Source organism: Halolactibacillus sp. JCM 19043 (assembly GCF_001310395.1).
Classification (GTDB): domain Bacteria; phylum Bacillota; class Bacilli; order Bacillales; family Amphibacillaceae; genus Halolactibacillus; species Halolactibacillus miurensis.
The window spans coordinates 1-57,671 of the sequence record NZ_BAXD01000016.1; the positions used below are offsets into that span (position 1 = coordinate 1).

Consider the following 57,671-nt stretch of genomic DNA (forward strand, 5'->3'; position numbering starts at 1 on the left):
TTCAGCTTCATGATTAACAACCGGCGGGTAACCTTTCATATAATCAAAATCAATCGTAATACCATAACGTGATTCAAATGATTCAATAATCGCTGTCATTTCTTGAATGATTTGTGTTTGAACTTCCGGAGAAAATGTTCGGACAGTGCCTTCTAGCGTCGCTTTTCCAGCAATGATATTAAACGCGTCCCCAGCTTCAAATTTACCAATACTTAAAACCGCTGTATCTAACGGATCAATCCGGCGACTGACAATCGTTTGGCATTCACTGACGAGGGCACTCGCAATTACGACAGCATCTTTGGTGTCATGTGGCATCGCCCCGTGACCACCTACGCCATTGACCTCAATTGTAAAGCGGTCAGCACCTGCCATAAAGTCCCCCGTTGTTGTGTGAATTGTCCCAACCGGTAAGCTTGCCCAAAGGTGTGTCCCAAAAACATAATCCACCCCTTCAAGTGCGCCGTCTTTAATCATTGGCGCCGCACCTCCCGGTGCAACCTCTTCAGCGGGTTGATGAATCAACACAACGTTACCCGATAAACCCTGTTTTTGTTGATGCAAGATTTTTGCCGTGACAAGCAGTGTCGCAGTATGACCATCATGACCGCAGGCATGCATCACACCGGGGACAGTTGATTTGTAGGGGGTGTCTTTTTGATCTTGAATCGGTAAAGCATCAAAATCAGCTCTTAAGGCAATCGTTTTACCCGGCTTTGTTCCTTTAATTGTCGCAACGATCCCATGGCCTCCGATATGTCGTTTATAGTCGATGCCTAACTGGTCATAGTAGTGACAAATATAATCGGCTGTTTTTGCTTCATGAAATGATAATTCTGGATGTTGATGTAAGTAACGTCTGATGTTAATCATTTCGTTATAGTCTGTGTCCGACACATAATTATTTATTGTCATTTTACTCATCCTCATATATGTTTTTGCCATTATAACATAACTCATTATTATGATGTATGATCCACTTCAGGTATTGTTTTTCATTCGTATCGGTTTCATTTATAATGAAGAAAGCAGGTATTATAAAAAGAAATGGGTGAAGGAAATGTCAAACGTATTAAAAACAGTCATGGCACTTATGATTATTTTATTTGGTGGCGTATTGTTATTAGAGAATCTTGATGTGTATACGTTCAATCTTGATGATGTGTTTCCGTATCTTTTAGCGGGATTTTTATTGCTGGTAGGTCTCTACTTATTTATCAAAGGTTTGCAAGGATTTAGTGGTCTATTTACCGGCGTTTTCCTCGCGGTTTACGGTGCGCTTGTTTTACTGGGTCAACAAAACATCATTGACTTTGAATTTGATGATGTGTTTGATTTATGGCCACTGATTCTCATCTTTATTGGCTTATCTTTACTTGGTGTGACGGCTAAAGTAAAAGAAAAAATGTGGAAACGAAAAGCTAAGCAACAAAGACAAAGACCAAATCAAGTGAAGTATTCTATTGGGGAGAATCAGCAAACTGGACAGTGGCATGTGAAGCCGACGCATCGGTCTAATTTATTTGGGCAACAGTCATTTGATTTTACTGATGCGATTCTTGACGAAGGTGAAACACCTTTTACCTTGAATGGTTTAGCAGGAGAGATCGTGATTATATTACCTGATACATTAGCCGTTAATTTGTATGCAGAAGTAAAGGCAGGAGAAATTTTGTTGTTCCAACAAAAAACAGAAGGCATTAATAAAGAAATGGTTTATGAGACAGATGATTATAATCAGTCTACACATAAATTAAAGCTTGATATCCGTTTAACATCAGGTTCTATTCGAATTATTCAAGCCTAATGATTAGGCCGTTCTGCTTTCGTCTTTGACATTGGTATAATATAATCGATAGTAGCGTCAAAGAAAGCGATAAGGAGCGACACCATGAGAAACAGTCAAGAAGTTAAACGATTCATGATTCAAATGAAAAATTATATAAGGAACGGTTTTAATAAAGGGTGGCAGTCTTTATCAAAGCACCGCTGGCTTAAATATCTTACACTTAGTATCGCGTCAGTGATCTTATTAAGTAGCATCGGCTTTTTCTTCATCATTTATGGTGGGGGATTGATTGTCGATGAGAAAGAGATGGTGTTGCCCGCAACGACGACCGTTGTCACAGAAGACGGAACATATGCGGTAGATTATATACTGAAAATCGTTTATTAACACCGTTATCAGATGTACCAGACCATGTATTAACGGCTTTCATTGCGACAGAAGATGAGCGTTTTTATTCCCATGCGGGTGTTGATTTTAGGTCCGTCTTACGGGCGGTTTATAAAGATATTGTTGCACTAGATAAAGTCGAAGGGGCCAGTACCATTACGCAACAGTTGAGTAAAAATTTATTCTTAACGAATGATCAATCATGGATGCGTAAAACAAAAGAAGTGATGGCTTCGATGTATTTGGAGCGGAATTACAGTAAGAACGACATTTTAGAATTGTATTTGAACCAACTGTATTTTGCCCATGGTGTGTACGGAATTGAAACAGCTAGTCAATATTTCTTTAGTAAATCTGTGAGTGACCTAACCGTTACAGAAGGTGCACTACTTGCAGGTATGATTAAGGGTCCTAATATTTATTCGCCATATATAAGTGAAGAGAATGCTGTAGCAAGACGTAATGTGGTGTTAAACCAAATGCATCGAGTCGGCTATTTAGAAACAGAGGAGTTACTCCAACTTCAAGGTCAAGGACTAGGTGTGACGCCTCAACCTGAAGCGGCACCTGCTTATATTGATGATTACCTTGAGGTGGTTATTCAAGAAATTGAATCAACGTATAATATTACTCGGGATGAATTACAGCGTGGTGGTTATCGTGTCACCGTCCACATGGACCCATTGATGCAAAAGAAAGCTTACGAGCATGTGAATCAGTCTAATTATTACGAAGCATCAAATGATGAGGTAGAGGCAAGTGTTGTCATTGTGGATAAAGAAACGGCTGGTTTAAAAGCAGTTATTGGTGGCCGTCATTATACGATAGGTCAAAGTCACCACCAAGCACTCACTAAGCATCAACCTGGTTCAACCATTAAACCGCTAGCCGTGTATACACCTGCTTTAGAAAATGGATATCATCCCTATACATTGTTAACTGATGAACAAAAAGATTTTAATGGGTATATCGTGAGAAATGCCAATAATGAATATGTTGGGGATATACCATTAGTAGATGCTTTAGCCGAATCTAAAAATACGACGGCCGTGTCGTTATTAAACGATATAGGTATTGATACAGGAAAAAGTTATTTGGATCAGCTTAACTTATCCACGAAAGATGATGGATTAGCTATTGCCTTAGGTGGTTTATCAAGTGGATATACACCGATTCAGATGGCAACAGCGTATAATACGTATTTGAATGAAGGGATTTATCGTGATAGCTCGGCCGTGATGTCTATCTCTGATCGTAACGGTGTAGAGATGACTTCAGCAGAAGGAGAAGAGGCGCGGGTGTTTGAAAAACAGTCAGCGTGGTATACGTTAAATATGCTTGAAAGAGTTGTGACGGATGGCACGGCTAGTCGCTATGACTACTCAGGAGCTTTAGCAGGAAAAACAGGATCAACGCAGCATGACTCTGTAGAAGGCGCGACCAAAGATGCCTGGTTTGTTGGATTAACACCCGAATTTACAATCTCTACTTGGATAGGTTTTGATCAGAGTGATGAGGAGCATTATTTAACAAAAGGCAGTTCTCAGGCCGTTCATCTAACAAAAGCGCTGCTGTCAGATATTAACCAAATGGATAATATAAAGCATGCCTTTGATCGTCCAAGTGGGGTAGAGGATTTGCCGGCGCCTATCACATTGCCAGAAATCACTGATTTAAACGCTTCCTTTAGCTTAGGTGGATTTAATTTATTTAGAGCAGAACTAACGTGGTCAACACCTTCAGACGAACGCATTATTTATCATGTTTATGAAGTCACTGAAGATGGTAAAAAACTCATTGGTAAAACAGCTGGTGAAGGCTCTTATACGATTAGACAGCCATCTATTTTACAAATGACCCGTTACTATGTCGAACCAATTAATCCTTTGACGAATCAAGCGGGAACATTATCAAATCCAGCGATGTTGTCGTTATTTGATTAATGATTCAGTAAATTCAATTGTATAAGAAAGGGGAATGATTTATGAAAGTAACAGTCGTAGGTTTTTGGGGAGCTTATCCAGAAGAAAATGAAGCGACATCTAGTTACCTTATTGAAAAAGATGGTTTTAAATTATTACTTGATTGTGGCAGTGGGGCGCTGAGTCAGTTACCTAAATATGTTGATCCATATGATTTAGATGCCGTTATACTAACGCATTATCATAATGATCACATCGCAGATATCGGGGTATTACAATATCATATGCTTGTACAAAATGGTATTAGACAGCAAGAAAAATCATTGCCAATTTATGGTCACGCATTTGACCAAGACCAGTTTTTCCGCCTGACTCATAATTTTACAAAAGGGCATACCTATGATCCTATCGTTCCACTTGAGCTAGGACCTTTTACGATTAGTTTCTTCGAAACAGATCATCCGGTTACTTGCTTTGCGATGCGTATATCTGATAGAGAGAGCACCTTTGTCTTTACAGCTGACTCTAGCTATAAAGAAGGTTTGATTTCGTTTAGTGATGATGCAGATTTACTAATTACAGATTGTAATTTTTATGAGGGACAAGACGGGTCAAAAGCAGGTCATATGAACAGTAAGGAATGTGCAATGATTGCCGAAAAAGCGCATGTTAAACAACTTGTCTTATCGCACCATCCACACTTTGGTGATAGAAGCGAGTTAGTATCAGAAGCAGAAAAGTATTTCCGGGGAAATACTCAGCTGGCTAAGTCAGGATTAACCTTTCATCTTGGTTGATATTTACAATCATTTCTTTTAATATAGGTGATGAATTAAAATGAAATATAGTATTTAGGGGGAAATAATGTGAAATTTATAGATAATGAAGGTATCACGGATCCGTACATCAACTTGGCGATTGAAGAGTATGTATTAAATAACTTTGGGGAGAAGGATACATACTTGCTCTTCTATATTAATAAGCCATCTATTATTATAGGTCGAAATCAAAACTCTATAGAAGAAATCAATACAAAGTATGTCGACGAAAATAACATTAAAGTTGTACGTCGCTTATCTGGTGGCGGGGCTGTCTATCATGATGAAGGTAATTTAAACTTTAGTTTTATTACTAAAGATGACGGTGAAAGCTTTCATAACTTTCAGAAGTTTACGGAGCCCGTTGTTAAAGCTCTACATGATTTAGATGTACCGGCTGAACTAAGTGGACGAAATGATTTAGTCGTAGGTGGGCGTAAAATTTCAGGTAATGCTCAGTTTACGACAAAAGGTCGCATGTTTAGTCATGGAACACTTATGTTTAACTCAGAGATTGAAAATGTTGTCGCAGCACTTAATGTAAGTGAAGAGAAAATTAAATCTAAAGGAATTAAGTCGATCCGCAGCCGTGTGGCGAATATTGCAGAGTTCCTTGATCGTGACATGACAATGGAAGAATTTAAAACGCACCTATTGCAACATTTGTTTGATGTTGATGATCTTAAGGATGTACCAAAGTATAAGTTAACGGATGAAGATTGGGAAAAAATTCATGAAATATCTAAAGCTCGTTATCAGAATTGGGATTGGAACTTTGGAAAGTCGCCTAAGTTTGATATTCGTAAATCACATAAGTTCCCAGCGGGGTTAGTTGATGTTCGAATGGATGTTTCTAAAGGACAAATTAAGAGTTGTAAAATCTATGGTGACTTTTTCGGCGTTGGCGATGTTACAGTAATAGAGGAAGCATTAATCGATACACGTTATCAAAAGGAAGCTATTGAAAAAGCACTTGATGAAATTGATGTGCCACATTATCTAGGTAAAATTTCTAAGGAAGATTTAATTGAATTAATCTATTAAAATTAAGTAGGTAGCCAAAAGAACTAATAGGCTACCTACTTTGGTTTTTTAAGATTGATTAAGTGATCTTTAGGATCAATAAAAAATTCGTGTGGAGGCCGGTAAGTGATTAAACCACGCTTCATTAATTTGTGGTAGCTTACTTTTAAATACGGATCACCATGGATGACTGGCAATTCACTGGTTAAATCGATATATTGATCAACAGCACGTTGAGTGTAATCCAAATCCTCAGCGAGATGCCTTTGGGTTTCATCAAATATGTCATAGGTCTCTTTAGACATGTAATATGTTTGTATTGGAATGGCATTTAGGTAAGGAGCCAGTTCATGATAGTTAATAGTCAAATCCTCATTTATTAGCATACTAAGCGGAACGTGATCTGGGAGCTCATTCATATATTGTCTAATGGCTTGTTTTAATTCATGTAGGGATACATCTTTAACAGGGTATGTTTTTTTTCTTTTCTTTTTAAAGAGACGCCACAAAGCTTTCGCCACCTTCCATTTCTTACTTTATATTCATTATATCAAAAAAACGCTTACATTTGTACTGGATATATTGTTGTTTTTTTCAGAATTTTGTTGCTTTTCACTGTGTATTATGTATAATTCTAATTAATAGTAATTTTTACTAAATATATTATGAAAGGGTGTTTTAATTGGATTTTGAGAAAAGAACAACGTATCAACTGTCAGATACTACAATGGCGTTAATTCCCACTGAAGTAGACGGTGAATGGCAGACACTCGTTTACGACGAAAAAGAATCCTCGACTCTCCTCATTGAAGAATCTCCACATCACCTTGTGAATGAAGCTTGTGAAAATTATGGTGAAAAAATGATATCAAGAATGGACGGCGCTAAAATATTATGTGATTTTAATAGTAAAGCACCTATTGCCGTTAGTTCGATCCACAACATGTTTTTCTTTCCTAATGAATCCCCATCTAGCTCATCTTGTTCTTGGTTTTCACATTCACACATAAGAAAAATCTTCGGAGCTGATTTTGGTGGCTCTAAATTGCAATTCCGAAATGGCTTTGAACTTTATGTTCCAACCTCTAAAGGGGTCATGAATAATCAAGTTTTCAGAACAGCTCAATACCGATATATCTTATCTGAACATCTGAAAAAAGGTCAACAAAAGCAAGTATTAGAAAATATTCTTAAAGTATTTGGGGTATACAAAGATACGCCTTATGTATGAATGAGATTAAACCTGATAGCAGCAATAGAAGTTGTGTTCTATGAAATTTTTTATATCCATCAGGAAAGCCATAAAGCTTGTGATCACAAGATTTGTGGCTTTTTGTTTTCTCTTTTGTATATTGGGGAATAATTGGATAGGAGGGAGGAATAAATATGACTGTTAGTCACATTATTATACTGTTATTTATCGGCTATCTTGTTTTCAGTATCGATAAAAAACAAGATAACTTTCCCGTGCCGGCGATTCTAGTACTTATGGGCATGGGTTTATCGTTAGTCACTTACTTTTCTAATATAGAAGTAACAGAAGCTATTATTTACAACATATTTATTCCGCCGTTGCTATTCATTTCCGCCTATCAATTTCCGATAGAAGGATTTCTTAAAAATCGAAAATTAATTCTCGGCTTAGCAACTGTTGGTCTGTTACTGATGATGTTACTATTGGGCGGAGCAATTTATGGGATAGGTTTACTGTTTTTTTCTCTACCGTTGACAGCTTCGTTACTATTGGCATCGATCTTGACACCGACAGATCCGGTATCCGTAGTCTCGATTATTAAACAAGCAACCGGGGACGAAGATTTAGCTCATACGGTTGAAGGTGAGTCGATGTTAAATGATGGAACATCTGTTGTTGTGTTTACGTCACTCTTAACACTTTATCAACAACCAAATAGTGTAAGCTTTGCTTCATTTTTTGCGGACTTTTTCTTTGTATTTGCTGGTGGTATTCTAATCGGGGTGATTTTTGGATGGATAGTGGTTAATATTATTCATTATTCACATCATCCTCACTATCAGTTAATGCTTAGCATTGTGCTCGCTTATGGGTCATTCATTGTGGCAGAACATTTTGGGTTTTCCGGTGTTTTGGCTGTTGTTTCAAGCGGTATGATGATTTCATATGCATTTGGCCAAACCGAAAAAGAAGATCACTTCCGTAGTCAACTTGATGGTTTTTGGGAGATTGTTGAATTATCTTTACTAGCTATACTATTTTTGGTCATAGGGATTGAAGTGACGGAATATTTACGTGGGTCTTTTGTCGCCTTCGCTAGTGTTGTTTTTATATTGACTATTATTGTTCGATTTATTGTCATATATGTGATGACCAGTCTATTAGACACACATAATCTTCAATATAACTTGCTTATCACCTGGTCAGGACTTAAGGTTCTATGTCTGTCTTCTTAATTCTTACGCTTCATGCGAAAGCTAACACTGGTACAGTGATTGATAATATTGTAGGGATTAGCTTCATGGTTGTGTTGTTCTCGCTCATTATTCAAAGTCTTACGGTCGCTCCACTTGCAAAAAAATTACTCAAGAGATCATGAGCACAGAGCTAAACCAAGCTTTGTGCTCATTTTAAGAGATATGAGAAAAAAACATTTGGTTGAAAGAAAGCGTGGGTTTTTGGTAAAGATGATGATAGTTAGTTTGTGTTTCGCGTTTTAATTCTATAAGTATAGCTTCCACCTTTTTTCTGATAGCTGGATTAAAAAAAGTCGCGCCGTTCTTCCTTCTTATCTAATATGAATAAAAACGATGTGAACACATCATTTGAACCTAAAGGTTGAATAAATAATCGTTCTTTATACATTGTTTCTTTTAGCGCACGTCTTTGTTTTTTAGCACTAACTAGCATGCAATCTATAAATTCCACAAGAGTCTCTGATAATTTAATACCAGCTGTTTGACGAAGTGTTTTCTGTTCAAGCTCTAACGTATCAATAGTAAAAGATAAAAAAACATAGCGTGATAATATATGGTCTGGTTTTTGCGTTAAATGGTCCATGACTCATCCCTCCATAAAATAAGAACGTTTGTTCTTATTTTATCATGTTGTCAGTTAAAAGAAAAGCGTTATATTTTATCGGAATTCGGGAATAAGTAACCATAGGGTGTGAAATATCGTCCAATAAATCAAAAGGGGGAGTTCACTTTGTCACAACCATTACCAGATACCATCACATGGGATCAAGTTACAGAGCTCCTCAGAGCAAGCGAATATGAAGAACTACTTGAACGTTTATTGTTTATTTATGAAGGATTTGGACCGCTACCAGGAATTTTATTACCATTTTTAGAAGCTTTGTTCCCGTTTCTTCCGATCTTTGTATTCGTTATGGCCAATGCAGCAGCATATGGGTTGTTAAGAGGTTTCGTATATTCATGGATAGGCGGGGTCGCAGGCTCAATCTTTGTCTTTTTAATCATTCGCCATTTTCGACATGTGACCCTTATAAAATGGATTTATACGAATAGGCAGGTGAAACGTGTGACAAGTTGGGTTGAGCGGCACGGGTTTGGACCGCTGTTTATTATGTTATGTTTCCCATTCTCACCGTCAGCGATTATTAATCTTGTCTCTGCGATTTCACGTGTGAGCTTTGTTCAGTTCTTTCTAGCGGTTGTTCTAGGAAAGATGGTCATGATCTTCTCACTTGCTTATGTCGGTGATAGTTTGACATCTTTCGCGGAAAACCCAGTAAAAACAGTTCTAGTTGGGGTAGGGATTTCGTTATTTTGGATTCTAGGTAAATACATTGAGAAGTTCTTATTTAAGAAGGGAGAAATTCACCCGGATGAGTATGAATGAGAGGTGAGGCATCATGAAACAGCTGTATAAAAGTCAAGATTTTCATATGGTGAAAGTACTAATGTTTCTTCTCATTCTCTTGATCTTTCTGAAGACGTTTGTTTTTACTGTTTTTGTTGTGGATGGACACTCAATGGAACCTACGCTTCACGACCAAGATTTTATTATGATTGATACATGGGGATATAAATATCAACCTGTTGAACGTTTTGACGTGGTCGTCTTTAAGCGACGTGATGGGTCCTATTTTGTTAAACGTGTGATTGGGTTACCAGGGGAGACGATTCATTACCGTAATCATACATTGTATATTAATAATAAACCCTTAGGAGAAACTTATTTAACGGAAGAAGAGTTTAGTATGATGGTTGATTTTGAACTTACGCTGATTCAGGATAGCCAAGTGATTCCAAAAGACCATTACTTTTTACTAGGGGATCACCGTTCGCGTAGCTTAGATAGTCGAAATTTCGGCCTTATTCATAAAGGGCAACTGACAGGCAGAGTTATGGCAAGTTATTACCCAACAGTGAAATGGATTCAATAAAACTTCACCCAAACATATGTGGTGAAGTTTTTTAGTCGTCATTTTTTAAGAGAATTTTAAAAAACTAATTAGTAAATTAGAAAAACGAATAGTTAAATATGTTAATTTCCTTCTGTTGATATGTCGATATCTGGATGACTTGTGTTAAAATAAGAACAAACGCTCGTAATAAATGATGAGGTGATGATATGACCGTTCGATTTATATTAGGTTCAAATACAATGTCAAAGAGTGATGTTGTAAGAGAAGAAATTAAAACAATGTTAAAACAGGAACCTTACGGTAAACCGATTATATTTATCGTACCAGAACAGATGACGTTCCAACAAGAATATGCCTTATTAGAAGAAGAGATTAAGGGTAGTATTAGAGCACAGGTCCTTAGTTTCTCACGCCTTGCTTTTAGGGTGATGGAGGAGACTGGTGGTGCAACGAAACCAATGATTACCTCAACGGGTATTCAAATGATGCTTCGAAAAATCATCGAAGAACGAAAAACAGATTGGCATATGTTTCAACAGTCAGTTGAAAAGAAAGGTTTTATCGAACAACTAGAAGTGTTAATCACAGAATTTAAGCGGTATAAAATTACGCCTGAAGATTTATATCAAGCTCATAACCAAGCACAATCTCAGGGGGGGTTGCACGATAAATTAACTGATCTTCATTACATATATAGTCATTTAACTGAAGCTCTTGCTAAGCGTTTTATTGATGGAGAAGACCGTCTGCGTTTGTTAGAGGAAAAAGTGTTGGAATCAATGTATTTAAAAGATGCGACGATTTATATTGATGGCTTTCATCGCTTTACCCCGCTCGAACAAGCTGTTTTGTCTAAATTAATGCAGCACACTAAGAATATCACGCTCACGTTGACGTTACCAGAGACGAAAACGGATCAAATAGAACCATTCGATATCTTTACGCAAACGAAGGAGACCTTTGACGAAGTCATGGCACTTGCTAAAGAGGCAGGACAACAAGTAACAGTTACCCATCTGCGAGATACAAAAGAGGTTGCGTCATTTATTAAGCACTTAGATAGCGCTTTTGATACACGTCCAATTCCGCCGTTTCAGGGACCGTCTGATTTAAAAGTTGCTTATGGCGTGCATCCACGTGCGGAAATAGAAGGGGTTGCCCAAGAAATCTTAGCGCTCATTCGAGAAGACAGCTATCGCTATCGGGATATCGCTTTAATGGTAAGAGATGAAGGGTTATATCACGATTTAATTCGCACTATTTTTGATGATTACGGGATTCCTGTATTTATTGACGAGAAAGAACCCATGATCAATCACCCGCTCATGGAACTGATTCGCTCACTGTTTGATGTTGTACAAACAGAATGGCGTTACGACAGTGTTTTTAGACTGCTTAAAACAGGCTTTTTCCCGGTAGGAGATGAGACCGTTCAGTTTGATGACGATGCGATTGATACGTTAGAAAATTATATTCTAGAATATGGCATCAAAGGACGTAAACGCTGGTTAAGTGAAGAAGCTTTTTATTATCAACGGTTTAGAGGCTTTGATAAGAGAGTCAAAACGGATGAAGAAATTGAGATAGAAGAAAGTATTAATCGCTATCGTGACCATATCGTTCGCTATCTACACCCAATTGATGAAAAGTTGAGACAAAAATCACCCGTTAGAGAGAAGGTAGTGGCGCTGTATGAATTTCTTGAAACCATCGGCGTTGATGTCACGCTTGAGCAGTGGCAAGAAACACTGGAACAACAAGGTAAAGTTAAAAAAGCACGTGACCAAGAGCAAGTCTGGCAAGAAGTCATGCGTTTATTTGATGAAGTTGTTGACATCATTGGTAATGAAACAATGAAGACAGATATGTTGAAAGAAATCATCGAAACAGGACTTGATAGTCTGACGTTTCAACATGTCCCACCGACACTAGACCATGTGATTGTTGGTTCCATTGATCATTCTCGGATGCCGGATGTTGCTGTTAGCTTTTTAATTGGTGTCAATGAAGGTGCGTGGCCTAAACGACCAAATCAGGATACTGTTTTAACAGAAGAGGAAAGACACATGCTCGAAGAGCATGGGTTTAAATTAGCCGATAGTGAAACACAGCAATTAATTGATGATTGGTTTTATATTTATTTAGCCGTCACGTCAGCTAAAGAGAAGCTATGGCTTAGTTATACGTTAAGTGATACCGAAGGAAAAGCGAAGATGCCGGCAAGCTTAATTAAGCGGATGTATCAAATCTTCCCTGAAACACCAGAACAAATGATTTTACAAGACCCACAAGAAATGATTGACCCACTCAGATTTGTTTCGACAGAAACAAAAGCACGTCAAGCCCTGACTGCTCAACTCGCTAAATATAATCGTTCTTATCCAATCGATGACGTGTGGTGGAGTGTATTTAATTGGTTTGTGAAAACTGAGAAATACGATGTGCTGAACGCGATGAAAAATAGTTTATATTATAAAAACCTTCCGACAGACTTGAAACAATCAACGGTAGATCAGATTTATCAAAAGAAAATTAAAACAAGTGTTTCCCGGATGGAACAATATTATCAATGTTCCTACAAACACTTCGCTCAATATAGTCTTAATCTTGAGGAAAGAAAAACATATAAATTAGATGCCCCCGATATTGGACAGCTGTTCCATGAAGCGCTAAAACAAATTACGGAATGGGTCCAGGTTGAAGAAAGACAATTTGAGGATTTAAATGAACAGGAAGCAAGTGATTACGCCAAACGGGTGATGGAACGATTATCACCGGTGTTGCAGCATCAAATTCTGCACAGTTCGAACCGATATCAATACATGAAACGAAAATTAGAAACCGTCATTGGTCGAGCGACATTTATTTTGAGTGAACAAGCACGTCGTACCCGCTTTAGTCCAATCGGTTTAGAAGTTGGCTTTGGTTTACCTGATAGTCCGTTAGCACCCGTGCGAACGACACTTTCGAATGGGTATGAACTTATCTTGAGAGGAAGAATCGACCGAGTCGATCAAGCGAAAGTCAATGATCAGCTTTATTTACGCATTATTGATTATAAATCAAGTAAGAAGAGTTTAGATTTAGTCGACGTCTATTACGGGTTATCCCTACAGATGCTTGCTTATTTAGATGTTCTCTTACAAAATTCAGAGCACTGGCTTGGGTTAAAAGCAACACCAGCCGGGGTATTATATTTCCATGTTCATGATCAGCTGCTTAGTCAACCCGATATTGTTCCATCAGATAAGTTAGAACAAGAATTATTTAAACTGTATAAAATGCAAGGGTTACTCGTCGATGATTTAAATATTGTGCCATTAATGGATACAGCAATTGAATCTGGTAGTAGTCCTGTTGCGCCATTTGAGATTAAAAAAGATGGCACACTAGGCAGTCGGTCAAAAACACGCAGTCTTGAAGATTTTGATCAGCTTCAAAAATATGTGAGAGAAAAAATTACCGATGCTGGCTTGAGCATTTCTTCGGGTGATGTGTCATTAAATCCGTACCAAAAACAAAATCAAACGGCTTGTACGTATTGTCCGTTTAAATCAGTCTGTCAGTTTGATCCATCATTGGATGAACATCATTACCGGACATTACCTGATGTTGATGAAGACACACTATTTCAAAGTTTAAGAGAACGGGGGAACCGCTAATGCCACAATGGACAGATCAACAAAGAGAAGCCATCTACACAAAGGGACAAGATATTTTAATTGCGGCTGCGGCGGGTTCTGGTAAAACAGCCGTTTTAGTTGAGCGCATTATTCAAAAAGTCATAGATACAGAATCGCCTGTTAATATTGATGAATTGATGGTCGCAACATTCACGAATGCCGCAGCTCAGGAAATGCGGACTCGGGTGCAACTGGCACTTGACGTGGCACTTGAAGAAAATCCAACTTCAGATCACTTGAAAAAGCAAGCAACGCTCTTACAGCAAGCATCGATTTCAACGTTGCACTCGTTTTGTTTAGATTTAGTTAAACGTTACAGTTATAAATTAGATATAGATCCAGGTTTTCGAATTGCGAATGATTTAGAAGCCGATTTATTACGCCAAGAAGTGTTAGAAGATTTATTTGAGTATTGGTATAGTGAAGAAAATGATGAGCAAGTGGCCTTCTTTGATGTTGTCGACCGTTTCAGTAGTGACCGTCACGACCAAGACGTTGAATCTATCATTTTAAAGCTGAATGACTTTGCGATGAAAAATCCATGGCCAACAGAATGGCTTGATGAAATTGCTTCAAATTATGAGCTCAATGAGGGTATAACAAACAGTCCATGGTTTGGAATTATCGTAGATAAAGTGACGGATACGCTTGAACAAGCAAAAAAAGAAGCAGAGAAGTGTCACGCCATTACGCTCTTACCAGATGGCCTTATCATTACGGGGAAGCTTATGACAGTGACATAGCCTTCGTCAATAAATTAATTGAAGCAAATAATAGAGGCTGGGAAGCTTTAGCGGAAGAGATACTAGAGGTGAAGTTTAAAGCTCTCTCAAGGAAAAAGGTTGAGTGTGACCCAGACTTAAAAGCACAATTTAAAGAGCACCGTGATCGCTTGAAAAAATTACTGACTGATTTAAAGAATGACTATTTCACTCGAACATTAGCCGATCAAGAACAAGATATTCAATCAATGACACAAACAGCGAAAACAATAGTGGAACTTGTTAAAGCCTTTCAATCCGGCTATCAAGAGAAAAAGAAAGAACGAGGCCTCGTTGATTTTAACGACTTAGAACATTTCGCCTTAGCTATCTTAATTGAAAAAATACCTGCGGGTGTAGAAAAAACAGACGTTGCTCGTCAGCTTGAACAAAAGTTCACGGAAGTGCTCATTGATGAATACCAAGATACGAATATGGTCCAAGAGACTATTTTACGAGCGATTACGAAAGAGAATCCTGGTAACTTATTTATGGTAGGGGACGTGAAACAGTCGATCTATCGTTTCCGCCACGCGGAACCAAGTTTGTTTTTAAACAAGTTTAAAACATTTAAAGCAACAGAAACTTCTGGACACCGGATTGATTTAGCTAAAAACTTCCGTAGTCGTAAACAAGTCCTTGATGCGACTAACTTCATTTTTCGTCAGCTATTAGATGAAACCGTTGGAGAAATGGATTATGATGATGATTCACAACTGATTTATGGCAATGTCAACTATGACTTGCAAGTAAAATCGGATCCAGAAGCAGAACTCATCATTATCGACCGTGCCGCGCAAACAGGGACAGATGACGATCAAGATGACCTGCAAAAAGCGGAACTCGAAGCGCGTGCCTATGCTGACAAAATCAAACAATGGATTGGTCATGGAAAAAAAGAAGCAACACTTGTATTTGATAAAGATACACTAGAGTCACGTCCTTGTCATTACCGAGATATTGTTATTTTACTGCGTTCATTAACCGATGCACCGGTTATTATGGAAGAACTTAAAAACCAAGGGATCCCTGTTTATGCCGAACTTGATACAGGTTACTTAGAAGCCATTGAAATTCAAGTCATGCTGAATGTGTTGAAAATCATCGATAACGCAAAACAAGATATTCCGTTTGCCAGTGTATTAAAATCACCAATCGTTGGCCTTAACGAAGAAGAACTCACTCAAATTCGCTTGACGAACCAAAAGGTAAGCTTTTATGAGGCGACCAAGCATTATACGCTCGAGCACAGCAATGACTTAACAGCCAAATTACAGCGCTTTTTAGAGCAATTCACTGATTGGCGAATACAAAATCGTACGCTTGACCTGTCGGCTTTGATTTGGTATATCTTCCGTGATACGGGTTATTATGATTTTGTTAGTGGTATGCCAGGTGGACGACAACGCCAAGCGAACCTGCGGGCGCTCTATGACCGGGCAAGGGGTTATGAAGAGACATCTTTCCGTGGATTATACCGTTTCCTCCGAATGATTGAACGTATGGAAGAACGTGGGGAAGACTTAGGAGCTGCCCGTGCTCTTGGTGAAAAAGAAGACGTTGTTCGGTTAATGACCATTCATAAGAGTAAAGGGTTAGAATTTCCCATGGTCATCTTAGGCGCGATGGATAAACAATTTAATAAACAAGACTTAAATGCGAAATACTTACTGCATAAAGATTTTGGTTTTAGCAGTAAATACATTGATCCTAATAAACGGTTAATGTACCCAACATTGATGTACCGGGCGATCCGGGAACAAATGAAAAAAGAACAATGGGCTGAGGAAATGCGCGTTTTATATGTGGCCTTAACCCGGGCAAAAGAAAAGCTTGTGATGATTGGGCCGTCCGTGACTTTAGTAAGAAAGTGAAAAAGTATCAAGAGGTCATTACCCATGACCAAGATGTGTTACCGGCTGCCTTAAGGCTAGAAAGTCAGTCTTACTTAGACTGGGTTGCGATGAGTTTAGTGCGTCATGAAAGTGGTGAGGTATTAAGAGGGGATACGCCTGTTCAATATTCTTTAAAAGGTGACACATCACAATTTATTGTGCGTCAAAAAAATAGTGGCGATTATCGAATAGAAGAACGCCAAAAGAATAGGCAGGCCATTGATCTTTTTGAACACTTAACGTCACAGACACCAGTTGATACAACGACTAAAGAGTTAGATGACTTAGTTAGTGAAAGATTGACTTATCACTACCCTCATCACATGGCAACGACTCAACAAGCAAAACAAAGTGTGACAGAAATTAAACGCCGTCAAACAGAAAAAGATCCTTACGCGAGTGATCAATTCGTTAGACAATTACGTCCGTTTAAAAAAGAGCGTCCCCTCTTTATGCAGAAAGAAAAAACACTTACTAAAGCAGAGACGGGTACGGCGATGCACACCGTTATGCAGCATATAAACTTTGAACGACAGTGGGATCAAATAAGTTTAGTTGAGTATTTAGCTGAACTAGAAGCAAAAGAAATTTTGACACACGAACAAGTTGACGCCATTGATGTGGGAGATATACTTCGCTTTCTAGACCAACCCGTTGTGAGTCGCATGAAGGAGGCAGAAGTGTTAGAAAGAGAAACGCCGTTTAGTTATATGGTTGATATCAGTAAAGTCGATCCATCTTGGCAAGGCACTCAGGAAGATGTCTTTATTCAAGGTGTGATTGACGTGTTATACAAAACCACTGATGGATGGGAAATCTTTGACTATAAAACGGATACCATTACCGGAAACGTGACTAACAAAGTAAGACAAACGTTAGCGGAACGTTATCGCGTTCAATTAGACTTATATACGGAAGCCATAGAGGCAATACTATTAATAAAGGTACACAAACGTCATCTTTATTTTTTTAATAAAGATGTACTCATTGAATTATAGATAGACAATCGATCCGTCTTCATAATATATAACTATTAATGAAGGCAAAGTATATGCGATAGGGAAGATGCTCTGAGAGGAGGATCTTCCCTATCGTTTTTTTAAACTTTCAGATATTTTTAGTTTAACTATTGACACTTGATCAATAAATGATAAAATGAAAACAACTAATTGATAATGACTCTCATTATCGAATACAGAGAAAAGGGTTTTATGACTGTGAAATTTAAAGTACTTATCCCCGTATTAATCATTTTGTCTATCCTATCGATCTTTATCGGTGTTGTACCGTTATCATTTACAGATATCTTTCAATTAACGAGTCAACAACAACAAATTATTTTAGTCAGCCGGATTCCAAGGCTTATAAGTATTATACTTGCAGGTGTCGGATTAAGTGTCTCTGGTCTCATTATGCAACAACTGAGTCGGAATAAGTTCGTTTCACCGACAACGGCTGGAACAATGGATTCTGCGCGATTAGGTATACTAGTTGCCATGATGTTCTTTCATCAAGCGACGCCATTAGAGCGTATGCTTGTTGCCTTTCTTTTTTCGATTTCTGGTACACTGATTTTTATGAAAATCTTAGATAAAGTCAAGTTTAAAGATCCGATTTTCATTCCACTTGTTGGACTCATGTTTGGTAATATTGTTGGGTCTATCACGACATTTATCGCTTATCAAAATGATCTTATTCAAAACATGTCCAGCTGGCTCCAAGGGAATTTCGCGCTTATTTTAGAAGGGCGTTATGAATTACTTTATATTAGTGTGCCACTTGTGATTGTCAGTTATATTTTTGCCCATCGTTTCACGATTGCCGGAATGGGAGAAGACTTTGCTAAAAACTTAGGCTTAATTATAATCTTGTCGTTAATACTGGATTGATTATTGTGGCTCTGATTACTTCCGTTGTTATTTTAACGGCCGGCACGATTCCATTTCTCGGTTTAATTATTCCGAATATCGTCTCAATGTACCGCGGGGATCATTTAAAGAATAGCTTACCGTTCACGGCGCTCTTAGGTGCTGTTTTTCTTCTCGCCAGTGATATTATCGGTCGGGTAATTATTTTCCCTTATGAAGTGGCGATTGGTGTCATTGTTGGCGTCGTTGGAAGTTTTATCTTCCTCTATCTCGTCATGAGGAGGTCAGCATATGAGTCATAAAACAAAACTCATGCTTTTAGCCATTGGTAGTGTCGTAGCGATTAGTTTATTTCTATTTGTCGGCTTAACAGGTAATTGGCAATACATTTTAGAACGTCGATTTACCCGTATTATCGCTATTGCCGTTACTGGGGCCGTTATTGCGATTGCAACCATTATTTTTCAAACAATTACCAATAATCGGATTTTAACCCCAAGTTTAATTGGGTTAGATGCCCTATACCAGTTAATTCAAACTTTTATTATTTTCTTTTACGGCTCAACGAGCCTATCAGCAACCAATCAAACCGTTAATTTCTTTCTTTCCATTGGCCTTATGATTGTGTTTGCCCTTATATTATTTAAATTGTTATTTAAACGCGGGAATAATATTTATTTCCTATTATTAATTGGACTCATTTTTGGGACCTTCTTTCAAAGTTTATCTACCTTTATGCAAGTCTTGATTGATCCCAATGAGTTTTTGATTGTTCAAAACCGGATGTTTGCGAGTTTCAATAACGTCCAAACCGATCTTCTATATATGTCCATTGGTATCATTGTCGTCACCTTACTCTATTTATTAAGGTTTACGAAATACTTAGATGTGTTATCACTCGGTAAAAGTCATGCGGTAAATCTAGGTGTTGATTATAACCGTGTGGTACAACAACTCATGGTGATTGTGGCTATTCTTATGGCCGTTGCGACGGCTTTAGTCGGACCGATTATGTTTCTCGGGATTCTTGTCGTCAATGTTACCTATGAAATGTTTAAGACATATAAACATAGCGTGTTGATTCTAGCCACTGTTTTTGTCAGCATCATTGCGCTTGTTGGTGGCCAGTTCATTATTGACCGCGTATTTAATTTTTCAACAACACTAAGTGTCGTCATTAACTTAGTCGGTGGCGTATATTTCTTATATCTTATCTTAAAGGAGAATAGAACATGGTGAAAATTAAAGATGTAACAAAACTATATGGCGATACGGCTGTTGTAGACCATGTGTCTATGACAATTCCTAAAGGGAAAATCACCTCGTTTATCGGTCCCAATGGTGCTGGTAAGAGTACCTTACTATCGATTGTGAGTCGTCTGATTGCCAAAGATGAGGGTGAAGTTCTCATTGACGGGGAAGAAGTATCGGCGACAAATAATAAGGCACTCGCGAAAAAACTCTCCATTTTAAAACAAGCGAATGATATTAATGTCAGACTCACCGTCAGGCAACTCGTCAGTTTCGGTCGTTTCCCTTATTCACAAGGACGACTGACTGATATCGATGAGAAGATGATTGATAGTGCCATTCACTATATGGAACTTGAAACGATGGAAAACAAGTTTTTAGATCAACTCAGTGGTGGTCAAAAACAACGGGCGTATATTGCGATGGTCATTGCCCAAGATACTGAGTATATTTTACTTGATGAACCACTCAATAACTTAGATATGAAGCATTCAGTCCAAATAATGAAAGTACTGAGACGTTTGGCTGATGAATTAGGGAAAACAATTGTGATTGTGTTACACGATGTGAACTTTGCTTCGGTTTATTCTGACTATATCGTTGCCTTGCGTGACGGAAAAGTCATTAAAAAAGGACCGACAGATGAAATTATTCGTAATGGTGTATTAAAAGAAGTGTATGACATGGATATCAAGATTCAAGATATTGATCAATGTCGCATTTGTTTATATTTTTCTTAATGGTTTTGACTCTGATTTTCTTCTTATTGCTGGGCCCAGAAATAAGTGGTAAGGAAAAATCAACTAAAAACAACAAAAAAAGAAGGGATAGATATTATTATGAAGAAACTCATGTTAGTAATGTTTGCTTTAATCGCAAGTCTTGTACTTGTTGCTTGTCAAGAAGATTCAACAGATGAATCGACTACTGCTGATTCAGAGAACGATGAACAACAAACGGAAGAAACAAATGAGGATACTGACGCACCTACTGAAATAACCGTTGAACATGAATTAGGTGAGACGACGGTACCCGTTAATCCAGAAACAATTGCTGTATTTGATTTTGGTACACTTGATACATTAAATAACTTAGGCGTTGACGTTCATGCCTTGCCTTTAGGAAATGTTCCTGGATACTTAGAACAATTTGCTTCAGATGATTATGTCAATGCTGGTACACTGTTTGAACCAGACTTTGAAGCACTGGCTAATTTAAATCCTGATCTCATTATCATCTCAGGTCGTACTCAAGAAGCGTACGATGATCTATCTGAACTTGCACCAACGATTTATGTTGGTATCGATAATGCTGATTTCCTCGGCTCATTTGAAAAAAACGTCACATTAATGGGTGATATTTTCTCTAAACAAACAGAAGCCGCTGAAGCGGTAGAAAACATTAAAGCTGAAGCAGCAAATGTGAAAGACATGGCACCTGAGGATAAATCAGGTTTAATTATCTTAACAAGTGATGGCTCTGTCAACGCTTATGGTTCAGGTTCGCGTTTCGGTTTGATTCACGATGTATTAGGTATCACACCGGTTGATGAGACAATCGAATCGGCGACTCACGGACAAAACATTAGTTTTGAATACATCGCAGAAAAGAATCCAGATCTTCTTTATGTACTAGACCGTAATGCCGTGACTGGTGGTGACTATACGGCTGAAACAACGCTAGATAACGATTTAGTGAATGGTACAACAGCCGCAACAGAAGACAATATTACTTACTTAACACCAGACTACTGGTATCTATCTAGTGGTGGTATTACCTCTGTGACACAGATGATTGAAGAAATTAAACAAAGTGTCGAGTAACAGAACAAAGTAAAACATCTTTTATATGAACACTTTTTTACAAGCTGTTTGTTATAGCTCTGGCTATGGCGAACAGCTTGTTTGTATTTGTCTATTTTTCTAAAAACTAACTCATCAACACAATGTTAAAGTACTTTTTAGATGTCGTACCTCAGCTGTTCACTTTTGATCTGTGAAAGGTTTAAATATTAGGATAGGTAATTATAATTGTTTGATTGCTAACTGTACTGAAAATCTAGAAGAAATCTTAACATATAAGCTCTAATTATCGATAGTGAACAGGAACTGACGAACATAGATTATGACCTTAGTTTAAAAAGTAAAGAAAAAGAAGAAAAGGTTCGTCAGTCAATTCCTGTACAATAAATACCGTGTAATACTTATAACGTACGTAAATCTAAGTCGCGTATGTTAAAACATCCATATCATTTTTCACTTGATTCATCGAAAAATATTAAATTTCTCTTGCATCAAACACTTTAATACTTTACTATGGTAAAGTATTAAAGAAAAAGAAGAAGTGAGGGGAAGAAACTATGTTAGAATGGGTTGTTTTAATTGCTGTATTAAGTTTAGTCGTTTTTAGCTTGTTCCGTATTCATGTATTACTTGCCTTAATACTCTCAGGTATTATAGCGGGGTTAGTGTCTGGTTTATCATTTGTAGACACGTTGAACTTATTTATCGAAGGTATGGGCGGAGATCAAGCAAAAACAGCTTTAAGTTATATTTTATTAGGAGCATTCGCCGTCGCTATTAACTATAGTGGGATTACAATGAGTTTAGTTAATATCCTTACGCGTCATTTATCAAACAAACGTGGGGTTTTATTACTATCCATTGCCTTTATCTCATCCTTATCACAAAATGTGGTACCGATTCATATTGCCTTTATTCCATTACTTATTCCACCCTTATTATCTTTATTTGATCGAATGAAAATTGACCGCCGAGCAGTTGCCAGTGCATTGACGTTTGGATTAGAAGCGCCATATATTATGATTCCGGTCGGATACGGTCTGATTTTCCAACAGATTATTCAAGAAAATATGAAGCTTAGCGGTCAGACAATAGAGCTTGGTGACGTATCACTGGCAATGCTTGTGCCTGGTTTAGGGATGATTGTTGGCCTTATTGTGTCAATCTTTATTACGTATAGAAAACCACGTGAATTGGATGTCAAAGGCTATGAACCAGCTTTTTATTCTCCAAAGGAACAGGGCAGTCGCTTTACCATCAAGCATACATTCACTTTGATTAGCATTCTATTAGCGCTTGTGATTCAAATTTTTTCTGGCGAACTTATTATTGGTGCGCTTGTCGGAATTCTAGCGATGTTTGTCTTCGGTGTTGTTCCATACCGTGAACTTGATGGTGTCATGACGGAGGGGATCAAAATGATGGCGACGATTGGTTTTGTGATGATTGTTGCCGGTGGCTTTAGTCACCTTTTAAAAGAAGTAGGGGCGGTGGATGCGCTCATCACGCAAACCGAACAGTTCTTTAGTTTATCTAAAGTCTTCCTTATACTTATTTTACTCCTTGTGGGCCTCGTGATCACCATCGGTATCGGTTCATCATTTGCGACCATTCCTATTTTAGCTGTACTTTATGTGCCGTTTGGTTTACAGATGGGTCTGTCACCGATGGCGATTGCCGTCTTAATCGGAACAGCCGGTGCCTTAGGAGATGCTGGATCGCCTGTCAGTGATACAACGTTAGGGCCAACATCGGGTCTTAACGCAGATGGTAAGCACGATCACATTTGGGATACATGTGTACCAACGTTTATACACTACAACATTCCACTGATTATCTTTGGATTAATTGGTGCTTTGATTTTATAGTATAGAGATAAAAGCATGTTAAACGACAGACGAAAAGCACAACAAGAGAGCAGCCTCTGTTCCAAGTTGTGCTTTTTATATCAATCTTGTTAGGTTGTTGGTAATTAGGATGTAATGAAAATTCATAAGTCAAAAGTCATGGTTTAAGAAAAACCAGAACTTTTTAAGAGAATCACTTCATTCTTTAGGTCATTGGGCCGAAAATAACAGTAGAAGTTTGTATAGGATTAGAGATTTTGGGGAGGAAGTATTGTGACAGCAGGAGAAAAAAGTATGAATGAAATTATAAAAGACGTGTATAACGGATCGATTGTATCGGTTAAGAAGATTATCCCCATTGACCCGGTTGTTGGTGCACCGAAAATTATGGAACCACCACTTAAAGTCCAATTTGGTGTTATGATTGGCTACACTGGTAACGTTAAAGGTGAACTAGTTTTACAATCAACAGATACTTTTTTTAGTAGTATTGGTGAGAAAATGTTTGGTATGCCTGTTGAAGGGGAGATGCTAGATTCATTTGCGGGGGAATTAGGCAATATGATCGCAGGTAGTCTATCCACCTATTTATCAGAACAGGGACTTACAACGGACATTACTCATCCGACGATTTTAAAAGGGGATGCGACGTTATCAGGTTTTAAACGGGCACTACTAGTAGAAGTAACCTATCCAGAGAACCAGACCTTATCTATTTATTTACTCTTAAACAATTAATCTGAACTAATAGTTGCATAAAGGGATTTATTTAATGTATCCTTGAACTTGTATGAGTGTGTGTCTAAATACGTATTGAAGGAGAAGAGATAGATGAGCACAGAAAAATATATCGTTTTCCGATTAAATGATCAAGAATATGGCGCAAGTATTCAACAAATTGTGTCCATTGAAAAATTACTTGATATGACAAAGTTACCTCAAGTATCAGACTTTATTGAAGGTATTACGAAACTAAGAGGCGAGGTTATTCCGGTCATCGACTTAAAGCGTCGTATGGATATGGATAAAACAGACAAAACCGATCATTCACGAATGCTTGTCGCACTTGTTGATGATGTATCGGTTGGCTTTATCGTCGATGAAGCCTCAGATGTTATTGATATCGATGAAGAAATTGTAGAGCCAGCTCCTACATCTATTAGAGGTGTCAATGCGAAGTTTTTAAATGGTGTCGCAAAGCTGGATGACCGCTTATTACTCTTAGTAGACTTAGCATACATTTTAAATCATCAAGAATTAAATGAAGTAAAAGAAGTTGTAGAAGAACAGTAAAACACGTAATGATGAGAAATAAAAGAGTTAGAGGAGAGTATGAATTATGGCACGTATTTTAGTAACTGATGATGCTGCGTTTATGCGTATGCAGCTAAAAAATATCTTTCAATCATTAGGACATGAGGTCGTTGGCGAGGCAGAGAATGGTCAAGTGGCGATTGATTTGTATAGTGAGTTGAAACCGGATTTAGTGACAATGGATATTACCATGCCTGAGATGAATGGGGTAGAGGCTGTTAAGAATATTAAAGCCAATGACCCAGGTGCCACGATTGTCATGTGCTCAGCAATGGGACAACAACAAATGGTACTTGAAGCAATTCAAGCGGGTGCGAAAGATTTTATCGTTAAGCCATTTGATCAAGATCGTATTAAACAAGCGTTAGAAAAAATTTTTTAAAGCATACTAAAAGGTCACAGTTGGGCTAGTCGCATCTGTGACCTTTTGTTTATCATATTGAATGCGTCCGATTGAGACAAGATACAGTCACTTATTTTCTGGATAGCGATAAGCGACTTCATCCATCTTCTCATCATAATCAACGATTAAATCATGACCTTCAAAGAACCAGAGGTCATCTTCTTTAACGTAAAAAGTGAGTCCACTCTGCTCAAATTTCTCACCAACAGGTCCATCAATTGCTTCATTGTGTACGTCAAAGGCTAGTGCGTAGCCTTCACGAATCGGGCTTGTACCATAAATTTTCACATAAAAACGAACGGCACTACCTTCTTCCACTAATACTTCCTCTTTGAACCATTGAATGGCTTGATCTGTTACGTCTAATTTCATCCTTTGCACCCCTTATCTTCTCATGTATGAGTTATGGTATTTACTATCAATATTAATTGTAACATGTTTACATCATTTTGTATGACATGTTGCTTCTCATGGATTTGATTAATTAGTAAGAAGTGCTTGTTATGTGTATTAACACTTATATTCAGGTTGTTTTATGGAAAAAGTTGCGACTTATTAAGAACAACGTTAAAATAAAGTAAATTAATTAACTAAGTCAAATGATAAAGGATGAGTACGATGACAATAAAGATTGGGATGGTAGGGACAGGTGGATTTAGTCAAAAACATGCTGATATTCTAATGAAGATGGACCAGGTAAGACTTGTAGCTGTTTGCGGTACGAGCGAGGAAAAAGCGAAGCGATTTGCTGAACAGTATGACGGCATGAGAGGGTATAGCGATTTTCATGCGATGCTAGACGCAGAAAAATTAGATGGTGTTTATCTTTGTGTGCCGCCGATGGCGCATGGTGAGATGGAACTTACCTTAGTAAAGCATCGCATACCTTTCTTTGTTGAAAAGCCACTAGGTGTAACAACAGCGGCGCCAGAAAAAGTTGTTGAAGCACTCGAAAAAGCACCGTTAGTGACTGCTGTCGGTTATCATTTCCGTTACTTAGAATCGATTCAATATCTTAAACGTCTATTAAAAGACCATACCGTAGGTCTAGTGACAGGCAGATGGATGGGGTCGATGCCTGAGGTGAGTTGGTGGCGTAATCAAGCATTATCGGGTGGACAATTAAATGAACAAGCGACGCATATTGTCGATCTTTTGAGGTACCTTTTAGGTGAGAGTGAAGAAGTTCATGCTTATGAGGCACAACGCGTGATGAATAAGCGAAAAGAAGACGTGACTGTAGCGGATGTCGGTACACTCAGTATACGATTTAAATCTGGAGTCATCGCTAATATTACCAATACGTGCATCTTACCAGAGGGTTTAGATGAAATAGGGTTTACGATGTATACCGATTCAGCAGTGATCGAGTGGACTCCTGAGTCGTTAACGATAAAAACGGGAAAAACCGAAAAAGTCATGGTAGATACACAAGATCCCTATTACCAGGAGGATGAAGCCTTTATTCAATCCATTAAGTCAGGTAGTAATGAACACATTTTGTCTACGTATCAAAATGCTTATAATACTCAGCTTATGACGGACGCAGCACGCGTCTCTGTTGAAAAGCATTCTCCGATTAACCTAAATGACTAGTAGGGCAGAGCGATATTAAAAAATAGCCGTATGAATAGTTACAATGATGAAAACTTTTGGTGAAATGAGGTTTACCCACAGCGGTTAAAGGATAGATTATACTATAGTTTATTTTATCTTTAAGGGAGTGGTCATTCATGTTTAAGAAAATCCTGTTAGCTTCTGATGGATCTGAATATTCAATTCGCGCCTGTGAAAAAGCGGTTGAATTAGCAAAATGTCAAGCAGATGCTGAAGTTACCATCTTGTATGTTGTTGATGGAACAGCGGCGAAAGCTGATGCAACTTATCACTGGAATGCGAGTGATTTAGATCGTAGTCGACGTGAAAAATTAGAAATCTCTGAGCGTAAATTAACAGAAGCGGAAGTAGATTACAGTATCAAAATCTTACATGGTGATCCAGGCCCAACGATTGTTAAGTACGCGAATGATGAACGGCATGATCTCGTCATTATTGGAAGTCGCGGATTAAATAGTCTGCAAGAAATGGTGCTAGGAAGTGTCAGTCATAAAGTGGCTAAACGCGCCGATTGCCCGGTACTCATTGTTAAATAACATCTAAAAATCCCCTAGTCACCGTTTATGTGACTGGGGGATTTATCTATTTTATGCGGCTTGACAAGCTGGACAAAGTCCGTATACTTCAAATTTATGTCCTTCAATCATGTACCCACTTAAGTCATCATCAATCATATCCATTGGGCAGATTTGAATGCGTTTTGTTGCCCCGCATTTGCGACAGATGAAATGATGGTGGTGGTGATTAGCACACCGGATTTGATAATGTTTTTCTCCGTCTAGTTCAGTGGATTCTAAAATACCTAACTCGTTAAAGAGGTGGAGATTTCGGTAGATTGTATCAAAGCTAATCCCATCATAATGCGGTTCCATATAAGAGAGTAATTCTTTAGCTGTACGATAACGCCCTTCATTTGCGAAAAACTCTAAAATCATTGCCCGTTTATTTGTGTATTTATAACCAGCCTCTTTTAACTTATTAAGGCTTCATTTAAATTCATACAATCGCCTTCTTTCGTTGAGATTTTAACCATACTTTTTGGAGAAATGTTGTCACGATGAGAAAAGCAATTAAGACCATCACGATTGTCCCACCGGGGGGGATTTCTAAATAATAACCAGAAACAATCCCTAGAATGACACTTGCTTCACCGAAGATAATCGAATAAAAAATGGTTTGTTTAAATCCTTTGGCAATGCGAATACTACTTGCGACAGGCAGTGTCATGAGCGCTGAAACAAGCAACACACCGACAATGCGGATAGACGCTGAAATAACAAGTGCCGTCAGTAAGATAAATAATAAGTGAATACTCTTTGAATGAATACCTGATACTTTCGCATGTTCTTCATCAAATGATAACATAAACAATTCTTTATAAAACACAACCATTAACGTTAAAACAATAACCGCAATAATCCGAATCGTATTAAAATCTTGTTTAGACACAGCTGAAACAGATCCGAATAAGTAAGAGTATAAGTCATTGTTCAATCCGTCAGCAAGTGCAATAAAGATAACACTAAGACCAACCCCACCAGAGAGAATAATAGGAATAGCTAAATCTTGATAAGCTTTATAGACTGTTCTTAGACGCTCAATTAAGATAGCTCCAAAGATAGAAAAAATTGTCCCGGACGTAAAAGGGGTAATGACAGCTAATCCGTATTTTTTATCCATAAACAAACCAAAAGCAATACCGGCTAAAGTCACATGACTCAAACCGTCAGCAATTAAGCTAAGGCGTCTCACAACGACAAACGTACCAAGGAGTGGCGCAATTAAGCCGATGATTAAACCTGTATAAAGTGTCGTGCGCAAAAACTCAAACTCAAAAAATTGACTAAGCAAACTCACTCACCGTCCTTAATGATTGTGGGTCACGATATTTAAGTCATGACCATAAAATGATGAAATCCGTTGTTCAGATAAATTATGAAACGCTTCTGTATCACCATGAAAATGGATTTCTTTATTGAGACAAGCAACGCCATTTGCATGACTTGTCATCGTGCCAATATCATGGGAGACAAGGAGAAGGGTGATTTTTTTCTCGTGATTTAATTTCCCTAAAAGTTCGTAAAACTTTTGAACGTTTTCCGTATCAATCCCAACAGTCGGTTCATCTAAAATGAGAAATTCCGGTTCACTGACTAAAGCACGGGCAATAAAAATGCGCTGTTGTTGACCACCTGATAAGTCACCAATGTTTTGATTGATGTATTCTGACATACCAACAAGTTCAATGGCTTCTTTTACTTTCTCGCGATGTTTTTTTGTGAAGAACTTCAAGTAACCGATTTGTGCCGTTAATCCCGTAGCGACGACTTCTTTTACCGTGGCAGGAAACCCTCGATTAAAGGCATTAGCTTTTTGTGACACAAAGCCAATCTTCTGCCAATCTTTAAACTTATTAGCAGGTGTTCCGAATAACTCGATCGAGCCATGTTGCGGTGTTAACACACCGAGTAGTAATTTAATTAATGTTGTTTTACCGCCACCATTTGGTCCGACAAGACCTAAAAAAGCCCCGCGAGGAATCGAGAGGTTCACATCTTTTAAAGCAATCTTGTCTTCATAGGCATAGCGTATATTTTTTAATTCAACGATGGTGTCTGTCATTGTATTTAAGCTCCTCTATCTATTATATAAAAGCACTTTGTGATTGTTCGAAACGTAACCATTACTAAGTGTAACCGAAACAAGCATGAATGTAAATAAGAATTGTTACGGTTTAGGTTTAAGTTAATCATAATAAATGCTTTGATGTCAATGAAAGTGCATTAGAACAAGCGAAAAGGTGGAAAAACGAAGCAAGAGACTTTATACTAAAGAAGGAGAAAAGAGAAAGGGTGGGGATTCATTTGACAATGACGTTTTATTGTTATCCAAAGTGCGGTACATGTAAAAAAGCAAAGCAATGGTTAGAGGCTAATGGTGTCGCTTATGATGAGCACCATATTGTAGAAGACACACCATCAAAAGCAGTGATGATGGGGCTAATCGAACGAAGCGGACTAGATATTAAAAAATTCTTTAATACGAGTGGCCAGAAGTATCGTGAATTGAATTTAAAAGATAAATTACCTGATATGACGCATGAAGAGAAAGTCGATGTACTCGTAAGCGATGGGATGTTAATGAAACGTCCACTTACTTATGATGACCAACATGTGACGGTCGGTTTTAAGGAAGAACAATTCGAACAAACATGGAAATAAAGCAACATAAGCAGCAACAAATTCGCTTAAATGAAAGAGGGAATGATAAATGACTTTACCAAAAGATTATTATTACACAGATGAACATGTGTGGTTAAATATTGAAGATAACTTAGTTCGTATCGGGGTGACTGATTATGCGCAAGATGAACTAGGTGACGTTGTGTTCGCTGAAATCAGTGAAACTGGTGAAACAGTGAAAGCGAATGATACGTTCGGTAATGTTGAATCCGTTAAAACAGTATCAGAACTGTATGCACCAATCAACGGAGAAATCGTTGAGGTTAATGATGTATTAGAAGATAAACCTGAACTGATTAATGTGTCACCTTATGATAAGGGTTGGTTGATTGTCATTAAGCCAGATAATATGGAGGATGTTAAAGCACTTATGGCAAGTGACGCGTATAAAGATTTTCTGCGGGGCGTTACTGAGGACCATGTTGCTTTAAACTTGTCACACATCAATGATATTGATTTAACGAAGTAATCTGATCATAAAACACGCCTGAACATTAGTCAATACTTCTAATGAACAGGCATGTTTTTCTTAAAGATAGGCACTAATTGCCTCCATTAGACTAGGAAAGCTTAAGTTCTGGCCCCATTGTTTAACGATATGACCCTGTTGATCAATTAAGACCGTCGTTGGTACACCTAAACAAGTGTAGTTGAGATATGTTTCACGACCATTATCTACAAGAGTTGGTTGTTTGATAAAGTTATTTTTGTAACGAACGGCATCATCGTGATGCCTTTCTCTACCAGTGACATTAATGGTAATCATCGCTAATTTGTTTTGGTCCACGGTTTTGAATAATCGCTCTTTCATCGGCATATCCTGACTACAATCAGGACACCAAGAGGCCCAAAACGTAAGTAACACCATTCGCCCGCGCAAATCACTTAATGTAAGATGGTCGTCTTTATCAATATAGGGAAGCGTAAAATCTGGTGCAGTTGTCATATATATCAATCATCCTTTCAAACTGTTGTATACTCTCGTGATTAATTAGTATAACATGGACAAAATATTGTGAAAACTTATTGACAGCATATTTTTAACGTGCTATTATCACCATTAACCAATTAAATATTTAAGACTCTTATCAAGAGAGGTGGAGGGACTGGCCCGACGAAGCCCGGCAACCGTTAAATACAAGCTGTATTTAAAAAGGTGCCAATTCCTGCAAAGCGTAAGCTTTGGATGATAAGGGAACGCTTAAACGTAAGCATATGATGCCAGCGTCTTTTTGTTCTCTTATTAAAGGAGAATAAAGGGGCGCTTTTATATTGATTGAAATAGTGTTTGGTTGATAATTTAATCATTAAACCATCGCGTATTCGGTTAAAGAGAGAAGAATGAATACCGTTATAAAAAGAATGAATATTTAGATATTAGGGGGAAGTCACATGATCGTCATTGATCAGTTATCGAAAGTTTTTAAAACAAACGAACATGAACTAAAAGCCGTAGATGATTTAAGTTTATCGATTGAAAAAGGTGAGATTTTCGGCGTGATTGGTTATAGCGGTGCTGGTAAAAGCACTTTTATTCGCTTAATTAATCGCTTAGAAGAACCGACAAGTGGGACAGTAGAAATAGAAGGACAAAATATCACTAGCCTATCAAAACATGAATTACGGGTGAAACGCCAGGAAATTGGCATGATTTTTCAGCACTTTAACCTGTTGTGGTCGCGCACCGTTGAAGAAAACATTGCCTTTCCATTAGAAATTGCCGGGACATCAAAAGCTGAAATACAAACGCGTGTGCAAGAATTGATTGATCTTGTTGGACTAACAGGTAAAGAAAAGAATTATCCGTCACAACTTAGTGGGGGACAAAAGCAGCGGGTTGGTATTGCACGAGCACTCGCAAATAAACCGAAAGTATTACTTTGTGATGAAGCAACATCGGCTCTTGACCCAGAGACAACCGACTCAATTTTAGCTTTGCTTGTTGATATTAATGAAAAGCTCGGTTTAACGATTATCCTCATTACCCATGAAATGCACGTCATTCAAAAGATTTGTCATAACGTAGCCGTAATGGAAGCGGGACGTGTGGTTGAACAAGGAAATGTCCTTGAAGTCTTCTCACACCCTAAAAAACCGGTGACGAAAAAGTTTGTTGAACAGGTCATGGGTAAACCAGATGAAGAACTCACCGATGATGTATTAATCGAACATATTTCAGATGGTCATGTACTAAAGTTAACCTTCGTAAAAGAAACAGCCAATCAAGCGATTATTTCAGAGGTAGCTAAACATTATGACGTTGATATTAATATTATTCAAGGAAACATTAAACAAACACAAGAAGGAGCTTACGGCTCGCTTTATGTAAAAATGACAGGGGACTTACCAGCAGTGGAACAGGCGATTCAATTTATTCGATCAACATCAGTCGATGTGGAGGTGATCACACATGGCTAATTTATTTCCAAACATTGATTGGATGGATCTTTTATGGGCAACAGGTGAGACACTTTATATGACACTTGTCGCTTTAATAGGGACGTTGATTTTAGGTACGATCCTAGGTCTATTCATTTATTTATCCGCGCCGGGTAACTTGTGGGATAATAAAATTGTTTATTCAATTACCGCTGGATTTGTGAATATATTTCGGGCGATTCCTTTTATTATTTTAATCTTTTTAATTTTACCACTCACCGTCTTTTTATTTGGGACGTTCCGCGGACCAACAGCCGCATTACCTGCATTAATTTTAGGTTCTGCGCCGTTTTATGGTCGCCTCGTTGAGATTGCTTTACGTGAAGTTGATCACGGTGTAATTGAAGCAGCGAAAGCGATGGGGGCAAAAACATCGACGATTATCTTTAAGGTGTTACTAAAAGAATCGATGCCAGCGCTTGTTTCAGGACTGACGGTAACGGCGATTGCTTTAATCGGTTATACCGCCGTCGCAGGATCGATTGGTGCTGGGGGTCTTGGTGATTATGCCTACTTCTACGGCTTTACTCGTCGAGATATGGATATCGTTTATGTCTGTACACTCCTGATTGTATTAATTGTATTTATCTTTCAATTTATTGGCGATGTTATTACGAAAAAAATTGATAAGCGCTAATGAGCTTATTCATATATTAAAAAAAGAAAAGGGGATTTCATGATGAAAAAAATTGTAACTTTATTTTTACTTGTCTTGTCACTTGGATTTTTAGCTGCTTGTGGAGAAGAATCAGCAGAGAATGAAATTAAAGTCGGGGCTACTTCTGTGCCTCACGCAGAAATCTTAGAAGAAGCGCGTCCATTGCTAGAAGAAGAAGGTATTGAGTTAACGATTGAAACGTATACAGATTACGCATTACCAAACGAAGATTTATCACGTGGAGAATTGGATGCCAACTACTTCCAACACATTCCATTCTTTGAATTATCTTTAGAAGATCATGGTTATGACTTAGTTAATCTAGCGGGCATTCACGTAGAACCTCTCGGTGTGTTTTCAAAAGACATTGCTTCAGTAGATGATATTGAAGAAGGAACAGAAGTGATTATTAGTCGTAACGTACCTGACCATGGGCGTATTTTAGCACTCTTTGAAGCAAATGGTTTTATTACACTTGCCGATGATGTAGATAAATCCGCTGCTACAATCGATGATATTGTGGAAAATCCATTGAACCTTACGTTTTCTCCATCAGTGAATCCGGAATTCCTGATCGAAGCATATGAAAATGAAGCAAATACACTCATTGCTATTAATGGTAACTATGCGATTGAAGCAGGTCTATCACCGGTGGACGATGCGTTATTCGTAGAAGGTGCCGATTCCCTTTATGTTAATATTATCGCCGCACGTGCTGAAGATGAAGATAATGAGAATCTTCAAAAGTTAGTTGAAATCTTGCAGTCAGAAGAAATCTCTAATTTCATTAATGAAAAATACCAAGGCGAAGTTGTTCCTGTTGCCGGTGAATAACTGAACAATGAAATACAGACGAAAACGGAAGAATTCGTCTGTATTTTTATGTGCGCTGAGGTATGTTGAATAGAGCGGTTATTACTCGGTGAAATGAGGTCAAATCATGTCAAAGCACGTTTTTCATAGTAGGGGCAGCGTGCTATAATAATACTTGTATCAAGCAATAAATAAATTAATCAATAAGGGGACTTTTAAAACGAGATGGAAAAGCTCAATCTGAACTACACACCAGAAATGGAAAAAGCTATGCATCAAAATCACGGCGTGAATTTCACAGAATATGAAATGAATGTCGAGAAGCGCATGAAAGTGGAGCGAGAACGAGAAAAAAGTCATGAACAAAGTATGAAATTGATTGCTGAACTACAACAAGATATTCACCGAGATATGTAAACTCAATTAACATGAGTAAATGAGAAAAACCTCTGCGCTATTTAAATAAATAGTGTGAGAGGTTTTTCTTTATATTACCAAAAATAAGGCAATCGCTAGTCGTGATGGAGGCGTTAATTATTCAGAGCGTCGTTACCGTCGATCAGAGCAAAAATATTGAAAGATGTGGCAATGTTTGACTTACTCGGGAAAACGATATAAACTTTTTTTACGTTATTGTTTAAAAAGTGATGTTTTCGGTCTTAAAATCTTGCCATAATTTTTGAAATAGTTTAAGATTGTAATGAGTATAAACTGAGAATGAAAATGAGACTCAGTATCAGAATAACACGTAAGCAAATTACTTAGGAGGTATAGATATGAGTGGTTCAACATTAGAGATTAAAGATCTTCATGTGGAGATTGATGGGAAAGAGATTTTAAAAGGCGTTAATTTAACGATAAAAGGCGGCGAGTTCCATGCGATTATGGGGCCGAACGGTACGGGTAAATCAACATTGGCGTCAGCTATTATGGGACACCCTAAATATGAAGTAACAAAAGGACAAATCTTAATGGACGGTGAAGATGTTCTTGAGATGGAAGTAGATGAACGTGCAAAAGCGGGTCTTTTCCTAGCGATGCAATATCCGAGTGAGATCAGTGGGGTGACAACGTCAGATTTCTTACGGTCTTCTATTAATGCTCACCGCGAAGAGGGTGATGAGATTCCATTGATGAAGTTCATTAAAGAGATGGATGACGCGATGGATTATCTTGAAATGGATAAAAATATGTCACAACGTTATCTAAATGAAGGTTTTTCAGGTGGGGAGAAAAAACGTAATGAGATTCTGCAGCTCATGCTATTAAAACCAGCCATTGGTATTCTAGATGAAATTGACTCAGGTCTTGATATTGATGCGTTAAAAGTTGTATCAAAAGGGATCAATAAATTACGTAATGAAAACTTTGGTTGCTTAATTATCACACACTACCAACGTCTATTAAACTACGTAAAACCAGATTATGTTCACGTGATGATGCAAGGGCGCGTTGTAAAATCTGGTGGACCTGAACTTGTCGAACGTTTAGAGAGCGAAGGGTATGAGTGGATTAAAGACGAACTCGGAATTGAAGACGAAACTGTCGGCAAATAATATATAGGGGAGGAGGAATTTGATGTCTAACGATGTATTTACGTGTGACTATATAGAAAGTTATTCGAAACAACAACAAGAACCGGCATGGATGACAGATTTCCGCTTGAAAGCTTTTGAAACAGCTGAAACGATTGATATGCCAAAACCGGATAAAACGAAAATCACCCGCTGGGATTTTGACACGTTTGATCATGTGACCAATAACCAATCGGCTAAACAAATCGCCCTTAATGATTTACCTGAAGGGATTAAAAAGTTTATCGACATTGAAAAAGAACAAAACTTATTAATCTTACGTGATAATGTTCGTGAGTATGTCCACAGGAGTGAAGATTTGGCAAAACAAGGTGTGATTGTCACAGATCTTCAGACGGCGATTAAAGAACATGCGGATTTAGTGAAACAATACTTTATGACAGATGCGGTAAGCGTAAATGAACATAAGTTAACGGCTCTTCACGGAGCACTCGTTAATGGTGGGGCGTTTATCTATGTACCAAAAAATGTGATAGTTGAAGAACCAATTCAAACCATCTTTTGGCAGGATAACCCGGCACAAGCGTTGTTTAATCACGTCATACTTGTAGCAGAAGAAAATAGTGAAGTTACTTACGTTGAAAATTATTTAGCATCTGAAACAGAAGCAAAAACAGTCATGAACGTAGTGAGTGAAGTGTTTGCTAAAGCGAATGCGAAAATTTCATACGGTTCAGTTGATCACTTTGCGCACGGTACGACGTCTTATATTAACCGTCGTGGTTTAGCTGAACGTGATGCGAAAATTGAGTGGGCACTTGGCCAAATGAATGATGGCGATACGATTTCAGAAAACGTGACGCACCTATTAGGTGATCAATCTGTTTGTTATGCGAAAGCAGTCTCTGTTGGTCGTGGTGATCAAACACAAAACTTCACAGCCAACATTGTTAACCATGGTAAACACACCGATGGTATCATCCTCCAGCACGGTGTCATGAAAGATAAAGCAACCGGTATTTTCCACGGAATCGGTAAGATTGAACACGGTGGAACAAAAGCCAACGCAGAACAAGAATCGCGCGTGTTAATGTTAAGTAAACATGCAAGAGGAGACGCCAATCCAATCTTACTCATTGATGAAGATGATGTAACGGCTGGACACGCAGCGTCTGTTGGACGTGTGGATCCGGTTCAGCTTTACTACTTGATGAGCCGTGGGATTTCTAAGCGAGAAGCAGAACGTCTCATTATTCATGGTTTCTTAGCACCTGTAGTGAATGAAATTCCAATCGAAGCGGTGCGCAAGCAACTAACAGATGTTATCGAAGGGAAAGTATACTAAGATGACCATCTTAGATGTCAAAAGTGATTTCCCTATTCTAGATCAGACAATCAATGGTCATCAACTTGTTTACTTGGATTCAGCCGCAACGGCCCAAAAACCACAAGTGGTCATTGATGCTGTGAATGATTACTATAAATTTGACAATGCGAATGTCCACCGCGGGGTGCATACACTTGGCCAACGAGCAACCGATGCCTACGAAGGGGCACGGGAGACGGTGACAAAGTTTATCAATGCTAAGCAATCAAAAGAGATTATCTTTACCCGTGGTACAACAGAGAGTATTAACATTGTCGCAAGAAGTTATGGCGATGCGTTTATTACAGCGGGTGATGAGATTGTGTTAACTGAGATGGAACATCATAGTAATCTGATTCCTTGGCAACAAGTAGCTAAGCGGACTGGGGCGACGCTAAAATTCATCCCGCTTGAAGCGGATGGGACAATGACCATGACGGCTGTTAAACAGACGGTGACTGAAAAGACGAAACTTGTGGCCATTACACACGTATCCAATGTATTAGGTACTATCAATCCAATTAAAGACATTACAGCTCATGCGCATGACATGGGTGCCGTTGTTGTTGTCGATGGTGCACAGGCTGTCCCGCATATGGCAGTTGATGTACAAGACCTTGATTGTGACTTTTATGCCTTTAGTGGGCATAAAATGGGGGCACCAACAGGTATCGGTGTGTTGTATGGTAAAGAAAAGTTACTCAATCAAATGGACCCGGTTGATTACGGCGGTGAAATGATTGATTTTGTCAGTTTAACAGACGCAACTTGGAAAGAGTTGCCGTGGAAGTTTGAAGGTGGTACACCGATTATTGCCGGTGCGGTCGGATTAGCAAGCGCGATTGGCTACTTACAATCGATTGGGTTTGATAAAATCACGGCCCATGAGCAAGCATTGACTGATTATGCAATAAAAGAACTAAAAAAAATAGACGGTATTGACATATATGGACCGGACAAACGATGTGGTTTGGTGACGTTTAACTTAACAGACGTTCACCCACACGATACCGCAACGGTTCTAGACTCATTCGGTGTTGCAGTAAGAGCAGGGCACCATTGTTGCCAGCCGCTGATGAAGTGGCTTAAGGTGACCGCAACAGCCAGAGCAAGTTTCTATGTATATAATACGTTTGAAGATGTTGATCTTTTTATTGACGGACTTAAACAAGCGAAGGAGTTTTTCGGAGATGTCTTTTAATAATCTAGATACACTCTATCGTCAAGTCATTATGGATCATTATAAAAATCCGCGAAACAAAGGCACATTAGAAGATGGTTTGACCCTTGAAATGAATAACCCAACCTGTGGTGACCGGATTCAGTTGCACTTTATTATTGAAGGTGACACAGTCACAAATGCTAAGTTTGAAGGCGAAGGCTGTTCGATTTCACTTGCATCTGCTTCAATGATGACCCAAGTTGTTAAGGGGAAATCTGTCGAACAAGCCTTAAAACTATCACAGTATTTTTCTGATATGATGTTAGGAAAAGAAACGGATAGTGACGGGTTAGAGCTCGGGGATATCGAAGCACTTCAAGGTGTTCAAAAGTTTCCAGCGCGCATTAAATGCGCGACACTTGCGTGGAAAGCGATGGAGAAAGCAATTGAGCAAGAGGACGAAGCTTAATACTATGATGTAACAAAGGAGGGGCTATTATGTCTAAAAATGCACCAGAAGTGGGCGAATATAAATACGGTTTTCATGACAAAGATGTCTCGATTTTCCGTACCGAACGCGGCCTAACAGAAAAAGTCGTGCGTGAAATATCTAAAATAAAAAATGAGCCTGAATGGATGTTGTCATATCGTCTTAAAGCGCTCGAACATTTCTATAAAACACCAATGCCACAATGGGGTGGCGATTTATCAGAACTTGATTTTGATGAAATCACCTATTACGTAAAACCATCTGAACGTTCTGAACGTTCGTGGGATGAGGTGCCTGAAGAAATCAAGCGAACGTTTGATAAATTAGGTATTCCAGAAGCGGAACAAAAATACCTTGCCGGTGTGTCCGCACAGTATGAATCTGAAGTTGTGTACCACAACTTAAAAGAAGACCTTGAAAAAATGGGGATTATCTTTAAAGATACAGACACAGCACTGAAAGAAAATGAAGATTTGTTTAAAGAATACTTCGGTAAAGTCATTCCTTATACTGACAACAAATTTTCAGCTTTAAATTCAGCTGTATGGTCAGGTGGCTCATTTATCTATGTACCAAAAGGTGTGAAAGCAGATACGCCACTGCAAGCGTACTTCCGAATTAACTCAGAAAATATGGGGCAGTTTGAACGTACATTGATCATTGTTGATGAAGGCGCATCGGTTCATTACGTAGAAGGGTGTACAGCACCTGTCTTTACGACAAACTCACTCCACAGTGCGGTTGTTGAAATCTATGTTAAAAAGGATGCTTATTGCCGTTATACAACGATTCAAAACTGGGCAAACAACGTCTATAATCTCGTTACCAAACGAGCAACATGTGATGCCAATGCGACGATGGAATGGGTTGATGGCAATATTGGATCGAAGTTAACGATGAAATATCCTGCCGTTCTTCTAAAAGGAGAAGGTGCACGTGGTATGACACTCTCCATTGCGCTTGCGGGTAAAGGACAAGTGCAAGATGCTGGGGCGAAGATGATTCACTTGGCACCAAATACATCGTCAACGATTGTATCTAAATCTATCTCAAAACACGGTGGTAAAGTCTCTTACCGTGGGATTGTTCACTTCGGCCGTAAGGCTGACGGGGCACGGTCAAACATTGAATGTGATACGTTAATTATGGATAATAAATCAACGTCTGATACGATTCCATATAACGAAATCTTAAATGATAACATTTCACTTGAGCACGAAGCGAAAGTGTCGAAAGTGTCTGAAGAACAACTGTTCTACTTGATGAGTCGTGGTATTTCAGAACAAGAAGCGACAGAAATGATTGTCATGGGCTTCATCGAGCCATTCACAAAAGAATTACCAATGGAATATGCGGTTGAAATGAACCGATTAATTTCCTTCGAAATGGAAGGAAGTATTGGTTAACGTTGTTATATAAACGTTTTGGTGAGGTGTAATTGAGGCTTGCCCCTTTTTACCCACCAAATCATGAATTAATGTAATTTGAATACAAATCGGGAGATTCTTTTTCGAGTTTCTCGGTAATGTGTAAATACGTATCTGCAGTGACATGTGCCGATTTATGGCTGAGTCTCTCAGATGCGTATTTTATATTTGCACCAAATACTAATAAGTGAACGGCATGACTGTGTCTTAAAGCGTGAGAGCTTAAAATCGGGACTTTTGCTCTTTTACATACTTCTTTAAAATATTCTCTGACAATATTGGTTCTTAACCATCGTCCGTCTTGTTGATGAATCATTAAATGAACGGAAGAAGCTTTACAATTCACCTGAATTGTAAAGTCAAATGCATAAACTTTTTTTTCTTGATTTTTGTTTTTTTGAACTTTAACTATGTTATCCTTTATTTATATATAAAAAGGAGGAATAAGGAAATTATGAAAATAGGGCCAAGAGTGTTTAAAAAAAATCTATTACTACTAGTGTTACTAGTTCTTGTTTTTAGTATGGTTTTCGCAAGTACTGCTAGTGCAAAAACAAAAAAAAGGTTAAAAATGATGATGTGGCAGTAGAAATGATAAATCTTGAAAATATTAATGAAGATACAATAGATACATTCTTAGCGAGTCGAGGTATGCCTGATGATGTGTTAAATAATTTAAGCTATCGAGGTGAGTATACAATTTATACTACATTAGAAGATGATTCTATATTTGATGGGTATTCAGAAAGAAAAGCAGCTTCTTTACCAAGTAGTGATGGTGATTTTTCTGTTCAATTCATCCTACCAGTGATTTAGAATTTGATGCAACAGGTTGGAGGAATACTGATGGAACATACAGTATCTATCCAAGCTTCTACTGGAAAGAGAACGTAGAATTGGATAATGACTCTTTTGGATTCGCATTAAACAAAAAATATTGGGATAACGTTTCTGGTGCTACATTAAATTTATGGATGAGAGATTTCGGACCTGAAGGTTCAACTACTTCATACTTTATAGATCGAGCTTCTATGTCGGATTATTCAGGTCACTCTTTTAAGATGAGTGGTCTTGGGAGTTTCCCGCATGACTACGAAGGTAATGGCTACTTTAAAGCGAAGCCGGTAGGTAGCACAATTGATCGTACAATTAGCATTAGTTATGCTGATGGTAAAAGTATTTTAGGAAATATCAGCTATGGTGTAAATATTGGCATGACGAGTGTAACTTATTCTTCAAGTGCTAACAATTTTAAATCAACAGCAGATATTATTGGGTGGTAATTGGAGGTGAATTCATGGGTTTAGTTATATTTATACTATGTTTGATATCAATAAGTAACTTCTTAGTTTTATTGGATTTTGGCACAACTATAATACAAGCATTCGTGTATTCTCTACCAATAAATTTAACTGTCTGCACCATAATATTTTTAATGTACCAGATTCTAATAGAAGTTATGAAAAGTAACTCAAACAAATAGAACCTAGAAGAGAAGGAGAAAAACTATCTTTTAGAAGAGACTACTTGTCCATATAATTCTTAGTAACCCTCAATGGATGCAACAAAAATTATAAGGATAATTTTTTAGTAATTAAATTTGCTTTTTAATTATTGATCTTCTTCTAACATAAATACTCGACATTTAGTAACCTCTTTTACGTTTTCTTTCGTTCATTTTGTTTCTTCTCGTTCTAAATTTGCTACACTTAATATACGCGTGATGAAAATCTAAATAACATGTGTGTTTTAGCACATACTCGGTAGAGTGTATAAGTGCGCGCGCGCGCGATTGCATGGAGCTTTTCTTATGCTTCAAAACTATTGGGCCGCAAGGCTCAGAATTATGAAATTCATTCGTAAAACACTCTTTCGGAATATTGCGAATATTGTTAAAAAAGTCCAAAGATATCTATGCGATACTAATGAAAATCTTTAATTAAATTACGTTCATTCAAAATATATATATAAATACTATGAATTGCGAGGTGTGTCAGGATGAATACTTTATCAGCAAGTCCAGTTGGAGTTATTGAAAGAGGCCTTGCACTAATTATCGATCTAATTATTAATGTAATAATTGCTTTAATAATTAGTTTTGTTTTTCACAAAGGTAATTTCCCATTTTTAGATTTTTTTATTATTGCGCTGGTTATTTTATCACACGTATACAGCATCACACTTCCACTACTATGGAATGGATATACAATTGGAAAACGAGCCGTTGGAATCAGAATTGCTCCTGTTTCAAATAATAGGTTAACATTAAGTACACTTATTTTTCGAGAGCTTTTAGTGAAGAATCTACTTTATTATTTTAGCATGGGTTTACTTCAATTTGTTAGTATCTATCTTATTTCAACTAGAGATGATAAGCGGGCGATTCACGATTTGCTTGCTAAAACTTATGTTACTAATAATTTTCCAGACTAAAAAGCAGTCACCCCTTTTTTTTCAGTAGGGGCGACTGCTCAATTTAAGTCTTTTTGATACATGGTGTCTGGAACTTCCTGGTTAAAGAGAAAGACAATCGTAGAGACCGATAATGTAAGTATCAAATAAATTCTCATCCAAAAATCTGGGTGATGGATTATTTGATCCCTTTGTTTTTTAGTTGAAGTTACTCATTGTGTTTAAATAACGGCTAAAACCTAGTTAGGCCAAGGGTTAGACGTGTTTATTTGTTATTGCTTGTGTTTAGTTTCTTCTATCAAATTAGAATCCTTCGAAACGGAAGGAAGTATTGGTTAAGCCTTTTAACGATAGTCAAAACCCTCTCACTGATTGATGTGCAATCAGTGAGAGGGTTTTTATGTGAACATGGGGTGGTGTTTATGTTAAAAAATGCTGATAATAAGTTAACACTCCTTGATATTCCGTGTGGTCTACTGGTTGATTATTTGCGCTACTTAACGTCAACTGGAAGTGATGAACGTCATCAATCATTGAAAGTAAGGACTGCTTCATATGAGCCAAAGTTGACATGTTAAAATAAGCCTGTAGTCTTTCAGGGTGTGCTAAATAATCGCTTAAGAACTGATTCGCTTTTCCAAAAGCCAGTGCTTGTTTTTTTTCTTGTATCAATACGACTTGTTTTAACAGTGTTATATAGCTCTCAAGAAGAGGCTGCGCATATATTGCCTGAGTATAAAAGAAATCCTCTCGTACAATCCCTTTTACAGCATACGTACTGACCCAGTAAAATTCATTAACATAATGATTCAGTGCTGTTTCTGATAATCGCTTCGTTAAGTAACGTTTATCATGATGAAAATGTAAGTGATCAAATTGCTCGTCTTTATCTAACAAAACAACTGAATGAGCATCATCAATCGCATCTGGGAGTAAATCTGGATGGATTAAACGTAAATCTATCCGTGTGAAATCTGTAAAATGTATTAAAAAAACAGCCAGACGGTTAGGGTCGTTTGTGCTCGGTGTTTGCATGATAAGCCGCTCACCGAAGACATCTAACCAGTCTAGGGTGTTGTTGAAGTCAGTGACGTGTTCAGTGATATAAATAATATCATAGTCCTGTAGCTCATCTTTTTTTCTACTGGCATCGGCCCGTGATCCGTTTAATAATACACCGCGAATCCGTGTATCTTCTTTTGCGACAGAGAGGATTAAATCATACATCGCTTGTTCACTCCGCAACTCTCCCACTCCTTTTAATCAAGTAACCATGATTCATCCATGGTTGGATTTTGTCTAAAGACTTTCCCGTGTACATCAATGGCCGCATGCCACTCCTTACATTGTTTTAAGTTAATATTCTCGACTAATGGTTGGTAGTGTTGTCGCATATCTTGATAAGTTTTAAAATCACCAAAGCCGAGCCGTGAAAATAATCGTCTTGCATACTGATCACTCACAAATACCCGGCGATTAAAAATATATAAAAGCAACACGTCAGCCGTTTCTTCCCCAACGCCTTGAATCGTTAAAAGTTCTTGTCTTAACGTATTCGTAGGGTACTGTTCGAATCTATCTAGTGTGGTGTGATGTTGGTGAAACCAGTGGGTAATAGCTTTAATATATTTGCTTTTTTGTTTATAGAAACCAGCTGGGCGAATGAGCGCTTCTAATGCACTTTGTTCCATTGCTAATAATGTATCAAGTGAAAGGTGAGGCTTTAAGTTATCTAAAGCTTTCTCCATGTTTAGTTGGGTTGTTTGTTGGATAAGAATCATACTAACCACATCTGCCAGGTAATGATCACTTTCCCACCAGTCTTGGTGTCCGTAATGATCGACTAAACGATCAAGTGCGGTTTTTATTTTGTCTTGTGTCATATAAACGTATATCTGCTCCTTAATTTTAATAGATAACTAGCTTAAGTATAGCATTCACGCACTCAGGCGTCAGTTGATATGTTTCTATCTAGCTTAATAGAAAGTGGGCAATAGAAAAGGGTAACACAAACGATACAGGATCGGTTGTGCTAGCCTAAATGTCATGATGGTGCTTTAAGTGCCGTTTGAGAAAGTGCTTATGATTGGAAGAAGAGTTTTTCTAATGTGAGTGGCTCAATATACTCGCCGTCTTTAAAGGCGCGCATATTGCCGCCTGAAATTTCATCAATTAAGAGAATGTCTCCGGTTGTTTGATCGCGGCCAAATTCAAATTTAATATCATATAGTTCGATGTCTTTTTTCGCCAGCTCATCTTTAATGACACCCGCAATTTGTTGCGTCAACGATTTTAACGTCTCATACTCTTCTGTTGTTAGGATATCAAGCATGGCTAAAGCATCTTTGGTGATCGGTGGATCTTCTCGTCCATCATCTTTTAACGTTACTTCAACAAACGCATCAAGCGGTTGATTTTCTTCTGCATATAATCCGTAACGACGTAAGAAGCTACCGACCGCACGGTAACGACAAATGACTTCTAAACCTTTACCGAAAACAGACGCAGGCTTAACGGTCATCGTTTGTTCGTCGATATGACTATCGATAAAGTGTGTCGGAATACCTTGCTTATTTAACTGTTCAAAAAAGTAGGTCGTTAATTTTAATCCGGCTTTACCAGCGCCTTCAATTGAAAGGCCAACCGTATTGGCGCCGGGATCGAAAACACCGTCCACACCTGTGACATCGTCTTTAAACTTCAATACGTAATTTCCATCTTGACGTTGATACACGTCTTTTGTTTTTCCTTGATACGTTAATTTCATGCATTTAGCTCCTTTATATAGATAATAGTGATGAATATAATGCTTATTCTATATCAATAACGAATAATTAACAATACCTATATTATAACGTTCGTGTTTTAAGTGGTTTTTAGTGCGGAAATGGTGGCATCTATTTCTGATTTACTTGTAAAGTAGCCGATACTGATTCTGAAATAATGCTGATGTTGTTCAGTAGGATAGAGCGGTGTTAAGGACCGGATCTCTCCCGTTGTTTTTGAATGACAAGCACTTCTTGTTGAGACATAGATCTGTTTGCGATTTAAAGCTTGTTGAATATAATCACCATGGCTTGATGTTGACAAGCAACCAATGATAGGAGAAGTGACATGGGCTTCACCGATCACGCTGATGGGTAATTGTTCGTGTTTTAATTGGTTGACTACATACTGTCTTAATTCCATCAATCGGTTTAATCTTTTGCTTTCATGTGTGATGTAGTCATTTACGCAGGCGGCAAAGCTCGCAATTAATCCGGCATCAATCGTCCCTTGTCTAAATCCGCCTTGTGTTTTTGATTGAAAAGGTGCGCGCCACTCTTTAGGCTGTTTAAGTAGTAAAGCGCCGATGCCTTTTAGACCGTGAATTTTATGGGCGGAAAGCGATAAGGCATCGACGTAGTTAAAGGTGGTTGAAAGTTTTTGTTTCCCGAAAGCCTGGACAGCATCCGTGTGAAATAATAGCTGATGGTCTTTACAAAATTCACTTATCATCTCATTATCTTGACTGATGCCTGTTTCGCTATTAATGAGTTGAATGGTGACGAGTTTGGTGTCTGGTCGCACCGCGTCTATCAATTGTTGTTTTGTGATCTGGCCGTTTTTAGCTGGGGTAATATAGGTAACGGACAGACGCCCTTGTTGTTCTAATAACTGACACGTGTCATATAGGGAGGCATGTTCGACAGTGCTTGTTATTATATGAATCGGTTCACCATTGAACTGGTGGAGGACGAGGTCAAGAATCAGATGGTTACTTTCTGTGCCCCCAGAAGTGAAAATGATGCCATCTGGTGGTATATGAAAGTAGTCTGTAAAGATTGTCTTCGCTTGGCTGATTAAGTCATCTGCCACTTCGCCTACATGATGGGGACTTGCAGGATTAGCGAAATATTGTTTTGCGACGTCTTGATAGGTTTTTAGGGCGATTGGTAACGGTTTAGTCGTTGCGGCATGATCTAGATAAATCAATTGTTTCACTCTCTTCTTGAAAAAGGTTTGGGTTTCCTTTATTATATGTAAATATAGGTGTAAAGACAACTATAAAGAAGGGTGACTATGAAACGTAAACAACTCATCATCATTGGGACGGGCCTAAGTGCCTGTCAACTCGCGTACAATTTATTAAATGACTATGATGTCATTATGCTGTCAAAAGGCGATAAACAAACAGGTAACACGGTCAAAGCACAAGGTGGGATTGCTTGTGTAATGGGTCAACACGATCATTTAGATAGCCATATACATGACACATTGATGGCTGGGAGTTTTTTAAATGATGTTGCACAAGTAGAAAAACTCATAAAAAATGCGCCGAATGTGATGCAGTCTTTAATCCAATCGGGATTTATATTTGATCAAGTCGTTGGCCAATTTATCTTAGGAAAAGAAGGGGCGCATCAACATCGACGCATTTTGCATGCGGGTGGTGACCAAACAGGTAAACGGCTTACTTGTCACTATCATCAATTATTACAAGATAAAGTGACAATCATTGAACAAACAACAGCGGTGGATCTATTAAAGCAAGAGGGGCGTTGTGTCGGGGTTAGAACAGTGAATCATTCCTTAGAACGGCAGGACTACTTTGCTGATGCGGTGGTCCTTGCGACCGGAGGGTATGCCGGGATTTTTCAACACCATTCGAATGATCCACTCATGACAGGTGACGGGATTGCGATTGGCTACCGAGCGGGTGCCGCCGTTAAAGATTTGGAGTTTATTCAGTTTCATCCGACCTTGGCGATTGGACACCAGCAACGATTTTTAATCTCAGAAGCGGTTCGCGGGGAAGGGGCGAGGTTAGTGAACGGCCGAGGTGAATACATCATGCTGATCATCCGTTAAAAGATTTAGCGCCGCGTGATGTGGTAAGTCAAGTGCTATACACCCGAAACCAACAAGGCGAAGCAACGTATTTAGATATTCGGTCGGTTAAAGGCTTTCAGCGGCGCTTTCCGCAAATCACCGACTTACTGCATGAAAATAGCATCGATATAAAGCAAGGCTTGATTCCAGTTCAACCAGGAGCCCATTTTACGATGGGAGGACTGGCGGTTAATGAACAACATGAAACAACTGTTCCTCATTTATACGCGATTGGTGAAGTTGCCGCCACTGGTGTACACGGGGCCAATCGTTTGGCAAGTAATTCACTACTAGAAGCGCTTGTCTTTGGGAAGGACTTAGCGGATGTATTAAGAAATAAACCACCGATGTCACCAGGTACATATGTGCTTGAGGACCTACCAATGAAGGTTCAACCGCTAGATATGTCAATCGAGGCACTAAAACAAGCGAACGAAACCTATTTAGGTGTCGTAAGAAGCCAAACAGCTTTAAAGCAGTTTGAAAAAGAACTTCGTGCGTTACCGATAACCACACGTGGCGCAATCGATCACCCAACTAAAACATTGGAGCGTTACACATCAGAAAATATGTTGCTCGTCAGTCAACTTGTCTTACAGGCAGCGTTAAATCGTAAAGAATCCATCGGTGCTCATAAACTTACAAACAAAGAGAAACAGGCGGTGAGACAGTGAATCCTTTATTACTAGAAGATCAGTTAAAACAGTTTTTTAATGAAGATATCGGTCATGATGATGTTTCAAGTCGCATGATTCCCGAAGATAAGCGAGGTTACGCGACGTTCTTCGTCAAAGCTTCAGGTATCTTTTGCGGGCTTGAAGTGATAGAAACAAGTTATCAATTATTTCATGAGCCTGTTCAAATCACTTGGTACAAAAAAGATGGTGATCGATGTCAAACGGGAGAGGTGATTTGTAGCGTCGTTGCTTCTTATCGGCTCTTGTTAAAAACAGAACGAGTGATTTTAAATTTGATTCAACATCTGAGTGGGATTGCCACGATGACAGCGAAGGCCGTATCAAAATTAGGTGATGCGCCTGTCAAGCTTGTCGATACGCGAAAAACAACGCCAGGGTTAAGAATGTTAGAAAAGTATGCGGTCACGTGTGGTGGTGGCTATAATCACCGTTATGCCCTGTATGATGCGGTCATGTTGAAAGAGAATCATTTAGCTTGTTTTGATTCAATCACAGAAGCGGTTAAACGTAGTCGTCAGGTGATCTCCCACTTAACTAAAATTGAAGTCGAAATTGAAACACGGGAACAGTTACGAGAAGCGATTGAGGTAGGTGTTGATGTAATAATGTTTGATAATCTCTCGCCAGACGTCATTTCAACTTGGATTAAGGATGTCCCATCGACGATTGTGACAGAAGCGTCGGGTAATATTACATTAGATAATATCGCTACATACCGAGACTGTGGGGTTGATTTTATTTCAATGGGGGCGTTAACCCACTCCACTGAGGCATTAGATATCAGTTTACTCATCAAGGGGGAAAGCTAAGTGTTAAATTTATTTAAACAAACAACGATACCTGAACGGTTTTTACAGGCAACAGAAGCGGAACTTAAACGACAGATTATCGAAATAAAAAAAGAGCTAGGTGAAGACTTATTTATCCCCGGTCACCATTATCAACGTGATGAGGTGATTCAGTTCGCTGATGCGACCGGTGATTCCTTACAATTGGCGCTTTATTCAAAAGAAAAAACCGCCAAATATATTGTCTTTTGTGGTGTGCACTTTATGGCAGAGACAGCTGATTTATTGGCTCGTCCCCATCAACGCGTTATCTTACCGGATATGCGCGCTGGATGTTCAATGGCTGATATGGCGACAGAACGTCAAACAGAAATGTGTTGGGACATTTTAACCGAGCGGTTTGGCGAGGAACTGTTGCCGGTCACCTATGTGAATTCCTCAGCGGCGATCAAGGCCTTTGTCGGTAAGCACGGCGGGGCAACGGTCACATCTTCAAATGCAAAAAAAGTAATGACATGGGCACTAGGACAAGGCAAAAGAATCTTATTTTTACCTGATCAGCATTTAGGCAGAAATACGGCCGTTGACTTAGGTATGGCGTTAGACCAGATGGCGGTGTGGGATCCGATTAAAGAAACGTTAAATCAAACGAGTGCAGACGAACAGATTCAATTAATTTTATGGCAAGGTCACTGTTCTGTGCACCAACACTTTACTGTTGAACAAATGAATACTTTACGAAAAGATGAGCCAGACGTTCAGGTCATTGTTCATCCGGAATGTCATTACGACGTTGTTCAAGCCTCTGATTATGCTGGTTCAACAAAATACATCATCGAGACGATTGAACAGAGCCCGTCAGGTAGTAAGTTTGCGGTTGGTACCGAGATGAATTTAGTCAATCGTTTAAAGGCGCATCATCCAGATAAAGATATTCGTTCACTAAATCCGCACATGTGTGCTTGTGTGACGATGAATCGGATTGATTTACCACATTTAGCGTGGGCACTCGAACAACTGATAAAAAATGATCCAATAAATGTGATCAAAGTAGACGATGCCAAAAGACAAGATGCCAAAGCAGCGATTACTCGGATGTTTAATATTTAACTAGAGAAACCCTATCTCAACTATTGGACGAGATAGGTTTTTTTGTATACTATGAATAGAGATGCATAAAAATATAAATGACGTGAGTAACGACTCGACAAAAGATAGAAGTACCGAATGTGAGGGATGGTTTAAACATGAAGGAAACATTACATATATATTATACGAGTGACTTACATAGTCATTTTGAAAACTGGCCTAAAATTGTCCACTTCTTAAAAGAGAAAATACACCAACATAAAAGAAAACAAGAACCCTACTTAATTCTCGATAATGGCGACCATTTAGACCGGGTGCAGCCAATTTCAGAAGCATCTAAAGGACTGAGTAATGTCACATTATTAAATGAAGCCAAATATGATGTCGTGACCTTTGGTAACAATGAAGGCATTACCCTTGATCGTGATGAGTTTTATCATCTGTATGACGACGCTAACTTTTCCGTTGTGTGTGCGAACGTTGTGAGCCAAGATGGCGATAATCCTGCTTGGTTAAAGCGCTACGTGATTAAAGACGTTACACCAAATTTTAAAGTAGGCATCGTCGGTTTAACAGCCCCATTTAATCATTTTTATCACCCAATGGGTTGGGATGCGCTAGATCCTTTAAAACAGTTAAAACTTACACTGACAGAACTAACACCCCAGGTTGACAGCATTATCGTCTTGTCTCATTTAGGCGTGGACCAAGATGAATTGATCGCAAAATACTTTGATGAAGTCGATCTCATTATTGGCGGCCATACCCATCATTTATTTAAAGAGGGTAAACACATCAATAACAGTATCTTAAGTGCTGTCGGTAAATTTGGTCATTATGTCGGACAAGCCAGCCTCACGTATGACACTGACAAGCGAGCTGTCATAGAAAAGACGGCATATGCACTATCTATCGACACATTAAAGGCAGATCCAGCGACAGAAACGCTACTTGATACATTAGGGGAGCAAGCGAGTCGTACTATGAGTGATGTCGTGTGTACATTACCAGCACCGTTAGAAGTGGATTGGTTTAAAGAAACGCCAATCATTCAATCACTGACAGAGACTTTAAAATCATGGACCGGGGCAGATATTGCGATGTTAAATGCGGGAATTATTCTCGAGTCGTTACCGAAAGGGGACGTTACGCTACACGATCTCCACCGTATTTGTCCACATCCGATTAATCCAGCGGTTGTTGAAATGACTGGTCGTGAACTTCAAGAAGTCATTCGGGAAGGGTTAACGGATCGTTATATTCATTATCCTGTTGTCGGTTATGGTTTTAGGGGGAAAGTGATGGGAGTGTTAGTTTATGATGGTTTAGAAATTGAATTAAAAGAAGTAGATTGTCATGAACCACTCATTAGAAGTATTAGCATCAATCAAAAGCTTCTTGACCCTAATGAAACCTACACGTTAGCAACCGCAGATATGTTTACTTTCGGTCATTTGGCACCAAATATCGCGCATGCCAGCAAAAAAACGTATTTTATGCCCGAATTCATGCGCGATTTGTTAAAAATATCACTCGAAACCGCGTAAAGTTGTCTATAATGTCTGTGAAATGGGTAGAAAAAAGTCGCGTTTTCTGTTAGGATTTTCTTAGAGAAAGACTATAGACGAAAAAGTTGGGAAAAGACATGAGATTAATTGCAGCAAAGAGCTTAGAGGAAGGCAGTGAATTAGCGAAACCGATTTACAATGATCGGGGACAAGTCCTCATTCAAAAAGATATTAAATTAACGAAAGCGATGATTAACCGCTTGTTACACTTAGGTGTCACCTTTGTCTATGTGAAAGATGCTATCTCAGATGATATTATTATCCACTCACCTGTATCAGAAGAAGTGAAAATTGAATCGATGCAAACGGTGAAATCGGTCTTTAATTCATTTAAGAATAATGGCTTTAAAGATAAAGGGTTTTTATTTAGTAAAGTCAATGAAAATATGACCGAATTAGTCGATACAATCATTACGCAAATTCAACGTGACCAAGAAGTGTTATCGATTATGTCAGATATCTTTATTAGTGATGATTATTTATTTTCACACTCGGTCAACGTGACGATGTATGCTGTGGCGCTGGCGAGTGAGATGAAGATGACGCAAAAACAAATACGTCAGCTCGGTCTTGGCGCCATGCTTCACGACGTAGGGAAAGTGTTTTTACCAGAAGAAATCTTGAAAAAAGCCGGTAAATTAAATGATTTTGAGTTCGATTTAATTAAAACACACCCCGAGCTAGGATTTGAATTTTTACGTTCATCATCAGATTTACCGTTACTTGTGGCACATTGTGCTTATCAGCACCATGAACGAATGGACGGCTCAGGTTACCCGCGTGGTCTTGTTGGTGATGAGATTCATTTGTTTGGTAAAGTTCTTGGTGTTGCGGATGTATTTGATGCCGTGACGAGTCACCGTGTTTATCGTGATGCGATGTTACCACAAGAAGGACTCGATATCTTGTTTGCAGGAAGCGGGACGCTATTTGAACCGGAAATGGTGCGCTTATTTAGAGACACGATTGCCGTTTATCCAAACGGTGTAACGATTGAGTTAAGTGACAATCGCCGCGCCATTGTTGTCAGACAAAATCATAAATTATACAACCGCCCTGTTGTCCGCGTCTTTAGTGAAAACAATCAAGTCGTGACGCCTTATGACTTAGATTTAGCGACAGAAAATAATGTGACCGTTACAGGCTATAAAATGTCATGATCCCCTTTTCTTAACATAGACTCATGTTAGGAGGGGGTTTTTATGTATTTTAAATATAAAAGATGGTACCGGTCTTTTTTATTTACGTGTATATTATTCATCATTGTCACGCTTATCTCCTTAATTTATATTAACTACAAATTACGCCCACTAATATTAGATATTGCCGAAACGAAAATTACGCAATATGTAAATGAAGCGATGAGTTTAGCTGTTCACCATACGATTTACGAAGATTTATCCTCAGATGACTTACTTGAATTTCAATACGATCAAACAGGCCGCGTTGTTAGTTACAACATTAATCTTCAATTAGAAAACCAATTAAAAAGCCATATGTATGAACGGGTTGATCTGTACTTGAAATATTTAGAACAAGGCATTATTCTAAATCAATCAGACATTTTAATGACAGATCAACGACGTGAACAAACATTTAGTGATTTGGACCAAAGAAAAGATGAAACAGTGTTTACGATTCCTCTAGGTCAGGCGTTAGATTTGCCGTTATTTCAAAATCTCGGACCAAAAATCCCGATAGAACTTGAAGTGACAGGTTTTGTGAATGCGGAACTTGAAACGAAATTAACCCCCTTACAGATCAACAGTATGCATATTGAACCGGTTGTGCATTTAACCGTTGAGATTCGTACCTTGGTGCCATTTGCTTCTAGGAAAGCAACGTTAAAACAAGTCATACCGCTTGGGAGTGGTGGATTTATTGGTGATGTACCCGATATGTATTATTATCCTGGTATGTTGGATGGGGCGGAGTAAAGTAAATGAATACTTGCATTGGTGCGTATTTCTTGTTAAGATATGAAAGGAAAAAATAATATACCTTATCAGATCGATGAGATAGAGGCGCAATTTAAAATCAGTATATTTCCTGAGCTGTCAGCTTTGAAGGGAGTAGAAAGGGTTAAGTTGCCGAAGTGAGTAATGGCTGACAACTGTTACTTGCTGGTATAAGACTGAAAAAGTGTTATACTGTCATGTCTTTTGCGTGATGGGCTGTTGATCGACCGGATGATAACATAAGCGCTAACTTTAATGTCAGCAGCAGAAATAGGTTATGATCTATTTTCTGCTGCTTTTTTGGTTTTTTATAACAGTAGATAAGTGTATAAAATCTTAGGAGGAAGTTATGGAAGGAACAATTTATTCGTTAATACCAGCGGTATTAATGCTTGTGCTTGTGATGAGTACGAGGAAGATTTATTTATCATTAGGAACAGGTATTATTGTTGGAGCTTTTATGCTTCAAGACTTTAATATTGTCGACACTGTTGTAGAAGTTTGGACGGTCTTTTTAAATATCTTTTATACAAATGAAGATGGCTTAGACTTAGGAAGTATTTATTTATTGGCCTTCTTATTTTTACTTGGTATTTTAACGGCCATTTTAACAGCCACTGGCGGTAGTCGTGCGTTTGGTCGTTATGCGACAAAACATGTGAAAACACGTCGAGGGTCTCAATTAATGGCCGCCTTTTTAGGGGTGATTATCTTTATTGATGATTATTTCAATGCGTTAGCTGTTGGTCAAGTCGCAAGACCTGTGACGGACCGTTATCACGTCTCGCGCGCTAAGCTTGCTTATATCATTGACTCAACGTCAGCACCGATTACAGTCATCTCACCGATTTCAAGTTGGGGGGCCTATATCATTGGTACAATGGGAGGGATCTTCGCGAGTACATCCTTCACTGATTACGGCGCTTTTGAAGGATTCATCCGAATGATTCCACTCAACATGTACGCGTTTAGTTCGCTTCTTTTAGTGTTTATGGTAGCGGCTTTTAACTTAAACGTCGGGGCGATGCGTGTGCATGAAAAACGCGCCATGAAAGACCAACAATTATTTGACCCAGAACGCGGAGATATTGCGGGTGAGTTAACCGAAGATGTTGAACCGCATGACGAAGGAAGAATGTATCACTTAATTATTCCGATCGTGACCCTTGTTTTAACAACAGTGGGTTTAATGGTGTACACTGGCTGGAGAGAAGTGGGAGCAGGGGCGTCATTATTAGATATCTTTGCCTCAACAAACGTTAACTTATCGCTCTTTTTAGGCGGACTCATGAGTGTGATTGTTGGCTTTCTATTATTCGCAGCGCAATCCCATCCAAAAGCAAATGGTCTAGAAGTATTAAAACAAGGGATTCAATCGATGTTACCGGCGATATATATTCTTGTCCTTGCTTGGATGATTGGTGATATTATCGGTACCCTTGAAACAGGGAAGTATTTAGCTGATGTAGTAGAAGCGATGTCATTTGATATTCATTATCTACCACTCATCATTTTTGTGTTTGCTGGCTTTATGGCCTCTCAACTGGGACGAGTTGGGGAACTTTTGGTATTATGTTGCCGATCGCGGCACAGATTGCGATGACAGTAGATACAAATCTTGTATTACCAGCCATGTCGGCGGTACTTGCGGGCTCTGTATTTGGTGATCACTGTTCACCGATTTCAGACACGACCATTCTATCATCAACAGGTGCTGGTGCTAATCATATCGATCACGTATTAACGCAATTGCCGTATGCCTTTATTGGTGGGTTTAGTTCAATCGTTGGTTACACGGTTTTTGCGATGACGCAAATGATTTGGTTATCACTCGTGGTGAGTTTAATTGTGGTGAGTCTTGTTGTTGTCATTATGTATTGGATGAAACATAACAAATAACTATCTATAAAATAACCAGCCAGCTATTTGGAAAAGTCTGATAGCTGACTGGTTATTATTTTAGTCTTTTTTAAATGTAAACGACAACATTGGACAATTGTCGAAAAAACCTTTGACATGTAGCGTTGGAATCGCTATAATTTTAAAATGTCAGAAAAAAATAAATATTACAAGAATAAAATCGAATCGTTTTCTTAGGTTGTACTATATTTTCATTTAGCTTATAATAATCAGAAAATTCATTTTATTCATAAAGAGAAGGGAAGTAATTAAAATGGAAAAACGTTCACAATGGGGAACGCGCTTAGGTTTTCTCCTGGCGGCGATGGGGTCGGCAATTGGTCTCGGGAATATTTGGCGCTTTCCCGCAACAGCTTACTCAAACGGGGGTGGGGCATTCTTCATCCCGTACTTATTCGCCTTACTAACAGCCGGTATTCCGCTGCTCATTATGGAATACACAATTGGACATAAATATCGTAGTTCGGCACCACGTGCCTTTAAAAAGTTTAATAAGAAGGCAGAATGGATTGGTTGGTGGCAAGTCGGTATTTCTTTTGTTATTAATACGTACTATCCGATTATTGTCGCTTGGGCTCTTATGTTTACTTACTTTTCATTTACAGAAGCATGGGGGGCAGACCCTCAAAGTTTCTTCTTAAATGACTTCTTATCCATTTCAGAACCGGGAGAGTTCGGTTCATTTGTACCGAATGTTGTGATTCCGCTATTACTTATTTGGACCGTTGTTTTTGCGATACTTTATCGCGGGGTTAAAAAAGGGATTGAAGTCGCGAATAAAATCTTTATTCCCTTATTAATGGTGAGTTTCTTCTTAATTGTTATTCGTGCGGTGACCTTACCTGGTGCGGCCGAAGGACTAAACACGTTCTTTGAACCGAACTGGGATACGATCTTTGATGGATCGGTATGGATTGCGGCTTATGGTCAAATTTTCTATAGTTTGTCGATTGCTTTTGCGATTATGATTACATTTTCATCTTATCTACCAAAAGACTCGGATATTACGAATAATGCCTTTATTACAGGGTTTGCCAATTCAAGTTTTGAGCTTTTAGCAGGAATCGGTGTTTTCTCAGCGCTTGGTTTTATGGCAGCACAACAAGGTCAGCCCGTATCAGAAGTTGTTGAGGGCGGCATTGGACTTGCTTTCATGGTTTTCCCAAGAATTATTAGTCAAATGCCAGCTTCTTCATTCTTTGGTGTGTTATTCTTTGGTTCACTAGTGTTAGCGGGTCTGTCATCGATGGTCTCTATTTCTGAGACATATATCGCCGCGCTGCAAGAGAAATTTAGTATCAAACGTCATACAGCTGTTTCTGTCGGTGTTGGCCTCTCAGCCTTGTATCATTTGCCTATGCTAATCAAGGTGGTTTATTCCTACTGGATACTGTGGATTACTTTATTAACAACTACGGTGTCGCGCTTGTTGGTCTCGTAGAAGTCGTCGTTGTCGTTTGGTTCTTACGTCAGCTTAAACCATTAAAAGATCATGCTAATAACGTCTCTGATATTAAAATTGGCGCTTGGTGGTCTTTCTCACTATCGGTCATTACACCGGTTGTTTTAGGGTTTATGATGATTCAAAACTTTAGAACAGACTTTGCCGAGAACTATGAAGGCTATCCAACAATGTTCCTGATCACATATGGTTGGGCAATTGCTTTAGCCGTAATAATTATCGGTATTCTATTTACGTTAAAAAAATGGCCAAAGGAGGATGTCTAATATGAGCTTGTCAGCAATTATTATGATGACGTTAGGTATGGTTATTATATGGGGCGGCTTCCTTGTCAGTGTTGGTTACGCAGTAAAAGTAGCCCGTCAAAATCGATAACTCAATCACAAACAGCAGGGATCTCTCATGATCCCTGCTGTTTTTTCTAACATTCATTTGAGGGATTCTAGAAAACAGGATGACTCACTCAATAAGTTTATGATAGAATGAGAAAAAGTGGAGTGACATAAAGTGAGGGTTTAGTATGTTTCAAGTAGATGGGAAAAATTACGATGTCGTTGAAGATTACCGTGATGGCTTTAACGAAGAAGCTTTTAAAGCGAGATACAGTGATATTTTAGGGAAATATGATTTCATCGTTGGCGATTGGGGATATGATCAACTACGTTTAAAAGGCTTTTATGATGATCAAAACAATAAATCAACGTTCGATACAAGAGCAAGTACCATTAATGATTATTTGTTGGAGTATTGTAATTTTGGTTGTGCCTATTTTATTGTACAAAAGATTGATAATTAATGGACAAGTTTTGAGTAAAAGAAGCAATAAAGACTGATGAAGCATATGAAAAAAGCGCTCCTTAATTAGGAACGCTTTTTTGTATTAGTCAAGTTCTTTCTCGTTTTTACCGTGAGCAAGACGACTTGATGCCGCGGCCGCAATCGCACCGACAATATCATCTAAGAACGTGTGACATTTATCACCGGATTTATCGTTTAACTCTTTTAAAATGCCGGGTTTTTGTTTG

At 38.5% G+C, this 57,671-nt stretch carries 59 protein-coding genes, 4 pseudogenes and 2 riboswitches (1 of these 65 running past the window's edge); of the genes and pseudogenes, 49 read left to right on the forward strand and 14 right to left on the reverse strand.

Annotation, left to right across the window (positions count from 1 at the left end):
• Positions 1-915, reverse strand: a 915-nt coding sequence (locus tag JCM19043_RS08940) for a M20 family metallopeptidase (RefSeq protein ID WP_062321843.1), incomplete at its 3' end; no start/stop codon positions are given.
• A 49-nt stretch (positions 916-964) separates the two neighbouring features.
• On the opposite strand from JCM19043_RS08940, the gene liaF reads away from it, so the two are divergent.
• From liaF to JCM19043_RS08965, 5 genes are all read left to right on the forward strand, one after another.
• Positions 965-1,807, forward strand: coding sequence for a cell wall-active antibiotics response protein LiaF (gene liaF / locus JCM19043_RS08945; RefSeq protein WP_082394500.1), 843 nt, complete (start codon positions 965-967; stop codon positions 1,805-1,807).
• A gap of 84 nt (positions 1,808-1,891) precedes the next feature.
• Entirely contained in the window at positions 1,892-2,176 is a 285-nt protein-coding gene (locus JCM19043_RS08950; protein ID WP_062321847.1) for a hypothetical protein, read from the forward strand.
• Positions 2,140-4,119 (forward strand): transglycosylase domain-containing protein, encoded by a 1,980-nt coding sequence (locus JCM19043_RS08955; protein ID WP_082394501.1) that lies wholly within the window; start codon positions 2,140-2,142, stop codon positions 4,117-4,119. The genes JCM19043_RS08950 and JCM19043_RS08955 overlap by 37 nt, the downstream gene beginning before the upstream one ends.
• Before the next feature lie 41 nt (positions 4,120-4,160).
• Positions 4,161-4,895 (forward strand): MBL fold metallo-hydrolase, encoded by a 735-nt coding sequence (locus JCM19043_RS08960; RefSeq protein WP_062321851.1) that lies wholly within the window; start codon positions 4,161-4,163, stop codon positions 4,893-4,895.
• A 69-nt stretch (positions 4,896-4,964) separates the two neighbouring features.
• On the forward strand, positions 4,965-5,960 hold the full coding sequence (locus JCM19043_RS08965; protein ID WP_062321853.1) for a lipoate--protein ligase: 996 nt from the start codon (positions 4,965-4,967) through the stop codon (positions 5,958-5,960).
• Positions 5,961-5,995: 35 nt separating this feature from the next.
• Here JCM19043_RS08965 and JCM19043_RS08970 read toward each other — a convergent pair whose 3' ends face one another.
• Entirely contained in the window at positions 5,996-6,448 is a 453-nt protein-coding gene (locus tag JCM19043_RS08970) for a DUF3939 domain-containing protein (RefSeq protein ID WP_062321855.1), read from the reverse strand.
• A 173-nt stretch (positions 6,449-6,621) separates the two neighbouring features.
• Here JCM19043_RS08970 and JCM19043_RS08975 point away from each other — a divergent pair, with 173 nt between their 5' ends.
• From JCM19043_RS08975 to JCM19043_RS17590, 3 genes are all read left to right on the forward strand, one after another.
• Entirely contained in the window at positions 6,622-7,170 is a 549-nt protein-coding gene (locus tag JCM19043_RS08975; protein ID WP_062321857.1) for a competence protein ComK, read from the forward strand.
• A 155-nt stretch (positions 7,171-7,325) separates the two neighbouring features.
• Positions 7,326-8,369 carry a sodium:proton antiporter gene (locus tag JCM19043_RS08980; RefSeq protein ID WP_231631473.1) on the forward strand — a complete coding sequence of 348 codons (1,044 nt, stop codon included), beginning with the start codon at positions 7,326-7,328 and terminating at the stop codon, positions 8,367-8,369.
• Positions 8,354-8,512 carry a hypothetical protein gene (locus JCM19043_RS17590; protein ID WP_231631474.1) on the forward strand — a complete coding sequence of 53 codons (159 nt, stop codon included), beginning with the start codon at positions 8,354-8,356 and terminating at the stop codon, positions 8,510-8,512. The genes JCM19043_RS08980 and JCM19043_RS17590 overlap by 16 nt, the downstream gene beginning before the upstream one ends.
• Before the next feature lie 161 nt (positions 8,513-8,673).
• On the opposite strand, the gene JCM19043_RS08985 is transcribed toward JCM19043_RS17590, so the two are convergent.
• Complete coding sequence (locus tag JCM19043_RS08985) at positions 8,674-8,973, reverse strand: hypothetical protein (RefSeq protein ID WP_062321859.1); 300 nt, start codon at positions 8,971-8,973, stop codon at positions 8,674-8,676.
• 147 nt (positions 8,974-9,120) lie between these two features.
• Between JCM19043_RS08985 and JCM19043_RS08990 the strand changes: the two genes are divergently transcribed.
• The 14 genes and pseudogenes from JCM19043_RS08990 (at position 9,121) to JCM19043_RS09045 (ending at position 25,109) form a co-directional block, all read left to right on the forward strand.
• Positions 9,121-9,777 carry a TVP38/TMEM64 family protein gene (locus JCM19043_RS08990; protein WP_082394503.1) on the forward strand — a complete coding sequence of 219 codons (657 nt, stop codon included), beginning with the start codon at positions 9,121-9,123 and terminating at the stop codon, positions 9,775-9,777.
• 13 nt (positions 9,778-9,790) lie between these two features.
• Entirely contained in the window at positions 9,791-10,324 is a 534-nt protein-coding gene (gene lepB, locus JCM19043_RS08995) for a signal peptidase I (protein WP_062321861.1), read from the forward strand.
• Positions 10,325-10,512: 188 nt separating this feature from the next.
• Positions 10,513-13,968 carry a helicase-exonuclease AddAB subunit AddB gene (gene addB, locus JCM19043_RS09000; protein WP_062321863.1) on the forward strand — a complete coding sequence of 1,152 codons (3,456 nt, stop codon included), beginning with the start codon at positions 10,513-10,515 and terminating at the stop codon, positions 13,966-13,968.
• A complete protein-coding gene (locus JCM19043_RS18820; protein WP_369813833.1) occupies positions 13,968-14,732 on the forward strand; it encodes a UvrD-helicase domain-containing protein in 765 nt (254 codons plus the stop codon). The genes addB and JCM19043_RS18820 overlap by 1 nt, the downstream gene beginning before the upstream one ends.
• Positions 14,666-16,624, forward strand: a complete 1,959-nt coding sequence (gene addA / locus JCM19043_RS18825; protein WP_369813834.1) for a helicase-exonuclease AddAB subunit AddA — start codon at positions 14,666-14,668, stop codon at positions 16,622-16,624. The genes JCM19043_RS18820 and addA overlap by 67 nt, the downstream gene beginning before the upstream one ends.
• The gene (locus tag JCM19043_RS18830) at positions 16,621-17,643 is read left to right on the forward strand and encodes a PD-(D/E)XK nuclease family protein (protein ID WP_369813835.1); all 1,023 of its coding nucleotides are present in this window, start codon (positions 16,621-16,623) and stop codon (positions 17,641-17,643) included. The genes addA and JCM19043_RS18830 overlap by 4 nt, the downstream gene beginning before the upstream one ends.
• A gap of 213 nt (positions 17,644-17,856) precedes the next feature.
• A pseudogene (locus JCM19043_RS09010) lies at positions 17,857-18,815 on the forward strand (ABC transporter permease).
• Positions 18,805-19,752 carry an iron chelate uptake ABC transporter family permease subunit gene (locus tag JCM19043_RS09015; RefSeq protein ID WP_062321865.1) on the forward strand — a complete coding sequence of 316 codons (948 nt, stop codon included), beginning with the start codon at positions 18,805-18,807 and terminating at the stop codon, positions 19,750-19,752. Before JCM19043_RS09010 ends, JCM19043_RS09015 begins: the two are co-directional and overlap by 11 nt.
• Complete coding sequence (locus tag JCM19043_RS09020) at positions 19,746-20,504, forward strand: ABC transporter ATP-binding protein (RefSeq protein WP_062321867.1); 759 nt, start codon at positions 19,746-19,748, stop codon at positions 20,502-20,504. The genes JCM19043_RS09015 and JCM19043_RS09020 overlap by 7 nt, the downstream gene beginning before the upstream one ends.
• Before the next feature lie 99 nt (positions 20,505-20,603).
• Complete coding sequence (locus tag JCM19043_RS09025) at positions 20,604-21,587, forward strand: siderophore ABC transporter substrate-binding protein (RefSeq protein ID WP_062321870.1); 984 nt, start codon at positions 20,604-20,606, stop codon at positions 21,585-21,587.
• A 536-nt stretch (positions 21,588-22,123) separates the two neighbouring features.
• Positions 22,124-23,434 carry a Na+/H+ antiporter family protein gene (locus JCM19043_RS09030; protein WP_062321872.1) on the forward strand — a complete coding sequence of 437 codons (1,311 nt, stop codon included), beginning with the start codon at positions 22,124-22,126 and terminating at the stop codon, positions 23,432-23,434.
• Positions 23,435-23,686: 252 nt separating this feature from the next.
• Positions 23,687-24,151: a chemotaxis protein CheX gene (locus JCM19043_RS09035; RefSeq protein ID WP_089853281.1), complete on the forward strand. Its 465-nt coding sequence runs from the start codon at positions 23,687-23,689 to the stop codon at positions 24,149-24,151.
• A gap of 93 nt (positions 24,152-24,244) precedes the next feature.
• Positions 24,245-24,706 (forward strand): chemotaxis protein CheW, encoded by a 462-nt coding sequence (locus JCM19043_RS09040; protein WP_062321874.1) that lies wholly within the window; start codon positions 24,245-24,247, stop codon positions 24,704-24,706.
• Positions 24,707-24,752: 46 nt separating this feature from the next.
• On the forward strand, positions 24,753-25,109 hold the full coding sequence (locus JCM19043_RS09045) for a response regulator (protein ID WP_062321876.1): 357 nt from the start codon (positions 24,753-24,755) through the stop codon (positions 25,107-25,109).
• An 87-nt stretch (positions 25,110-25,196) separates the two neighbouring features.
• On the opposite strand, the gene JCM19043_RS09050 is transcribed toward JCM19043_RS09045, so the two are convergent.
• Entirely contained in the window at positions 25,197-25,502 is a 306-nt protein-coding gene (locus JCM19043_RS09050) for a HesB/YadR/YfhF family protein (RefSeq protein ID WP_062321878.1), read from the reverse strand.
• A 246-nt stretch (positions 25,503-25,748) separates the two neighbouring features.
• Here JCM19043_RS09050 and JCM19043_RS09055 point away from each other — a divergent pair, with 246 nt between their 5' ends.
• Positions 25,749-26,726, forward strand: a complete 978-nt coding sequence (locus JCM19043_RS09055) for a Gfo/Idh/MocA family protein (protein ID WP_062321880.1) — start codon at positions 25,749-25,751, stop codon at positions 26,724-26,726.
• A gap of 137 nt (positions 26,727-26,863) precedes the next feature.
• Positions 26,864-27,283: a universal stress protein gene (locus tag JCM19043_RS09060; RefSeq protein WP_062321882.1), complete on the forward strand. Its 420-nt coding sequence runs from the start codon at positions 26,864-26,866 to the stop codon at positions 27,281-27,283.
• A 51-nt stretch (positions 27,284-27,334) separates the two neighbouring features.
• Here JCM19043_RS09060 and JCM19043_RS09065 read toward each other — a convergent pair whose 3' ends face one another.
• The 3 genes from JCM19043_RS09065 to JCM19043_RS09075 all read right to left on the reverse strand — a co-directional run bounded on the left by JCM19043_RS09065 (position 27,335) and on the right by JCM19043_RS09075 (position 29,369).
• The gene (locus JCM19043_RS09065; protein ID WP_156321377.1) at positions 27,335-27,682 is read right to left on the reverse strand and encodes a transcriptional repressor; all 348 of its coding nucleotides are present in this window, start codon (positions 27,680-27,682) and stop codon (positions 27,335-27,337) included.
• A 61-nt stretch (positions 27,683-27,743) separates the two neighbouring features.
• On the reverse strand, positions 27,744-28,598 hold the full coding sequence (locus JCM19043_RS09070) for a metal ABC transporter permease (protein ID WP_062321884.1): 855 nt from the start codon (positions 28,596-28,598) through the stop codon (positions 27,744-27,746).
• A gap of 15 nt (positions 28,599-28,613) precedes the next feature.
• Positions 28,614-29,369 carry a metal ABC transporter ATP-binding protein gene (locus JCM19043_RS09075; RefSeq protein WP_062321886.1) on the reverse strand — a complete coding sequence of 252 codons (756 nt, stop codon included), beginning with the start codon at positions 29,367-29,369 and terminating at the stop codon, positions 28,614-28,616.
• A 242-nt stretch (positions 29,370-29,611) separates the two neighbouring features.
• Between JCM19043_RS09075 and JCM19043_RS09080 the strand changes: the two genes are divergently transcribed.
• Positions 29,612-29,968, forward strand: coding sequence for an arsenate reductase family protein (locus tag JCM19043_RS09080; protein WP_062321951.1), 357 nt, complete (start codon positions 29,612-29,614; stop codon positions 29,966-29,968).
• Positions 29,969-30,017: 49 nt separating this feature from the next.
• Positions 30,018-30,458: a glycine cleavage system protein GcvH gene (gcvH, locus tag JCM19043_RS09085; RefSeq protein ID WP_062321888.1), complete on the forward strand. Its 441-nt coding sequence runs from the start codon at positions 30,018-30,020 to the stop codon at positions 30,456-30,458.
• Between the two features lie 60 nt (positions 30,459-30,518).
• On the opposite strand, the gene JCM19043_RS09090 is transcribed toward gcvH, so the two are convergent.
• Positions 30,519-30,935, reverse strand: a complete 417-nt coding sequence (locus JCM19043_RS09090) for a TlpA disulfide reductase family protein (protein WP_062321890.1) — start codon at positions 30,933-30,935, stop codon at positions 30,519-30,521.
• Positions 30,936-31,071: 136 nt separating this feature from the next.
• A riboswitch (SAM riboswitch) is annotated at positions 31,072-31,185 on the forward strand.
• Between the two features lie 196 nt (positions 31,186-31,381).
• Between JCM19043_RS09090 and JCM19043_RS09095 the strand changes: the two genes are divergently transcribed.
• The 9 genes from JCM19043_RS09095 to sufB all read left to right on the forward strand — a co-directional run bounded on the left by JCM19043_RS09095 (position 31,382) and on the right by sufB (position 39,858).
• Positions 31,382-32,407, forward strand: coding sequence for a methionine ABC transporter ATP-binding protein (locus JCM19043_RS09095; protein ID WP_062321892.1), 1,026 nt, complete (start codon positions 31,382-31,384; stop codon positions 32,405-32,407).
• A complete protein-coding gene (locus JCM19043_RS09100; RefSeq protein WP_062321894.1) occupies positions 32,400-33,065 on the forward strand; it encodes a methionine ABC transporter permease in 666 nt (221 codons plus the stop codon). The genes JCM19043_RS09095 and JCM19043_RS09100 overlap by 8 nt, the downstream gene beginning before the upstream one ends.
• Positions 33,066-33,107: 42 nt before the next feature.
• Entirely contained in the window at positions 33,108-33,920 is an 813-nt protein-coding gene (locus JCM19043_RS09105; RefSeq protein WP_062321896.1) for a MetQ/NlpA family ABC transporter substrate-binding protein, read from the forward strand.
• Positions 33,921-34,124: 204 nt separating this feature from the next.
• Entirely contained in the window at positions 34,125-34,316 is a 192-nt protein-coding gene (locus JCM19043_RS09110; protein WP_062321898.1) for a hypothetical protein, read from the forward strand.
• Positions 34,317-34,675: 359 nt separating this feature from the next.
• Positions 34,676-35,455 carry a Fe-S cluster assembly ATPase SufC gene (gene sufC / locus JCM19043_RS09115; protein ID WP_062321899.1) on the forward strand — a complete coding sequence of 260 codons (780 nt, stop codon included), beginning with the start codon at positions 34,676-34,678 and terminating at the stop codon, positions 35,453-35,455.
• A gap of 22 nt (positions 35,456-35,477) precedes the next feature.
• Positions 35,478-36,779: a Fe-S cluster assembly protein SufD gene (gene sufD, locus JCM19043_RS09120; protein ID WP_062321901.1), complete on the forward strand. Its 1,302-nt coding sequence runs from the start codon at positions 35,478-35,480 to the stop codon at positions 36,777-36,779.
• 1 nt (position 36,780) lies between these two features.
• Positions 36,781-38,001, forward strand: coding sequence for a cysteine desulfurase (locus tag JCM19043_RS09125; RefSeq protein ID WP_062321903.1), 1,221 nt, complete (start codon positions 36,781-36,783; stop codon positions 37,999-38,001).
• The gene (gene sufU / locus JCM19043_RS09130) at positions 37,991-38,431 is read left to right on the forward strand and encodes a Fe-S cluster assembly sulfur transfer protein SufU (protein ID WP_062321904.1); all 441 of its coding nucleotides are present in this window, start codon (positions 37,991-37,993) and stop codon (positions 38,429-38,431) included. Before JCM19043_RS09125 ends, sufU begins: the two co-directional genes overlap by 11 nt.
• Positions 38,432-38,460: 29 nt before the next feature.
• A complete protein-coding gene (gene sufB / locus JCM19043_RS09135; RefSeq protein ID WP_062321906.1) occupies positions 38,461-39,858 on the forward strand; it encodes a Fe-S cluster assembly protein SufB in 1,398 nt (465 codons plus the stop codon).
• Positions 39,859-39,919: 61 nt separating this feature from the next.
• Here the strand turns inward: sufB and JCM19043_RS09140 are convergent, their stop codons facing one another.
• The gene (locus JCM19043_RS09140) at positions 39,920-40,225 is read right to left on the reverse strand and encodes a tyrosine-type recombinase/integrase (RefSeq protein WP_231631475.1); all 306 of its coding nucleotides are present in this window, start codon (positions 40,223-40,225) and stop codon (positions 39,920-39,922) included.
• Between the two features lie 233 nt (positions 40,226-40,458).
• On the opposite strand from JCM19043_RS09140, the gene JCM19043_RS09145 reads away from it, so the two are divergent.
• The 3 genes from JCM19043_RS09145 (at position 40,459) to JCM19043_RS09160 (ending at position 42,312) form a co-directional block, all read left to right on the forward strand.
• A complete protein-coding gene (locus JCM19043_RS09145) occupies positions 40,459-40,695 on the forward strand; it encodes a hypothetical protein (protein WP_156321378.1) in 237 nt (78 codons plus the stop codon).
• Positions 40,696-40,775: 80 nt separating this feature from the next.
• Positions 40,776-41,162 (forward strand): hypothetical protein, encoded by a 387-nt coding sequence (locus JCM19043_RS09150; RefSeq protein ID WP_062321913.1) that lies wholly within the window; start codon positions 40,776-40,778, stop codon positions 41,160-41,162.
• 715 nt (positions 41,163-41,877) lie between these two features.
• A complete protein-coding gene (locus JCM19043_RS09160; RefSeq protein WP_062321917.1) occupies positions 41,878-42,312 on the forward strand; it encodes an RDD family protein in 435 nt (144 codons plus the stop codon).
• 399 nt (positions 42,313-42,711) lie between these two features.
• On the opposite strand, the gene JCM19043_RS09165 is transcribed toward JCM19043_RS09160, so the two are convergent.
• The 4 genes from JCM19043_RS09165 to JCM19043_RS09180 form a co-directional block, all read right to left on the reverse strand.
• A complete protein-coding gene (locus tag JCM19043_RS09165) occupies positions 42,712-43,536 on the reverse strand; it encodes an aminoglycoside 6-adenylyltransferase (protein ID WP_062321919.1) in 825 nt (274 codons plus the stop codon).
• A gap of 14 nt (positions 43,537-43,550) precedes the next feature.
• On the reverse strand, positions 43,551-44,174 hold the full coding sequence (locus JCM19043_RS09170; protein WP_062321922.1) for an endonuclease III domain-containing protein: 624 nt from the start codon (positions 44,172-44,174) through the stop codon (positions 43,551-43,553).
• Positions 44,175-44,371: 197 nt separating this feature from the next.
• Positions 44,372-45,058 (reverse strand): phosphoribosylaminoimidazolesuccinocarboxamide synthase, encoded by a 687-nt coding sequence (locus JCM19043_RS09175; RefSeq protein ID WP_062321924.1) that lies wholly within the window; start codon positions 45,056-45,058, stop codon positions 44,372-44,374.
• Between the two features lie 98 nt (positions 45,059-45,156).
• Positions 45,157-46,266 carry a cysteine desulfurase family protein gene (locus JCM19043_RS09180; RefSeq protein WP_062321926.1) on the reverse strand — a complete coding sequence of 370 codons (1,110 nt, stop codon included), beginning with the start codon at positions 46,264-46,266 and terminating at the stop codon, positions 45,157-45,159.
• 87 nt (positions 46,267-46,353) lie between these two features.
• Between JCM19043_RS09180 and JCM19043_RS16035 the strand changes: the two genes are divergently transcribed.
• The 11 genes and pseudogenes from JCM19043_RS16035 to JCM19043_RS09225 all read left to right on the forward strand — a co-directional run bounded on the left by JCM19043_RS16035 (position 46,354) and on the right by JCM19043_RS09225 (position 57,442).
• Positions 46,354-47,142 carry an FAD-binding protein gene (locus tag JCM19043_RS16035; protein WP_082394506.1) on the forward strand — a complete coding sequence of 263 codons (789 nt, stop codon included), beginning with the start codon at positions 46,354-46,356 and terminating at the stop codon, positions 47,140-47,142.
• A complete protein-coding gene (locus JCM19043_RS18185; protein WP_255349953.1) occupies positions 47,118-47,837 on the forward strand; it encodes an FAD-binding protein in 720 nt (239 codons plus the stop codon). The genes JCM19043_RS16035 and JCM19043_RS18185 overlap by 25 nt, the downstream gene beginning before the upstream one ends.
• Positions 47,834-48,670: a carboxylating nicotinate-nucleotide diphosphorylase gene (nadC, locus tag JCM19043_RS09190; RefSeq protein ID WP_062321928.1), complete on the forward strand. Its 837-nt coding sequence runs from the start codon at positions 47,834-47,836 to the stop codon at positions 48,668-48,670. The genes JCM19043_RS18185 and nadC overlap by 4 nt, the downstream gene beginning before the upstream one ends.
• Positions 48,671-49,759 carry a quinolinate synthase NadA gene (gene nadA, locus JCM19043_RS09195; protein ID WP_062321930.1) on the forward strand — a complete coding sequence of 363 codons (1,089 nt, stop codon included), beginning with the start codon at positions 48,671-48,673 and terminating at the stop codon, positions 49,757-49,759.
• A gap of 137 nt (positions 49,760-49,896) precedes the next feature.
• Entirely contained in the window at positions 49,897-51,285 is a 1,389-nt protein-coding gene (locus tag JCM19043_RS09200) for a bifunctional UDP-sugar hydrolase/5'-nucleotidase (RefSeq protein WP_062321932.1), read from the forward strand.
• A gap of 98 nt (positions 51,286-51,383) precedes the next feature.
• Positions 51,384-52,466 carry an HD-GYP domain-containing protein gene (locus JCM19043_RS09205; RefSeq protein ID WP_062321935.1) on the forward strand — a complete coding sequence of 361 codons (1,083 nt, stop codon included), beginning with the start codon at positions 51,384-51,386 and terminating at the stop codon, positions 52,464-52,466.
• A 42-nt stretch (positions 52,467-52,508) separates the two neighbouring features.
• On the forward strand, positions 52,509-53,243 hold the full coding sequence (gene yunB / locus JCM19043_RS09210; RefSeq protein WP_062321937.1) for a sporulation protein YunB: 735 nt from the start codon (positions 52,509-52,511) through the stop codon (positions 53,241-53,243).
• 74 nt (positions 53,244-53,317) lie between these two features.
• Positions 53,318-53,491: riboswitch (Lysine riboswitch) on the forward strand.
• A gap of 653 nt (positions 53,492-54,144) precedes the next feature.
• Positions 54,145-55,163: pseudogene (locus tag JCM19043_RS09215) on the forward strand (Na+/H+ antiporter NhaC family protein).
• Positions 55,164-55,488: 325 nt separating this feature from the next.
• Positions 55,489-56,912: pseudogene (locus JCM19043_RS09220) on the forward strand (sodium-dependent transporter).
• 1 nt (position 56,913) lies between these two features.
• A complete protein-coding gene (locus tag JCM19043_RS16440; RefSeq protein WP_143103140.1) occupies positions 56,914-57,021 on the forward strand; it encodes a methionine/alanine import family NSS transporter small subunit in 108 nt (35 codons plus the stop codon).
• 145 nt (positions 57,022-57,166) lie between these two features.
• Positions 57,167-57,442 (forward strand): YutD family protein, encoded by a 276-nt coding sequence (locus tag JCM19043_RS09225; RefSeq protein ID WP_062321939.1) that lies wholly within the window; start codon positions 57,167-57,169, stop codon positions 57,440-57,442.
• 84 nt (positions 57,443-57,526) lie between these two features.
• Here JCM19043_RS09225 and JCM19043_RS09230 read toward each other — a convergent pair.
• Positions 57,527-57,671: pseudogene (locus tag JCM19043_RS09230) on the reverse strand (phosphatidylglycerophosphatase A) (it continues 361 nt past the right edge of the window).

Coding starts and splice junctions, on each gene's coding strand:
- JCM19043_RS09060 (WP_062321882.1), top strand. CDS start 26,864: ATGTTTAAGAAAATCCTGTTAGCTTCTGATGGATCTGAATATTCAATT.
- JCM19043_RS16035 (WP_082394506.1), top strand. CDS start 46,354: ATGAAACGTAAACAACTCATCATCATTGGGACGGGCCTAAGTGCCTGT.
- JCM19043_RS09075 (WP_062321886.1), bottom strand. CDS start 29,369: ATGACAGACACCATCGTTGAATTAAAAAATATACGCTATGCCTATGAA.
- yunB (WP_062321937.1), top strand. CDS start 52,509: ATGTATTTTAAATATAAAAGATGGTACCGGTCTTTTTTATTTACGTGT.
- JCM19043_RS08960 (WP_062321851.1), top strand. CDS start 4,161: ATGAAAGTAACAGTCGTAGGTTTTTGGGGAGCTTATCCAGAAGAAAAT.
- JCM19043_RS09225 (WP_062321939.1), top strand. CDS start 57,167: ATGTTTCAAGTAGATGGGAAAAATTACGATGTCGTTGAAGATTACCGT.
- addB (WP_062321863.1), top strand. CDS start 10,513: ATGACCGTTCGATTTATATTAGGTTCAAATACAATGTCAAAGAGTGAT.
- JCM19043_RS09170 (WP_062321922.1), bottom strand. CDS start 44,174: ATGACACAAGACAAAATAAAAACCGCACTTGATCGTTTAGTCGATCAT.
- JCM19043_RS09205 (WP_062321935.1), top strand. CDS start 51,384: ATGAGATTAATTGCAGCAAAGAGCTTAGAGGAAGGCAGTGAATTAGCG.
- JCM19043_RS16440 (WP_143103140.1), top strand. CDS start 56,914: ATGAGCTTGTCAGCAATTATTATGATGACGTTAGGTATGGTTATTATA.
- JCM19043_RS09100 (WP_062321894.1), top strand. CDS start 32,400: ATGGCTAATTTATTTCCAAACATTGATTGGATGGATCTTTTATGGGCA.
- JCM19043_RS09160 (WP_062321917.1), top strand. CDS start 41,878: ATGAATACTTTATCAGCAAGTCCAGTTGGAGTTATTGAAAGAGGCCTT.
- JCM19043_RS09175 (WP_062321924.1), bottom strand. CDS start 45,058: ATGAAATTAACGTATCAAGGAAAAACAAAAGACGTGTATCAACGTCAA.
- JCM19043_RS09015 (WP_062321865.1), top strand. CDS start 18,805: ATGAGTCATAAAACAAAACTCATGCTTTTAGCCATTGGTAGTGTCGTA.
- JCM19043_RS09110 (WP_062321898.1), top strand. CDS start 34,125: ATGGAAAAGCTCAATCTGAACTACACACCAGAAATGGAAAAAGCTATG.
- JCM19043_RS09090 (WP_062321890.1), bottom strand. CDS start 30,935: ATGACAACTGCACCAGATTTTACGCTTCCCTATATTGATAAAGACGAC.
- JCM19043_RS09125 (WP_062321903.1), top strand. CDS start 36,781: ATGACCATCTTAGATGTCAAAAGTGATTTCCCTATTCTAGATCAGACA.
- JCM19043_RS09040 (WP_062321874.1), top strand. CDS start 24,245: ATGAGCACAGAAAAATATATCGTTTTCCGATTAAATGATCAAGAATAT.
- JCM19043_RS09105 (WP_062321896.1), top strand. CDS start 33,108: ATGAAAAAAATTGTAACTTTATTTTTACTTGTCTTGTCACTTGGATTT.
- JCM19043_RS09050 (WP_062321878.1), bottom strand. CDS start 25,502: ATGAAATTAGACGTAACAGATCAAGCCATTCAATGGTTCAAAGAGGAA.
- JCM19043_RS08950 (WP_062321847.1), top strand. CDS start 1,892: ATGAGAAACAGTCAAGAAGTTAAACGATTCATGATTCAAATGAAAAAT.
- sufC (WP_062321899.1), top strand. CDS start 34,676: ATGAGTGGTTCAACATTAGAGATTAAAGATCTTCATGTGGAGATTGAT.
- sufB (WP_062321906.1), top strand. CDS start 38,461: ATGTCTAAAAATGCACCAGAAGTGGGCGAATATAAATACGGTTTTCAT.
- JCM19043_RS09200 (WP_062321932.1), top strand. CDS start 49,897: ATGAAGGAAACATTACATATATATTATACGAGTGACTTACATAGTCAT.
- sufD (WP_062321901.1), top strand. CDS start 35,478: ATGTCTAACGATGTATTTACGTGTGACTATATAGAAAGTTATTCGAAA.
- JCM19043_RS09030 (WP_062321872.1), top strand. CDS start 22,124: ATGTTAGAATGGGTTGTTTTAATTGCTGTATTAAGTTTAGTCGTTTTT.
- JCM19043_RS18820 (WP_369813833.1), top strand. CDS start 13,968: ATGCCACAATGGACAGATCAACAAAGAGAAGCCATCTACACAAAGGGA.
- liaF (WP_082394500.1), top strand. CDS start 965: ATGATGTATGATCCACTTCAGGTATTGTTTTTCATTCGTATCGGTTTC.
- lepB (WP_062321861.1), top strand. CDS start 9,791: ATGAAACAGCTGTATAAAAGTCAAGATTTTCATATGGTGAAAGTACTA.
- sufU (WP_062321904.1), top strand. CDS start 37,991: ATGTCTTTTAATAATCTAGATACACTCTATCGTCAAGTCATTATGGAT.
- JCM19043_RS08980 (WP_231631473.1), top strand. CDS start 7,326: ATGACTGTTAGTCACATTATTATACTGTTATTTATCGGCTATCTTGTT.
- JCM19043_RS09045 (WP_062321876.1), top strand. CDS start 24,753: ATGGCACGTATTTTAGTAACTGATGATGCTGCGTTTATGCGTATGCAG.
- gcvH (WP_062321888.1), top strand. CDS start 30,018: ATGACTTTACCAAAAGATTATTATTACACAGATGAACATGTGTGGTTA.
- JCM19043_RS09095 (WP_062321892.1), top strand. CDS start 31,382: ATGATCGTCATTGATCAGTTATCGAAAGTTTTTAAAACAAACGAACAT.
- JCM19043_RS17590 (WP_231631474.1), top strand. CDS start 8,354: ATGTCTGTCTTCTTAATTCTTACGCTTCATGCGAAAGCTAACACTGGT.
- JCM19043_RS09020 (WP_062321867.1), top strand. CDS start 19,746: ATGGTGAAAATTAAAGATGTAACAAAACTATATGGCGATACGGCTGTT.
- JCM19043_RS09065 (WP_156321377.1), bottom strand. CDS start 27,682: ATGATTTTAGAGTTTTTCGCAAATGAAGGGCGTTATCGTACAGCTAAA.
- JCM19043_RS08985 (WP_062321859.1), bottom strand. CDS start 8,973: ATGGACCATTTAACGCAAAAACCAGACCATATATTATCACGCTATGTT.
- JCM19043_RS09025 (WP_062321870.1), top strand. CDS start 20,604: ATGAAGAAACTCATGTTAGTAATGTTTGCTTTAATCGCAAGTCTTGTA.
- JCM19043_RS09055 (WP_062321880.1), top strand. CDS start 25,749: ATGACAATAAAGATTGGGATGGTAGGGACAGGTGGATTTAGTCAAAAA.